Below are 57671 nucleotides of genomic sequence, written 5' to 3'. Positions count from 1 at the left end.
GCATCGCGCCATGGTCTGATGCGACGACAGGCACTCCACACGCAAAGGCCTCGATGATTCCCATTCCGAAACTCTCGTAGGTGATGCTGGGAAAGACGAGCAGTCGCGCCCGTTGTAGATACTCAAGGGCCTTCATCCGCGGAAGGTTCCCTGTGAACTGCACGTTCAGTTTTTTTTGTCGGCACAATGCTTCGAGTTCGGCGCGCTCCGGGCCATCGCCGACGATCCATAATGGGACATCGCTAAGCTGTTGCCACGCTTTCAGCATCGTTTTCGTTCCCTTTTCCGGAGAAAGACGCCCAACGAAGACGACGTAGTTCTCGCGCCGGCCGATGATTCCCGGATCGGGTTCTACGAAATGTGGCTTGACCGTAATCCGCTCCTCTGGCAATCCGCCTGAAATCAACTTCTCGCGCAAGAAGTGGCTGGGCGCAATGTACCGGTCGATTCCATCAGTCCAGGTTCCGCGTTGCCAGTTATAGGCGATGGTAGAGGTGGCTATGCTGGTGGCAACACGCGAGGAGCGGTAACAACCGTTCGCGATCCCATGCCACCTATTTCCTGCTGCGCACTTTTCGCAAGGTCCGCCGTTGCGGAAGAATGCACTATTGGCACAGAGAAGACGGTAGTTATGTATGGTATGCACCACAGGAATGCGCGCGTCCTTGCAAGCTGAGAAAACAGAAGGTGACATAGCCAGGAAAGTGTTATGCACGTGTACCACGTCAGGAGAGAGTCGACTCAAGAGCTGCGAGAATTCTGAATAAGTTGTACGAGACCAGACGGATGCGGCGGCTCCAAGTACGCGAGGAAGAAGGCTCCTGGATTCCAACTCATCGTTGCTGCGTTCATAGCTGAATACTTCATGCCCGTGTCTTTCCAGCAATGACCTCTCCTGGGCAAAGACCACGTCTTCGCCGCCGGGATAGTGGTAGTAGTTGTGAGCTGTGAGGATTTTCATTTCAGCAGGACTGGCAATCGCTTAGGCGATCTGGGGAAGGCAAAGAGAGTTCGATGGAAGAGTATCTACAGTTCGAACATAACGCACATCGGCGCGACCGCCGACGTACTCCAAAATCTGTTTGAGTTCTCCCCAGAGATCATGTTTCTCGATCTCCCAGGAATGGCCATAGAGGTGCCAGACACCGCCTTCGCGAAGCACACGATCAAAGAGTCGGCAGCCGAGTTCCACCCATGAACTGCAATTCCGAAGTGAAACGCAGTAATCGACCACATCACTAACTCCGCCGCGCCGCAGCAGGTTCCTCATATACGCCGCAGGAGTGTGGCGATATGCCTGGAGTGTCGTCGGAATATGCAAACGGTCAAAGTCAACACGGGTCCAGAGCATGCGAATCGTACGAGCGCCGTCGTACCCTGCGCGCTCAACTTCGCTAACGATCTCCTTGTTATGCCTGCCGATTGGATAGCAGAAGAGACTCACGCGACGACCGATGAGTTGCTCAAGCTCTGATTTGGAGTCCGCGATCTCCCAGCGAAGTTCGCTGCGTGGAACGGCAAGTAGATTACGGTGGAGCATGCCGTGGCTGCCTATCTCGAAGCCGCTGTCGGAAAGACTGCGTAGGTCGCCGGCGCTTAGGCGAGGACGAGTCTGGTTTCGCAGTGGAATAAAGAATGTACCTGTCATTCCGTGCTCGGCGAGCAACTCTGCGATACGAACATCGAGTGGGTGTCCATCGTCCCAGCTAGTAGTGATGAGTGCGGGTCTAAACATGCAGGTGTCGTTTAATAAAATTGATCTGTTGAACCGTTAGAGCTATACAGAGATGGATGCCTCGGGAATAGTTTCATACGCAACTTGTCTATGGCGTCGAGTGAGCAGAATCATCATGCGATAACCGACGCCTATGGTCAGCCAGAACACCGAAGCCGAAAAGGGACTCTCGAGCGTAAGATTCAGCGCTCCGGAGAAACACATCGATAGAAACGCGAGCATGCAGCAATAAAGGAGGAGCGATTCCTGCCCTCCGCTAGAAGTGCGTACGATTCTCCATCCATGTTTGTAGAAATGTCCCAGCAGCAGTAACAAGGGGAAGAGTCCGAGCAATCCCATCTTGTACAAGACAGTGAGATAGGTGTTGTGAGGGCGGGAATCGTAGTCCTCGGCACCGAACAAGAAAGGCACTCCAAATCCTTCGCCGAGCAGGGGATTGCGATAAAAGCGATTCCACGCTTCAGTCCACGCCTGGAAGCGGAAGTCGGCATTAGCGTCATTCTGATAATTGAGAGTGCCGGAAATGAGCTCGGTGCCAGCTTCCTTCACGAACTTGGCACCGTTGTCACTAACCATCAGTACGAGAAGCAAGGCTGCTGACAATACTGAAACGCCTGCCAGCCAGCGCGTGAGTTGAGACAGCCGTATTCGCCGATCGGCAACTCGTGCCGTAAAGAAAAGAACGACCACACAAAGGGCGATGCTGACATATGCCGTTCTCGAATTTGTGAAGACGATCCCGGCAGTCAACAAACCAAGGACGCTGTAAGTGATTCGTGAAGAAGTCTTTGTGCTCAATGCCCAGGGCAATAAGCCAACCACCGCAGCTATAAGGTGCGGAATAGCGTGAAATATGTAGCGGCGTTGTGCAGGGACGACGGCGAACCAGCCTACCGCAGTCACTGAAGACATCGCCGCTCCGTAAATAAAAAACTTACAAAGCCGTCGGATAGATGGCCAGTCGTTAACGACGTACAGGCCGATGAGAAGGAATACCGCGTAGAGCGGAACAGCAAAGTCGCGGAACACCATGAGCGGCTGGTGTCCGGAGATGAGGCTTCTGCAAACCTCCACTGCTCCCAGTGTGAGCAAGAGCCAAACCACTCGATTGGGCCAGAAGTCTAGAGGTATTCGCAAACGTGGGAACAAGAATGTAAAGAAAACCAATGTCGCAAGCACTATGTCTGTAACAAAGAGGGGAACGCCCGGGATATGGATGTAGGCAAAGTCTTTCGCGTATGCAGTAGTGCACATCACAAACCACAGAAGTAAAGCTTCGGACATCCGGGAGCCCACCTGACGCGCATAGTGCAAGGTAAGCGGAAGCAGCAATGCTGCGAAAACGAACGCCGCTTTGTAGGGCACATATTGCAATGGGTTTTGAAACGGCATCGACTCCCAATCCGCGTTTGGAGCTCGGGTAATGCCGTCCACGAGAGCTACCACTGCACCGGTAGTCAGCAGGAGCGCGAGTGATCGCCTCGCCTTGGCGCTACGGTCAGTTCGAATCTGGGAATCAGAGACGTGAAACCTTTCTGGAACTGCGTAGGTTATAGGCAGAACGACTTCTGACATAATTACCTCGAAGCGATCCTAAGACATTCGCCAGAAAGCGTGCGGGTAAGTGAGCTGATCATGAGGCCTGCACATCGCGGAAAGGATGAAATGCACGTGCTTCGCTTGCAAGGAGGCAGTCCTTCGCAGCGATGTTCTCGGAGTCGTTTTCATCATTCCGCCTCATCATCGCCAGCGATGCGATTACGGCCGTTACGTTTGCAAGAATGAAGCTAAACAGGACGCCGTTGACACCCCACCACCAGGTTGCGGGTACTCCGACAATTACATTAACCAGGCCGGAAATCCCGTAGGCGTAGAAGACCGAAGCCGGCGAACGCATAGCGCGCAAGCCGATTACGATCGCCGCTTCGAGCGCATTCAGCGTAGAAGAGACCGCCAGCCAGGGCAGCAGGTGCGTCAGCGAGGAATATTTTCCGGCATACAGCATCTCAAAAATCTGACCGCCAAATAGCAGCGTTACTCCCCAGTACGCGATACATCCGGCGAAAAATAACATGCAAATTTTTACCGTGAAATCTCTAGCGCCTCTGCGGCCGTGTTCAGAGTAGACTCTCGCCGCGAGAGGTAGAAGGAGCAGTCCGAACGCGACGGTGAACCGCTGAAGCGGCAAGGCCAGATTTAGCAGCGCTCGTATTTCGCCGGCTGCCGCCATTCCAGCTGCGCCGGTAAGAACTGCGTAATAGACATTCTGCGGAAGCCACATGGCCACAGCTCCAGCTAACGCCCAACCGCCATAGCGCCAGTGTTCTTTGCACTCCTGGTGAAAACCCGGGTCGCTAGTTTCTCGACGAAACTCTGGGCGCAGCCGCCAAAACATCGCGAGACTTGTCACAAATGCAGCAGCTCCTATCACGACAAAGGCACTGAAGGCGGTCAGCGATCCCAAATGCCTGACGACGATCAAGCCGGCTAACGTCGCGCCTGTGTATACCACTGCGCCAGCGGCAGCCGGACTGGGAATGTGTTCAAGGTAAAAAGCGCGGCGGGCCATCCACAGCAGCATTACGAACGGCGAAGCCAACGTCACACCCCAAAGCGCTCCACTCAATTCTTGCCAGTGCTGAAACCGTTGAACGAACATCGCAGATAAAGCCAGCATCACGGTGATTGCCACGAACATGCTGTTCTGCATATGAAGGAGCGAACCGTAATAGCGCTTTAGCCTCGCGCCCGTGTAGCTCGCTCCAAAGATGCTCATTGGTTCGAGTAAGACTGACTGTTGGAGTTGAGACAGCAATAGAAAGAGGGCAAAGGCGAGAGCAAACGCTCCGTATTCCTTCGGCGACGACCAGCGTGCGAGAAGAACGCTGACGAGGAAATTTGAGCCAGAACTAAATGCCTGATCAATGATGGCAATAGAACCTTTGCCAGCCCAGGTTTTTATTGTGTCGGTCTCGAAATCAAACATCTATAGCAACTTTCGGCCAAAGGAACGTGGCGCATGGCCCGCTTGGTATGGTGAAAGAAACAGAAAGTTAGAGAGTCTTAGGCGGTCTCGACAGAACCGGTCCTTACCGGTGCTCTCTTCCCGATATGGGATGAGAGAGGTAAGCTCCAGCCCGGGCGCATTGAACAGCATCGTCGTATTGCTGAGGCGAGTACGTTCTTTATTCTGGCGAGTACCGGGCGTAGATCGTCGGATGCGAAGTATGCCGTCTCGCGAATTCCTCGGAATGAGGCAAGCCATTGCCGGACGCTTAATTTGCCATCTCGCCAATAGCGGAGCGCCGAATTCAGATCACGGTCTTCCACTAGCCATTTGCGTCCCTCAGGGAGCTGCGTTCGAGGAACGGGTTGTCCGGTCATATCGAGATAGAAAGCACGGGCGACGTCAAGCCCATTGTCTCCGACGAAGAGCCGGAACGTTGCTCCTATTCTGGGATTCACATCCAGAACTTTGTACAGTCCATCGCGAGAGTCGTAGCGATAACCGATATCTAGGATTCCACGATAGCTCAAGGCTTTCATGAAGCGACGAGTTTGTTCATCGACGGCGTCATTGCGCAAGCACACTCCCAGACTGGTGTAGCCAGTATATGCAGGACACTGCCGGATTTTTTTTCCGGTGAAGCCGACCAGGCATTCAGAGTCGGCATTGAAGTAGCCGTTAAACATCCAGATAGTGTCGTCGCCCCCGGGAATATATTCCTGAAGCATAAGATTCGGGGCATCGGGTTCCTCGACCCGGTCATACAACTCGAGCAACTCATCAGCAGAATTAACGATGAACATCTTTTTGCCGGAACGCTCGCATAGCCGCGTTCCATCGATTCCTTTCAACATCACGGGGAACACTGCTGACTTGAGAAACTTCTCCACCTCGGCCCGAGTCTCCGGGAAGTCCGTTTTAGGCGTCGGAATCGCCAGACGCGTGGCCAACACGTGCATTTCCTTTTTACTGCAGAGGGAGTCGACAAGTCCGTCCGGCTGATCCGGGAATCGGAACCACTGACCCAACTCAACCGAGTGCCTCGCCACAAACATCGCCGCATAGTCCGTGGTAGGAACAAGTAACGGGTATCGGCCTACCTGCTTGCTTACGTGCTCCAGATATGCGAGCGATTCAGCTTCAGGTTTTTCATCGATGCCCCATACAAAGCATCCCTGGTTATAGCGTGAATGAAACACTGGGGCTGAGGGTCTGCCCTCGACGGTATACACCGGCACGCCAAGCCTGCCCAAGCTGCGCCCGATACCCAACGCGCAGTATGCGATTGACCGCAGGACCACTACTGGGACCGAGTTGTCTTTGATCGTCATCATGCTTCGACCTGGGAGCTCGCGGGAATCGGGTCCGCCAATGCAGCCGCCGCCGTCGCAGTGCTCTCGTGCGGAGAAGAGAATTTCTTGAAGGCTCGTCTCTGAAGTTCCACGACGTCCTCTGCCAGCCGGACAACAAACGGCAATAGGTCATCGGCTGCGAAGTAGGCGCTCTCTTCAATATCACGAAGAGATCTGAGCCACTCTCCCACTCTCAACTTTCCCGATGTGAAATAGCGCAGTGAAGAGACAAAGTCGAGATCCCCGACAATCCATTTGCGACCGTCGGCTGCTGATGAGTGTGGCACCTGCTGTCCAGTCATATCCAGGTAATACGCGCGAGCGAGGTCGAGACCGTTTGTGGCCTTGAAGAGCGGGAATGACGCTCCCATGCGGGGATTTACGTCCAGTACTTTGTATTCCTGTGTCCGCGGATCGTAGCGGAAGTCGATGTCAACCAAACCGCAATAACCAAGCTCGCTTAGAAAACGGATTGCCGTCTCGCTCACAGCCTGGTTCTGCATGCACACGCCAAGGCAGGCGTAACCGCCAAAAGCTGGACACTGCCGTATCTTCTTCCCTGTGAAGGCTACCAGGCACTCTGAATTCCTGTTGAAGTATCCGTTAAACATCCAGACTGAATCGTCTTCTCCGGCGATGTATTCCTGGAGCATCAAATTTGGACTCTCGGGTTCCTCAATGGAATCGTAAACACTCAGCAGTTCGTCGGCGGAATTCGCGATGAACATCTTCTTGCCGCAACGCGCGAATAATCGAGTGCCATCGATCGCCTTAAGCACAAACGGGAAGTTCGCATTTTCAAGAAAGCTGAGCACCTCTTGCCGGTTCGTCGGGAACAGTGTCTCTGCGGTGGCTACTCCATGCTGCTTAGCCAAAAAATACATTTCTCGCTTGTTGTAAAGCCGACGCAGGAGCTCTGGAGATTGCTCAGGAAAGATGAACCGGCGGTGAAGACGTTCATAGTGTTCCGCCATGAATATCGCGGCATAGTCCGTACTTGGAATGAGCACAGGAGCGGTTCCGATTTTGGCAGCCAGAGCTTCCAGACGCCGCAGAGTCTCTTCGGCTGAGGCAGTCTCGACATCCAGGTTCACCCACCCCCGGCTGTAGCGCGAATGGATTGCCGGAACCCACGGGTCTCCTTCGACCGTGTAAACATCTACTCCTTCTCTTCCGAGGCTGCGGACAAGCGCCAATCCGCCGTGAGCCACAGACTTCAGGATCACAGTCGGCGTTGCTGTCTTCAAAATGAGCATTACGCGACCTTCGCGGGAATTGGAATCGCACTCATGCTAGTAACTGAAACAAGGCTTGTCCCGTCGACTTCGATTACTTCATCACCATCCATGACATACGCCGAGCGCAAATCATCAATATGATTAAGGATGTACTCCAGATCGTGGAGCTGCCCGGTGCGACGCAGGTAGTCGACGCTCTTGCTGGAAATCAGCGCGCTTGCTGGCGCGCCGCTCCATTTTGAGACCATTTCTACCGTTTTGGAATTCTCTGCAACGTATCCGTGTTGGAGCAGGAGTTCGCCGATCCAGGCACAGCACATCTGGTCTTCCTCGCGAAACTCACCCCGACTGCCAGCCCCAATAATGGCAACACGCTCGTGCGTGTCCATGAGTTGATGCGCAGCAGCACGGAAGTTCCGGAGACAGGCTAAGTAGGTCACCGCGGTTGCCTTCGATTCCGCAATCAACTTTGTTCCATTTGAGGACAGCAGCACAATAGGCCGATAGCTGTCTGTACGAGCCTCCAATTCAGCCGGGCTGTTGTTCATTTCGAAGCTAGCTGGAGTTTCGCCGGCGAGTTCACCCATCAGGAGAGCATTAGAAAATCGGCCTGCCAGGCGCTGTGCTTCCGGAAGCGAAGACACTGGAAAGCAACGCCAGCCATTCGCCGCTGCCGTAATGGCTACACTTGTCGCGCGAATAACATCGATCGCAACCACCGTGCACGCGGCGTTACGGTGGAGGCCGTTTTCAGCGAAGCAATCAATGAAGAAACTTGGTTTCATCTCACTTCCAATATGGTCAGAGCACGCTTATAGGGACGGAGATTTTCTTGCGCAAAAGCATCTGAATGCAGCCCACGACGGTAGATTTCAACGCGCAGTAATTCTTCCAGTCGAACATTACAGAGGTGTACTTCACGTCCGAAGTAGTTCAGGAGAGCGAACTGGCTGGCTTTGTTGGGCGCCTCGAACATCAAAATTTCATGGCCAAAAGCATCAACGAAGCGATCGGCATATGCCGGATTGAAGTGTCCGTCCTGGTCGAAGAGTCCCACTCCGCAGGCGCTCTCACGAGCTTCGATTACCAGCTGCAGAGCTCCGGCATCCAGCCAGCGGCGTCCCTGATCGATCAGCGCATCGACGGTCTCCTCGTCGAATGCGCCTGTGTGCTTCTTTCCCAATTCGAATTGAACCTCGAGGGCGAGTTCGTTGGCCCTTCGTACTATCTCTCGCGGACGCAGATCGGGATCTGTAAAACCTTCTCCGCACTCGATCCGAGTCACACCGATATCAGCGCAGAGATCCAAGTATGCCGGCAGTTCACCTTGCGCAACCGCTACCTCGAAAGGGCCGCCGCCGGTAACAGTTGGAACTCCGTGGCGTTTGGCCGCAGCGATTTTGCGACGGGTGGCGCTTTCCGCAGCGATCATCCAACAGGCCATCGAGATTTTCAGGATCGACATCAAATGGGCGCTCTGCTCGAGATGACTCTCAAGCGTCGCCGGATCGTAGCCTGGATCAAACGGGCTGGTGTGTGGCGCAATTTGAGGTACGCCGATCTTCTGTAAATAGTCCTGAGTGCTTTGCATTCTGCTGGAAGAGCGAGTGAGTTGCGAATTCATAAATCTGCTCTCGTTGAAAAGCGGTTTGTGTTCTGGGAAAAGAAGTGCGAACCCTGCTTTTTTAACTCTTGCGTGCGAGAACAACGTACTGTGAACCGCCTCGGCCAATAAAGGAGAACCTGGCCGCCAGATTGGTCAATTTGTGGTGGAGAACGATTCCGATGCGATCTGCGAGTTGATGATCGAAGAAAGTGAACGGCCCATAACCCAACGTCAAACCTTTGATCTTCGCCAGACCAGCCGTCGCCAGCGCTCGATCGAAGGAGGGAAGCGAATACATCCAGGCGTGAGGCTCGCGCAGGGCGCCCAGCCTCCGTAGCAAGCTGCCGATTGCGGACCGCATTGGAGCGTGCAAAGGACAGAATCTAGGATCCAGCCAGTGGCTTAGTCGATTGCGATTATCCGCAGTAATAATGAGATGTCCACCCGTCCGAAGTACGCGACAAATTTCCCTGAGTGCGGAGGCGGGTGAATGCAGCCAAGGGGTTAGACCTATGGCCAGCACAAGATCGAAGGCTGCATCTTTATACCGCAGGCGATGTACATCACCTTCTTCTACGGTGAGTTGTTCTTGTAAACCTTCGGCGAGTGCCAAACGTGAGGTTTGTATACGCATCTCTTCGACCGTGTCGATTGCGCGTACTCGGAAGCCGCGTTTGGCAAGCGATGTGCTAAACAACCCTGCGCCACACCCGATATCCAAAATCTCGCTGCCAATCGGAAGGAATAACTGATCGACCCAACGCAGCACCACATCGCGCCTCTCTCGATAGATCGCCGACTGGACGGAGTCGCCGGTGTAAACATCACTCCAATAGGACGCCAGAAGGGAAAAGTGCGTATCGACCAGATGCTGGGTTGAAGCGAGGTCAGTCATTGAGGTAATGAGCAGCTTCTATTGACCGGTTCCCTTGAGAACGACAGGAATGGTTTGCAGAAGAATCTTGCAATCGAGCCAGAGGCTCCAGTTCTCGATGTACGTCAGATCGAGTGCCATATTGATATCGAACGAGGGATCTCGTCGCGCCTTCACTTGCCACAGCCCAGTAATTCCTGGGCGCACCTGCAGACGGCGCCGATGTTCGAGGTCATAGCGTTCATAGTCGTCGATCGGATGCGGTCGCGGGCCAACCAGGCTCATATCGCCGCGAAACACGTTCCACAGCTGGGGCAGTTCATCGAGGCTGCTCCTGCGCAGCAATCTGCCAATACGCGTGATGCGCGGATCAAAAGACAGCTTGAAGAACGGTCCTGATCTCTGGTTCGCTGCTCGAAGCTCCTCTTTCATCGCATCTGCATTGGAGATCATGGTGCGCAGCTTCCAGCAGCAAAACTTGCGTCCTTTTCTTCCAATCCGGTTTGCGCGATAGAAAGCCGGCCCCGGAGAATCCAGCTTCACGAGCAATGCCAGAGCGGCGATAAGAGGAATCACGATCGGCGCAGCGCAGATCGATAACACGACGTCCAGAGTTCGTTTCATACAGAGCGCAACTGCAGGAATCGGCTCGCGATGCAGTGAGAAGACCGGCAATTCTCCCAGGAGCTCGACTTGCGGTTGCACCATCGCCGGCTGCCAGAATTCCGGAAGTACTTTCACGTTCCAGTGGTTCAGGCGCGCCTGTTCGGTGAGTTTCCAGACAAGTGCTCCATCATAAGGCGGGGCAATAAAGATGTCGTCGATGTACTCCGCCCGCGCTATATCTGCCAGCTGAGCCACGGTTCCTGCGACCCGAATACCATTCGAATGGGCCCGGTCGTCGAGAAAACCACGCACAACAAAACCCCAATGTGGATTCGCCGATATCGAACGCTCCAAGGCAGTGCCGGAAGCACTTGCGCCGACGATCAACACGTTGCGCATCTTGCCTGCTTCAATGCGATGGCTGGCGGTGTGCCGATCCCATGCTCGCCAGGCGGCGAAGGCGCCAACGTTCATTGCTCCCATGCAGCCGATGGCTGCCAATGACAGCGGCTGGCCAGCCAACAGAACGAAGGCTGCAAATAAGATTGACGCTAAACCGACGGACTTTGCGATGGCGAGCGTCTCTCCGGTGTTCCACCTGCGCAGCCGATATAAACCCAGGCTGTGAGCAGAGAGAATTGTTAAAGCCGCATAGAGCATCAGCAGTGCGCGCAGTTGATTGGTTAATGAAAAGCGAATGCCACTACTGCCGGCGCTGATATGGAAGATGATGGACGCGCTGAGTGCAGCCAGCAGCAGATCAGTGGCAATCGGCAAAAACCCGGTATTGCTTCCAGAAACTTGCCACCAGCGACGTTCGCTGTCCGCTCGATTGTTCGGAGCTACCAGAGATAATCCTGGGTTCATCTTCGGATGCTCCAGCGGAATGGGCGCAGAGGTTGTTGCTGACACCTCAGGGATTAGAGCAAGCGAATCGGGAGCGCCGTTGGGAATAGTTGCCATTTTTGGTGAACTTTTCCTGGTTTGCAGGAAACTGCCGGGAGGTCTTCAGGTGTTAGATGGGCTCTACGTCGTAATCTTCGGCTCGGATGGCAATGGAACGCTGAATCGGATCAGCGGAGATTACCAGAGTCCGGTTTGATTTTACTTCAGTCAGGATTCCTTCGAGACCATCGAGACAACCGCCGCGTACGCGCACACGTTGACCGGCACGAAGAAACGGGTGTTCCCAATATGGGACATTTTTAACGAGGAGCAGGCGAAGACTCGCGATTTGTTCTTTCGGAACAGACAAAGGCTCGCTGCCGGAACTGACAATGCGCACGATCCCCGGGGTCCGAAGTACTCTCACAAAGTGTTCGGAAGAACAGGGAACATACACGAACGTGTAACAAGGAAACAGGGGGAACTCTACTCTCTTCTTGCGATCGCTCCATCGTTGTACTTTGGTGACCACCGGCAAGAAGGTCTCGATATTTTTGCCACGCAACAGAGTGTCCACTTTTTTCTCGTGCTGGGCGCGCGTGTGGACGGCAAACCAGGAACCTTCCGGCTCGCAGTTGTTTACCGCAAGCGGTGGCAATTCGATTTGCGTCTGTGCGGACATAGCTTCGCCCTGTGAGTCACATCCTCGTGACCGGAAAAAAGCAAATTAACTTTCGATCGAGCCAGTACTACACAGCCGATTACGGCTGCCGTTGGGCACTACAGCCAGCTATAAATCGCGCTTGGCACCGGGAACGTGCGTTGGTTCAGTACGGCTCCCAGCACTCGAATGCCGGTTCCGGCAAAGTCTCCAACAATCTTGCTTGCTGTCGCGCGGCGGCTCACGTTGGCTTTCAGCACCAACGCCACGCCGTCAGCAATCGCGCCAAGTACCAGGGAATCCGTATACAGCGACGCCGCCGGAGAATCGATCAGCACATAGTCAAAGTTCTGGCGTAGTTCACTGATGTATCCTGCCAGCCTGTCTGACGCCAGCAATGTGTGCGCATCCGGTACTTCTGTTCCGGCTGTGATCAACCAAAGCCTTTCCTTGTCCAGCGGCCGCGCGTAACTTTTGATAGTGCCCGCCTCCAGTAATGCATCCACGAGCCCTGCCTGATTTTCAATTCCGAGCGCTTGGTGCAAAGCGGGATGTCGCAGGTTTGCGTCGACGAGACAAACCGAACTCGTGGTCTTACTGGCGAGCAGTTCTCCGGCACGCGCACAGAGACATGTCGCTCCGCTGCCGGCATCCAGCGCTGTGAACACCACAACTCGCGGGCTAGGCTGGGCGTCAAGGAAGAGGCGATGCACGAGTCTCTCCTCTTCAAGTTCCCTGGCCGTCGCCAAATCGGCGGTCCGCTCCAGCGGTATCAACCGCGCCTTCTCGCCGACGGTCTCATGCGGCGGAGGAATCGGCGGCATGTTGGGATACACCTCCGATTGCGGTGAACCATTCAGTTGGTGCAAGAGCTCGAAATTCCTGCTCATACGTTCGCTCCTTCAGTCCTGTAGCCGCTCGATCCCGCCGCCTGTTTCGCAATCGCTTGGAGCGAAGTTTGGCTGGGAAGCGGGGAGTCAGGATTCGCTTTTGGAACAGGAGAGGGATCCTTGGCGATCTCAAAACCTGAGAGCCGAACCAGAAAGGCGGAGATTCCTCTTAATTGCCTGCCAACCTCGCGTCCAGCGGTCCGCAATCGAGCGCTCCTTGCTCGCAGTCTCCTCCTCGCGACCGTCAACAGCGGCGGCGGCGCGGGCTGGCGGCGCGGAATAGCCCGAGGCGCTGTCCGGACCGGCAACTTGCCGGTATGGACGGTGTAGCTGGGCACGGCCGGCGAACGAAGGTCGCGGATTCCCAGACTCTCAGGAGCCACCGAGCGTGTACTCGTCGCTGCGGCTTCCCCAGCCATCCAATGTGTCGAGGTCCGAAGCGCAACCGCGGCCCGCGATTCAAGTGGAAATACCGGAAGTTCAATTGGAGTTGCGACGTTGCCCTCAGCTGCTGTGCTGTCGGCGGACAGATCAAGTATTTCGAGATCCTGCGCGACTTCATGTACGAGATCGGCGTCCACTGTGGGCTTCTTGATTGCGAAGGCCAGCGAGAGCGCGTTGAAACAATAGTTGTTGATGATGCGGGGAATTCCGCGGCTTCGAGCAGCAATCAGGCCCACTGCCTCGGGTGAAAACAGCGCCGGACCCATATATCCGGCAACCTGCAACCGGCGAGCAATGTAAGTCGCGACATCTTTTGCCGGCAACGGTTTGATCTGAATGATCATCGACAGGCGTTGGCGCAGTTGTACTAATTCGGGACTCCCGATTTTCTGCGATAGCTGCGGCTGCCCAGCCAGAATGATTTGCATGAGTTTGCGGCTGGGACACTCAAAGTCCGACAGCAGACGTACTGTTTCCAAGACAGATGTATCAAGGTTCTGAGCCTCGTCCACGATCACCACGACTCGACGTCCAGCCCGCGCCTCATTAAGCAACTCGCCCTTTAACTGCTCGTGCATCTGGATCGGATCACGCGTTTCCACTTTCAATCCAAGATCAGTCAGCAGATAGCCAAGCAGCTCGCGGGAATCGCATTGTGTTTGGAAAAGAAACGCCGTGCGGACGCCGCTTCCGAGCTGCTCGAGGAGATTAAAGAGCAGCATGGTCTTTCCCATTCCGGGCTGAGCTACCATGGCCATGAAAGCTCGTTCTGACTGAATCCCGTAGAGCAGGGACGCCATGGCTTCACGATGCGTGTCCGACGGATAGAAGAAGCGTGGATCAGGGGTCACGCCGAACGGCTGTTCGCGGAGACGGAAGTACTCGAGCAGCATCACGCCACCTCCTGTCCGGGCTCAAAGTTCGCCGGCAGAGCCGTTTCCAGGCTGAGAGGAGGACAGTAGGGAACCGCGGCGATGACGGGCAGGCGAAGCTCGCGGCTGATTTCGTCCGGCGTTCGGAAGCTGTCGTCGAAGTACTCGGCCCCGAAGGTGGCGCCCCCGGCAACGAGTAGCGCGAAAAGGGTTCCGACCAGCAAATACCAGCCTCCGGAACGCGCGGGAAGCGCCGGCACGAGTGGTTCTTGCGCGATCGCCACATTGAGGATGCGGCGGCGGTCCAGCGCGTCCGTGATACGCGATTCCTCGCGTTTTCTGAGATACAGCAAGTAGTTCTGCTCGGCGGCCTTCGTGGATCGCAGCAGGTCCTGTTGCACGATGCCTTTGTCGTTGAGCGATCGCGCTCTCGATTGGAAATTGGCGACCGAGGTCCGCTGCTCTTCTTCGCGTGCGCGCAAACCGCTGAGGTCGGCATTCGCTTTTGCCAGCTCTCCCCGCACCCATGCTTCGGTAGGATTCTGATCCGTCGTCTCTTCCCGGACCGGGCGGGCGTTCTCCGCATCGATGGCGGTTTGTGTTTCCGCAATTTGGCGATCGACCTCCTGGACCAACGGATAAGTGGGTTGAAACTTCGTCAGCAACTCGGTCCTCTTCAGTTGTAGGTTCAGCAAAGTGCTTTTGAGTTGCTGCATGAGCTGCGGATTGTCCCCCTGGCGCAGCTGCGTCGTAATCCTTGCCGGCATAGATCTTTGTAAACGCTTGAGAGCGTCGAGTCTGTCTTCAGTCTCGCCGATCGCAGCTCGCGTCTGTTCGAACGACAGGTTGAGTTCCGAGAGTTTTTCGAGGGCATTGTCGCGTTCCGTTTCGGGCGCAACTACCTGCTGTGAGCGGTTGAACTCCTGTAATTTCTCCTCCGCTTCCGTCAACTCTTTTTTAGCCTGCTCTGTTTGCTGCGCGAAAAACAGGTACTGGCCTCCCGGGCGCATGACTTGTGTGTGCTTCTCTAAATAAAGGTTCGCTAGAGAACTCAGGACGTCCGCCGCCTTCTTCGCGTTGCTGGACGAAAGCGTAACGTTGACGATGTTGGTCTTGCGCACAGCTTCAACCTGCAAGTGCGAACGAAGCTGGCGTACAGCAATCGCGATTTTTCGTTCCTGATCATTCTTGTGAAACCAGGAGGAGCCGACCGATTGCTCCAGATGGTTTGCCAGCACGACCTGGCGCAACAGGTCTTCACTGGTGAGGAGCTCCACCTCGGAGTTCATCTCTTGCTCTGTGATCTCGGGGCTGGCGATCTGAATCTGGCTTGTACTCTGATCGCCGCTGATGACCGGATCGACACGTTCACGCTTCACCAGAAATTTCATTTCCGCGTGATAGCTGGGCAAGATCAGCGCCGCCAGCACTGCCCCAAAAAACATGCCGAGGAAGCAGAGCGTCGCCACGCGACGATGACGGAAAAAGATGATGGCTACTTCGCGCGGGGTGTAAGACCGCAGTTCGTCACTCTTCGTGCTCAATACAATGGCTTCTGGCATAGCGCGTTCCTTCACGGGATCGGCGAGTACATGCTGAGACCCGCCGTGGGAATGAATTTGCGAATCTTTGAGACACGATTCTGCGGAACAAAAATCATGTCGCCAGATTGCAGGTGAATGTCCTCGGCCAGCATTTTTTGGTTCAGCATCTTCTTCACGTCAATCACCTTCGCCTGTGCCCACTCCTGAGACACCCTCCGGAACAGCAGCACCTGCGAATGCTTTGACTCCTCTGTTAGTCCGCCCGCCTGCTCGATTGCCTCTACCAGGGTTACGTCACCGCGAATCTCATATTTCCCCGGATGTCCAAGCATTCCACCTGCGGTGAAATACGGCTTCTCAAAGTCCTTAAGCAGAACCGTAATGATCGGAGCATTGAGAAAACGGCTGTAGGCCTGCTTCACTGCATCCGTGAATTCCGGAACGGAACTGCCGGCAACGTGAAGATCGCCTACCTGCTTTAGGGTCACGAATCCGTCTGGTTGAACGGGTATCTCCTGGTTCAGTTCAGGACTTAGCTCGAAGCTGACGTTTAGTACATCGCCGGGCCGCAACTTGTACCGGGGGTTCCGTTCGGATAACTGCGCTGGTGCGGCTGCATTCGCAGGTAGCGAAATGGGCTGTTGGGACGGCACCGTCTGAGATTGCATGGCAGATGGCAGCAGCAAGAGCATGGCCACTACGAGTTTTTTCATGAGCCCTCCGAAGTCTCGTCAGCTTCCTTGTTGGTATGTGCGTACGCCAGCCGGTGCTCAGAGATAAATCTGACCCAGTCCTGCTGGTCCGCTTGGTCAGTCAGCAGGAATGGAGATCCGTAGATCACGAATCCTCCCGGACGATCTTCAACCCCCGATGCCAGCGTTCTCACCACCGGGCCTGCCGCGCGCAACTTGCGGACTGCTTCATGAGTGTGAGACTGGGGCAGCATCACCTCGCACCAGACCTGAGTGGCTAATGGCGGACACTGACTTGTGACCACAAACATGCCGCCGACCGAGATGTCCCAGGCGAAGCCAGCTCCAAGTTCGCAATCTCCCTTCGGGCGCCGCCACATGTAGGTGACCGGTAGATCGAGTCGATACCGTTCGAACTTCCTTATCTCCACAAAATCCGCCGATCCGATGGCTCCGGGGTGGCGCTCCCATTGCTCACCTGGTTACGTGCCTGGAAACTTCGATGGCAACGTGTGTAACGGCAGCTAGATTCGAAAATCTTGATCCAACGGAAGAATTAGTCTCCGGTCAGCGAAGTGCCAGGCCTTCTCATGCCGAAGGGAGAGGTTAGCCAAAAGGTAATAGAGAAGACCTTCTCCTCTCACAGGAGGACACAAGTTAGGCGAATGACGATGGTATGGCGAATGATTGTCTGGAAGATCAGAGACTTACGCCCTAATTGGGAAGAAGATTCGTCGCAGCAGGCATCGTCGTTTGCTTCACAAACGATGCTTCGTGTTACGAAAATGCGATCAGTTTACTGAAATCATAACGCCTCAAGCAGCAACAAACATCCCAGCGCAGCAATTCAGAATCAATACGATGGCATGATGGGTTGTTGTAAGGATCGCCCATCCAGGTTGGAGCAGGTTGGATGATTCACATCCTCGCAGCCGAGACGTCTCCTCTGGCAAGTCAGCTCTTGGCGGACGCCTTGCGCCGGTCTCGCATCCCGAAATTCCAAGTCAGTATTCCGTCATCGCTGACTCCAGACGGCTGTTTTGAAGAAATTGCACGAACACGTCCTGATGTCGCGGTTCTTGCCTTGAACCTGCGGAACGAACCGCTGAGCGCGCTCGAAGTCATTCGCGACCTGCATTCCCAGGGCACCGACACGAAGTGCGTCGTCTTACTCGAGCAATCCGACCGTAATCTGGTCATCGAGAACTTTCGTGCTGGAGCCTGTGGAGTCTTCCCGCGCTCGCATTCTCCTCAAATGCTGGCGCGATGTATCGAGAGCGTGCATGCCGGCCAAATTTGGGCGAGCTCGCAGGAGCTGCACTACGTGCTTGCCGAGTTGCGCAAGGCGAAGCCAATTAACATTGTGGACGCAAAGGGCAGGGTACTGCTCTCAGTTCGAGAAGCTCAGGTTGTCCGGCTGGTGGCCGAGGGCTTGAGTAATCGTGAGATCTCTCAACAGTTGTCGCTCAGCGAGCATACCGTCAAGAACTATCTGTTCAAAATTTTCGAGAAGCTTGGAGTCAGCACCCGGGTAGAACTCGTTCTCTACTCCATGGCGCGCAGGGAAGAACAAGAGGCCGCAGCCCACAAACACACCGCGTGAATCACAGCAGTGCTCTTGTGCAAGGAATGGTAGGCCGAATGGACTCGAACCATCGACCTTGCCGGCGCCGGGACGCTCTAAAAACCTGAGCTCCGGTCAATAGGTTCCTGAATCGTGCGATGTGACTTCCAACTCTTGATCTCCCGTTCGCGGCGTCTCGCTTCAGCCACTGTCGCGAAATCTTCTCGATAAGCAAGATTCCAAGGTCCTCGTTTTTTGGTCGACGGCGTATGCCCCGCCTGATGATGTTGCAAACGGGAGCCGAAATCTGATGTCGAACCGACGTAAAACTTGTTCGTAGTGATACTCCGCAGTATGTACATGCAGGGCATGGATGCGAAGCTAGACCATTAAACGAAATGGTAGGCCCGAATGGACTCGAACCATCGACCTCTTCCGTGTCAAGGAAGCGCTCTAACCAACTGAGCTACGGGCCTACATCGCGAGGTAATCTTAGTCTAATGGCACACGGCCAAAGGCGGCAATCAGAGGGGGCATCGGAAGAACTTGAACCTCAACCTTCCCGTCTCAGCAACTAAGCTTTGCTGCGCTCGCAAATACTATCTAGTCGCATCCGCAGGCATAGCGGCAAATGCCGCGAAGGCTAGTTGCTTGAGCCATTCGCCGTGGAATTTTCGGCGACAGTTCCGACCGAGAAGCGAGTGGGCTGCGGCCGATAGCCGTTGCGTGTGCGTACGCGATAGTTCTTCAGACGCTCGCCTATAAGCCTTACCGTAATGTTGCGCCAACCATGGTTGGGATTGTTTTTCGGATAATAGCTGAGTGAGTAAAGATGTCCAAGGTCGTCACGGATTGAAGCAAAGGCTTTGCGCTCGTCTCTCCAATTCTTGGAGAAGTACGCTTTCCCGCCGGTCGCGGCGGTCATGCGCTCAAATACTGCGGTTGAGACTGGTTCCAACCTGGCTTCGCGAGTGCTGATCATGTAGATGGGAATACCCGCGGATTGAGCAAGTTCGGCAACATCTTCCGGCGGCACGACGCTGGAATTGTCAGGGCCGTTCGAGAAGACCACCACGACTTTTCTTCCCGTAATTCCCGCAGCATCTTTCACCGTCAGCAGCAGCGAGTTATACAACGCAGCATCATCTCCGGCTACAGTTGTTCGCACTCCGCGTACTACGTCTGAACGATCCGCGGTGAGAGAGGCGGCGCGAGACAGATCGCGACTGTACGAATAGAAGGCAACCTTGTCAGCCTTCTCGAGCGAGCGCACAAACTCTGCGATTGCGTCCTGGGCAAAAACAAAGCCCCGGTACATGTAGTTGCTGGTGTCAAAGAGAATGTAGACGTTCGAGCCGGCGATGGCCGCGCTCAAGTTGTCTGTTTGCTCGGCAGGAGCAGTTGGCGGAGCGGCCGCAAAGGAAGTGGCGCTGAGGGGTTTGCCCTCGTCCTGTGCAACCTCACTCACGCTGCGAGTGGGGCCGTTCCCTTCGCCAAAGAATGCGATCTTTTCGCCGATCGTGTCCTCAGTAATCAAAAAGTCCGAAGGCTTCAAGCCAGTCACATAGTTTCCCTTGTTGTCGGTGACGGCAACATTGAGTTGCACGAGATCTACCGAGACCTGAAACTGTGCCTGTTGCGCATCCAACAAACTCGCAGAGCCGCTGATCAGCAGAAGGACAATCGTAAGAATTTGAAAATATCGTTTGCTCATAGGATTATTCCAGTTCATGCAGCGCAAAATTACTTCATCCACCAGTCGTGCAAAGACGCGACGCGCTTAATTTCGAGGCTGCGCGTTGCTCGCCTCCATCACCGAATTGACCTTTCCCTGGCGGAATTCGTCGCCGGTTTCACGGGTAGCACGAAGCAATGCCGGCCAGTCCTCGAGATCCGTGGCAAAGATCTTTTCCACCATGCGACGGGTCAGCTCCGGAACCAGGCGGTTCAGCATTACCGGCGAGTATTCTTTTTCGTCGGCCAGACGCGCCCAATACAGGTTATTCGAATCCCACGACTCGGCCAGGAACCGGCTTGAGTAGCCCATGAATGCCGGGAATGGGGGCAGGTTCAGAAGCTCGCGAGCATAGCTCTGTGCCAAAACGGGATGCGGAACTCCGAAGTCGCGCGACAAACGCTCCCAACTCACTTCATTGGGGTACTGCTGAGCCAGGTTTTGCAGGTCCTTCCCTGGTTGACCGAGTAAGCCGGCCTGATCGGGATAACGCTGCGAGAATTCGGCGGCGAGATAGAAGGAATCTGCCGGTGTTACGCGAATCAGTGCATCCGGTCCTCTTGCTGTACGCAACGCGCGCTGCACGCGGTCTACGCTCTTCGGTGCCAGGCGCTCGGAGAGAATCTCGATTACCTTATTGCGCACATCTTCGTTGTTTTGTGACGCCGTCAAGAGCTCCTCGCCCGCCTGCTGATACAGGGTTACGGCATGAAGTTCGTTTTTGCTGACGTCCCACCAGCGCGGCACAATCGCGCTCGTTAAAATTCCCGGCACCACCGCTCCCCAGATGAGCGCCTGCACATTCTCAGGGGTAATGAAATCCTGCTCGGCTTGCGCGAGCACATAAGGCAGATCGGCCAGCGATCCCACAAGATGCGCTCCACCACCTGCTGGGGAGCCGGCGCCAAATAATTGCGGGGCTCTCCAGCTTGCGCGCTGCATGCCGACTACCGTGTCTCCCGAAAAGTCATGGGAGCGCACGAACAACGGATTGTGATGCAGAATCTGAGCTCCCGGCGGCTCGTAGTAGGCGTAATTCAATCCCACCATCGTGTCTCTCAGGAACGAAGCAAGTTGTCCGCGCGCCTGAACCACTTGATCCGCCGAAGCCGGCTGCCGAACGACCTTGGAGAGATCGGTTTGCATCTCCAAGTCGGTGTGACGGTTGTTGTAGACGCCAGCGCCCCATTCTTCACGCTCGCTCTTCTTGAAGATCGGCTGCGGCATCTCGAACTCACGAAGTTGGCCCGCAAGTGAAGTTAAGCGCGCCGAGGATGCCTTGACGTGATCCACATCCTGCAAACCATCTCCTAACGTAATCAGAGTGTCGAGCGAGACCAGGCGTTGCGCATCGAGTACAGATCGCATTCGCGTCGCCACTTCCTGATGCATGCGCTGTCCTTCGGGAGTGGATTGCTGCGGACCTGCCAGCAGATCGATAAGCTCGCCTTGCGACGCCTCCGGCCTGCCCGTGGCGGCGACCATCAACTCTCGCAAAGAGCTGCGCCCCGCGTCGAAAACTCCGCTGGAACCGGCAACTTTGTCGAACGGCGCGATGATTCTCTGAAACGATGCATTCAGATCCTTTTTGGGAATCTGATTCTGACGAGCGAATATCTGCCACAGGCCAATGCCCGATTGGAACGTGCCCAGGGCATTTCCGCGGAGGTAGTGGTTGGGAAGGTTGTCGAGCCGTTCCGCCGCATTCAGGAAGGCGGTAATTGACGCGTCATCCAAGGATGGGAATTCAGCAAAAAGCAAGTACTGATCTCCGAATTTGGAAAACTTGCTCGCCATCAGCCACACTGTCTCGGCGCTCAAGCGGTGATGCGCACCACGGCCGCCGTCGAGCTCAGTCAACATCAGGTAAGCCTGAAGCGGTCCTACTTCCGTATCAACGCGAGAGATGGCTACCAGTGCCTCAAGCAACTGTTCGGAGTTATTCCAACCGTGGGCTTTCTTCCCCCAGTCGCGCGTTACTTCGGCGTAGTTCTTCTGACGAAGCACGCGTTTCCATACTTCAAGATTGCCGGGCACGCGCGGCTCGCCGTTCGATTCCCACTCCATGCGAGTGAGTAGAAGCAGGAGACCAGGAGCGGGACGAAACACGGATCGTGCGGCTTCAGCCGGAGGAGCCTCATGATGTCGCAGAGCTTCGTAGAAAGGCTTCAGCCTGCGTGACTCGGTGAAGTGAGCCTGCTGAGTTCGATTCACGCGAGAGAGAGCATCGAAGTAAGCGGCAAGCCAGCCATTGTCCTTCGCGACCAGTTTGGCAACGAACTCTCCGCCTGCATCCGGACCCACACCCGCCAGATCCTTCCAGGCGCCTTCAGCGCTGGTGCCGCCGGGCACGACCACATGTCCCGATTTGAAACGAATGCGGCTGCCGTAGAAATCCAGCACCGGGCCATACGCAGCAAGGCGCTTCAAACCCGGCGATTGCCGCAGCGCGAGCTGAGTGTCAGGGTCCATCTGGGCAAATGCCCAATAGAGGCGCGACAAACTGGAATCGCGGATCAGCGCGTCGATCAGGTTCTTGTTGCCGGTCCAGTCCGCTTCCGTGAAGAGCATGGGAACTCTCGAGCTGCGGAAGGCATAGGAAAATGCCGGACCTCCCTGCAGCGTCTTCTCCAATTCCGGTATTGGGAAGCCGGAGTCGATGGTTACAAACGCTCTTTGCGGGTCAGCCGTCTCCAGATAGCTGCCCGCCTGTCCGCAGTCCGTGCGCGTGCGATATCCGAGCACTTGAAGGAGAGGCCTCGCCTGTTCGCAATTAGCAACGCGAAGTACACCTTCAGCTCCGGCCATCACGTCCAATTCCCGCGCTTGCTGGACATACCGGCTCAGCAGAATTAGAAACTCCGTTGGGCGCGTGTGCGATGACGGTCCCTCATAGCCGAGCAAGAAAACGTTGCGTGCCAAAAGAGGAAGCACTTCGTCGGGTGCAGCTTTCTGGCTGATTCCCGCCATACGGAGGAACGACCGCAGCGGGCCAGGAATCTGAATGGTGGCTTCGGATGACGCGGAATCAGCCGCAGGGCCTGTGCCCGAAGGAGTACTGCCCCATGAGTTGGGCGTTAGGCAAACGAATAGAAAAACCGATACGCAAACTGAGCGCACGTAAAAAGCGGATTTCATGGCTGGAGCCCTCTCCGAACCGTGGAGACACCTGCCAGCTAATCTTCGCGGGGACGAAACGGGGCTGAAACTCTAACGTAACCGTTCGGCAGACCGAACGCGTGGAGGAGCCCGAATCGTCGAACGCCGCTTGAATTAGGGGTTTTGGCTTTATCTCGTCGTTGGTGTCCCCCGAGTCCCTCGAACAAAATCGGCCCACAAGATAAACCATCTAGGACGCTAAGTCCAAGGCCAATTCAGGCCAGAGTACCGGAAAACGTGCCGGCGGACAGAAACCAGCAGGTTTATTGTGCGAAATCCAGGCTTTTCATCGATACGTATCCAAATTTTCGACCACTGGGTTAATCCCATTGCACATGATGCGGTGCGGACGCAGAGGACGCTCAGCCTGACGTACCGCAGCGATTTGGCTGGCGCGGTTCGGTTATGCCTGGAGGTTCCGTCCTGTCTTTCCCCGCTTTCCCACTTCGAGATGTGGCATGATTTCTCGGGAGGGTATCTCGTGAACAGAGGACTTTGTCTTGCATTTGCTGCATTGATGGCGGTTCCCAGCGCTCTACTCGGGCAGGAGAAGTCACAAGCGCCGGCCACTCCGCCGGCAAACCCGATTACCGCGAGCGAAAAAGGTCTGTACTCATTTGTGAGCACCGCCGCCGTCGGCGCGGCGCAGAAAATGCCGGAAGAAAACTACTCCTTCAAACCGACGCCGGAGGTTCGAAGTTTTGGCCAGTTGGTCGGCCATGTGGCCGACGCTTCCTACATGTTCTGCTCGCTAAGCCTCGGCGAAGCTAACCCAGCCAAGGCAATCGAAAAAACCAAGACCTCGAAGGCCGATCTTGTTGCCGCACTGCAGGACGCCGTTGCCTACTGCAACAAGGCATTCGACAGCATGACCGATGTAAAAGGCAGCCAAATGGTGAAATTCAGGAACTTCGACATAGCGAAGCTCACGGTGTTCTCGCTGAACACGGCGCATACGGATGAGCACTACGGAAACATGGTGACCTACCTGCGAATGAAGGGGATTGTGCCTCCGACCAGTGAAAACCCACCCGCACAGGCCCCAAAATAAAATGCTCAGCTTTTGTCGGGTAGATGAGTGGCCGGGGTGAGGCGGCAATCACCCTAGCCACGATTTATGCGACAAGTGCCGCGTTGTCTGCGGGCGGGTTCAGAAGGAAAGCGCAGAAGGAAAGCGCGGGATCTTCGCCCATCCTCAGCGAAAGTTTTCAACCAGCATGATTTCGCTTCCCCCTTCGTCGGGCTGCGAGATGAGCAGCAGCTTGCCGTCGGGCGAGACGGTCATTCCCGGTCCGGGCTTCGGGCCGCCTTCCAGAGAGCGGAGATCGACCATCTTCTGCGTTTCAAAATTGAAGAACGACAGCATCGGAACGATGTCCGTTGAGTTTGCTTTTCGCCCTGGCCGAAGCAGGTAGATGCCTTTATCGCTGAGGCTCCAGTATCTCCACAGGCTGCGGAGCAGTTCGCCCGTTACCAGCGTCTCTGGGCCGCCGTTTGCCGGCATGGAGAAAAGGCCGGATTCGTTCCACTTCGCGTAGTAAAGGGTCCTGCCGTCGCTGGATTCGAATGGGGCGAAGCCGCCGTTTTTCGTAACCTGCACCGGCGACTGCGAACCGTCAGCCAAGGTTTTCCAGAGATCCCAATGGCCGCCTGCGTTCGAGGCATAGTAAATCCAGCGGCCGTCATGGGACCAATTTGGAACGACCGCATCGTTACGGCCGCTGTTCGTGATCCGACGCGGTGTTCCGCCTTGAGCATCGATCACGTAAATGTCGGAGTGTTTCTCCGGGCGGGCATCGAAAGCAAGCTGTTTGCCGTCTGGCGACCAATGCGGACTCCCGGTCTGCCGGTTCCCGAAGTTCGTGAGCTGAACAGCGTTGGAGCCATCGGGCGACGCCACCCAGATCTCCCATGAGCCGCTGCGGCTGGAAGCGAACGCAACTCGACGCCCATCGGGCGAGAACTGCGGAGCGGCCTGCAATTGCCGTGAGGCGATCGCAATTCTCCCGGGAGCTGCAGGCTCGCCTGGGGCGGGGATGTCGTAGGCCCAAATCTTGTCGGAGTAAGTTGATTTCACGTAGGCGAGGTAATTCCCTGCCGGTGGAACCGTCGGACTCTCGGCGTCATCGCCTCCGAATGGCAGCTGCCTCGGAATAGTGCCTCCCACCGGAACTCGCCACAGCGCGCGGCGTTCTCCCCCGCCGCGGGCTGACGAAAAAATCACGTCGTGCCCGTTCTGGGAAAACGCGATTCCGCCGATGTGCTCGCCGTCGTGCGTCAGGCGCCGAGGCACGCCTCCGCGGGCGCTCATCACGAAGACGTCGGACGCGCCGGAGGTGTAATTGCGCGAGAAGGCAATGAGCTTGCCGTCAGGCGAGAATGCCGGAAGCGTGTCGCCGTTGTAGTTTAAAGGCGGAGATGTGAGAGGGCGACGTCCGCTTCCATCAACGGAGACGCGATAGAGGACGAACGGCTCGCCAGGCGCCGATCGCTCCGCCGTCAGAAACCATTTGCCGTCTGGCGACCAGCGCAAATCGCTGAGCTCGCCGACAGCAAACAACTTCTTCTCTTCTCCTCCGATGGCCGGAGCCATGTAGACGGCGGCAGCCGGATGCGTGGCCATTCGCTTCTTGATCTGTTCGGCAAGCGACTCGTTGGGCTCCGGTTTTGGGTCGGGAATCCTCTCGAAGCGCACACACGCGATGTAACGGCCATCAGGAGACCACGCAGGCAGAATGTGTCCCACACGTTCCTGCGCCGGGATCAGGCGTACCGGGGTTCCATCTTTCACCAGTTTTACGTAGATATCCGGCAGATCGCCTTTTTGTGACACCCAGGCATATGCAATCTCTTTCCCATCCGGCGAGAACTGCGGCTGCACCTCGAATCCGAGCGCGCCAGTGAGTGGGACGAGCCGAAATTCCCCGACCGACGTTACTCCGAATGAGTGCGGTCGCGGACGGTTCACCATAACGGCGGCAATCACGATCAAAACCAGCAAACCGGCCAGAGGAAGCAAAATGTAACGGCGCGACAAGCGCTTTGCCGCCGGAAGAGCCGGGATGGCACGCGCCTCGTCGACGACTGGGCTCAGACTCGGCGTGCCATTCTGTGCGCTCTTGACCGGGGCAATGAAGCGATACCCGCGCCGAGGCAACGTCTCGATAAAGCGCGGATTGTCTGCGTCGTCGCCGAGAGTGCGCCGCAGCTTTTTAACCGCGACATTGATGGCTTGATCGAAGTCGCCGAACTCCGCTTCGCCCCATAAGCGCCGCTTGAGCTCGTCGCGTGAGATCAGCTCTCCCGGGCGCTCAAGCAAAACCGCAAGCACCCTGAAAGGTTGATCCTGCAGGCGAACCCGCAATCCTGCTTTGCGCAGCTCCCGGGTTTGGATATTGAGATCGAAGAGTCCGAAGCGAAGCAGATGCGGCTTTTCATCCTCTGGGAGCTCGCGCTTCGGGGATTGTGACTCGTGAGACACAGCCGACTTTAGCTGACCAGAGCGCATCGTCTCATAATCTCCCAATCTTCGCACGCTTCCACGCCGCGCTCCTCAGGACATACCTCGCAATAACCGCCGTTGCAAGAATCGCTTAGCTGGACACCTCAAATTCCCGAATTGAACAGCCCGGCTCATTGAGTGCCGCAGCTGACCCGAGCAGATTGGCCTCCGAACTTGGACGATCCGGAAGCCATGAAGTTAGTCAGAGGACTGGGAACAATTTTGGCGATGGCGATGCTCACGGCTGCCGGAAGCACTCAGGACAAGCCGCGGGTCAAGCAAGCAGATCTGCGGGACGAATCCATCGTCCTATGTGGGGATGGACTCACTGGCAGCGACTGCCAGATGGCGCGCGGACTTATGCGTCTGGCGCTGAAGCGCCTGAGTACCTCGATACCAGACTGGAGGATCGTAGTCGTGGCCCAGTCCCGCTGGAACGAAGTTGCCGCCGGCTTTCGCGTAAAACCCACCACCCCGGCCTTCTCGAGCCCGGGAATCCGAACTACGTATGTAGAAGGCAATCTTCTCTCGCAGGACGCTCGCATTGACGAGAACCTGCAACGCTACACGCCTTTGACAGGCTTAAACAAACTCACCTGGATCATCGCCCATGAGTATGGCCACATCCTGTGCGAGACGAGCGACGAACGAAAAGCCAATGCAGCCGCAGGCCGTTTGATCTACGGCAGGGGAGAAGTCTGCCGTTAGAGTTAACCTGTCGTGCGCCTTCGGAGCCGCGGTTTTCATGGGAGAAGCGCATCGAATTGAAAGCCCCAGTTTCGCGAGTCTGGCGGGCCTTAACGCGGACGATCTATCGATTCGCATGCGATACCGCACACTTCCTACGTAATCTTGTAGAGCAACGGATTGCAAAACTATTTTTGTGCCGGCTCGCAACTTGTTGATGCGCTTCGGCAAGGAGAGGCGGCGAGCAACGGATGAAGCTTGCATTTTCTGCTCAACTCCCGCGATCATGCGAGTGGCCATGCCGCGCTCGATATATCCCATTTTGGAATTTGCTGGCAGAGATGGAGCTTGCGTCTTTCAGGCTGCAAGCGTAGCTTGCAGCCGGTCTGGCGCTTTCTTCCGCCATGTCGCTGCGGAGGCTCAGGCCTGGTTCGAGTTTCGGAGGTCCCCGAAAAATCCTCGAGTGTTTCGGGGATTATCCCCGCACCATCCCCGGCGCCTTCGGGGATCGATCCCCGGGAATCCCCGGAAGCTCCGGGGATTGGTTGGGGATCTCGGCTGCGAAGTCCTTTGGATTTGGGGATCGAGTCGAAAACAGCCTTTTCCTAAAAAGAGACGGGCTATGGATGATTGCGTGCCCGCGAGTTCGCGCGCAGCATGAGGCTGGCGGAGGTGGAGTCCTTCAACACGCTGTGCGGGATAGCCGGATACAGCGGCTGTACATTTCTCTAATTGGGAAAGAGAGTCTCTTAGAACAGAAAGGTTATGCGAGCAACGGATTGGAGTCGGAGCAATTCACTGCTTATTCGCTGTTATTCACTGTTCTTTTGCGACCGACGGAATTCCGCGTCTTCTGCAAGGGATTGACAGCGACGCGGTTGAACGAAATTTTCCGTTGCTCGTATAGCCGATGTCAAAAAATTCACTGATAAATTCGCTGTTCCCCTGCGTCCATGCAGTTCGCACGCAAAACCGTCGGTCGTCCCCGCGCGGCTTAAAGCGTGTAGGCTGAAAGCATAGACATGCAGCTCAGCGGAATGGAAGCTCGAGTTTTAGGATCGCTGATCGAAAAAGAAATCACTACGCCGGATTACTATCCGCTTTCGTTGAACGCGCTGGTGAATGCGTGCAATCAGAAGAACAATCGCGAGCCGGTGATGAATCTTGACGAAGACGCCGTGCGTAAGGCTCTTGATGCACTGCAGAGCCATAGGCTCGCAGGTCCTGCCCGCGGTGCTGACAGTCGAGTGACGAAGTACGAACATCGCGTTCAGGAGGTCTTCAATTTCACGCGCGGCGAAACTGCGATTTTGTGTGTACTCCTGCTGCGGGGGCCGCAAACTCCGGGCGAGCTTCGTGGGCGAACTGAGCGGATGTTCCGTTTTGAGCATTTGGATGATGTGCAGTCCACATTGCAGCGTTTGATCGAGCGTGAGCCGCCACTTGTCGCTATGTTGCAGCGCCAGCCTGGCACGAAGGAATCGCGCTACATGCATCTGCTGTCAGGCCATTCGGAGCCTGCCGCACAGCCGGCGAGCGCAGCTCGTGACCAGGAAGATGGTCGAACAATGCGACTCGAGGAGGAATTCGAGAGACTTCGTGCGGAAGTGGAGGAAGTGAAGCGGCAGCTTGCGGATCTTCGCAGGCAACTCGAATGAACGCTGGCTTGTGAAGTGAAAAAGCCGCGCCCTTAGGAAGACGCGAGGTCCAGAACAAAAACGCTATTGCCGAATCGTAGACTTTTCCGAGTCGACAGATTTCTTAACGTCGCTTCCGGAGGCTGCTTTCGGGCGTGTTGACCGCATGCCGATCAGGGGTCCCTGGTAGCTCAATTCGCTGACTTCTCGATCTCGACTGGTGTTCTGCATCAGAACTCACCTCGGCAACTTGTAGTGAAACTCTATCGCTTCGGCAAGAGGCCGCCTAGATTACGAAAGGAACTGAGTTTCATAGCGCTAAGCTGCAGAGTTCGTGAGGCTTATCGGTTGGATGAGGCCGAGGTTCATCTCTGATATGGCGATCCAAAAGAATCGCGGGGACTAAAAAAAACCGGCTGCGCCTCCCCCAAAGGCACAGCCGGTAGAACAACCTCGATGAAACCGATTGCGGTTAGTCTCCCGTCGCCATGGCTGCGCGGGCAGCCACTGCTACCGGTGCTGGAGCTGTCTCCTTCGCACCACCGAAATAGTGCTTGTAGGAGTGGAAGACTCCGAACATCACCGGCAGCACGAAGAGCGGAACCTGCCAGCCGATCTTCGCCGTTGCTGCGAGCACCAGACCGGCAATCGCCGCGCTGGCTACGAAGTACGGGAAGGAAAGCTGGAAGATGTTGCCCCAAACCTTCAGGGCATTCTTCGCTTCCGTGAGCGAGATGACGATGGCTACCGGAACGGTGTTGGCTACGAAGAATCCGCCTGCAGCCAGAGCCAGCACCAACCCATGCGAACTAGTCATGTTGTTGAGTGCCGGATAACCGAACAGGAAGCGCGTTGCCGCTACTGCCAGAGCCATGTTGCTGAAGTTGAAGATCGCCTGCACCGTGTTGAACTTCTGCGTTGCACGTGGCAAGCACTGAACGAACGTCGAGAAGCACGCTACAGCCAGAGCTTCCGACGCGCTCATCTCGGCCACCGCGACCAGGATGAACGGCAAATTCACCGACATGCTTCCAGTGAGTCCGGGCAACTTCACTTTCAATCGCGCTGCCAGGCAGGCCACCAGAAGGAACGAGATAACCCGAGTGTGATCGGCCGATTGTGCGTGAAGGATAGCGTTCGCCAATACCGCAAAACCCGCCAAGATTACGAGCGCGATGAAGAACTGTGCTGATCGTTTCACAGCGCACCTCCCGTCGTGCTTGGGTCTGTCGGGAGTACTGATTCACCGTCGGTTATGGTGCCCCCGGAATCAGTAGTGTCGGCATCGCTGTCGTCGCCAGGATCGCCATCGCTCAGCGCGTTCAGAGTTCCATCGTCGAGCTGACCCCACACGACGCTCTGACCCCAAACCATGCTGCAGGCGTCAGTGCCGACTTGGCCCCAAACCACTGAGTTGCCCCAAACCAGAGAGGTGGCGTCAACTTCCAGCTGACCCCAAACCACTGAGTTTGCGAACACACTCGATTGTCCCCAGACCATCGACTGGCCCCATACAACCGAGAGGCCATTGGTTAATGTCGCGGTCTTGGTAAGCGGGTTGAAGACAACGGTCGGCGAAGCTGCACCGCCGTTAACCGGCGTCGTGTCATTCAGAGCGGCCTGAACGTCAAAGTACCCGGAGCCGATGGTGAACACGTCGTATTGGGACAGGTAAGTGTTGCCCTTTACGTCGCGACCCCAACTGTTGCCGCGTACCGGATAGCCTTTCCAAGCGCTCCGCATCATGCGTGCCTTGATTGTGTCAGGCGTCATGTTCGGATTGCTCTGGATCATCAACGCAGCGCCGCCGGCGACTACTGGAGTCGCCATGCTGGTACCGCTCAACTGCAGGTACTGCGGACCAGGTGAAGTAGCGCCACAGTCGCTTTGACCAGCGAACACGTCGCAGAGCCATGTGAGCTGCGTCGGCTTGATGATGGCTGACACAGGAGCCAGCTGGCCCAAAGTCGATCCGGGCGAAAGCAGCGACGTGATCTTGTTTCCCGGAGCCATGATGTCTGGCTTCAGGACGTGATCCAGCAGCGTTGGGCCTTTAGAACTGTAGCTGGCGACGATGTCGTCGTTTCGCGTCCAGGTTCCCTGTGGGCTCATCGCGCCAACGGTGATCACATTAGGATCGTTGCCGGGAGCTTCGATCGTCGCGTAACCCTGCTCGCCGAAGCTGTTGTCGCGACCCATGTTGCCGGCCGCTGTGACAACCACGATTCCAGCCTTCCACGCCGCCTCAGCTGCCTGGCAGAGAGGATCCAGGCTGTACGACTCGAATACCGGACGTCCGAGCGACAGGTTGATCACGCGGATGTTGTATTGAGTCTTCAACTGGATCGCGCGACTGATAGCCGCAATCACTCGGCTATCGGAGCCGCCGCCATTGGCGTCGAGCACTCGCAAGTTGACGATGTTGGCATTGGGCGCCATGCCGTAGAAGCGTCCGGCTGAATCATGTCCGTTTCCGGCGACGATTCCGGCGACGTGTGTGCCGTGACCGTATGCGTCGTTGGTGCTGGGATCTCCAGGCACGAAGCTCTCGCTATAGACCACGCGAGAAGACTTCATATCTGCGGTCTGAAGGTCATCGTGCTGATAGACGCCGCTATCGATGACTGCAATGCCGATTCCAGTTCCGTCTACGCCCCAGTTCTGACGGGCAATGGCATCGTTCACGGGTTGCGGGAAGTCATCCCACGCTGACTTGGTCGGACGGTCAGGAGAAACATAAGTTACCCAGCCGTTCGAAACGAGCTTCTCAAGCAGTTTCTTGGGAACATTAGCCGCGACAGCGCCGATGCCCGTAAGGTTGCGGTTGATACTGCGGGCGAATTGCTTTACTTGCCCTGGAGGTGTGCCCGGCGACAACTGCACGATTACACTAACCGTGCCGTCCGGGTTCACCGGGAAATTGTCGAGGTCAGGCGCCGCTTTAGGTCCGTACTTGCCTTTACCTGATGCCGCGAACGCTGCGCTCAAGAACATCAGCAGCATCGCCGCAATCAGAGGCAAGCGCCAGAACCTGGCTGCTGCACCCTTCATTGTTGTTTGCGGTTTCATTGAGTTCTGCTTTCTTAACTCCCTGCTAAAAGTTTTGTGAACTGCTCTGGGGAGGTTCACTTTCTTTTCAGCCGCACTCTCGTGCGGGTTAACAGCGAAAGACCTGCTTAGGAACCCCAAACTGCTGAGGCAACTGCGCTAAGCGCGTGTTTCACTTGCGGGGAGGAAAGGTTGAACCCAGCCACAATAGCCAACGTCAGGCTGAGCACGATAGCGACGGTTTTGCTGCTCTTGGACATAGCGGTGACGAATACCTCGCCCGCTGTAAGTGCAAGCCAGCAACCAGAGTTGTTAAAATCGATAATCTGTTGTGTTTCAGTGAGTTACAGAAAATCTGCGGACTGGGAAGTTGGGACAGTTCGTCTGCATCAAAATGAGAACCTAAAGAGGTGAATGATCTTAAGCTATTGAAAAAGATAGGCTTATATGGAAATCGCCAAATGAGAGACATTTTGGCGCAATCCTGGCGCAATCCGGTGGCGCAATTGGGCAAGTAGAGCCTGCGAAGTGCTTCCGCTGAAGCTCCGGAACAGTGAGAATTTAAGACTCAATTTTCCAAGACTAACCGGATGTTACCGGATGCTTTCCAATACATGAGTTTCTGGTGTGAGGAACAGTGAATCGCAGTGAAATATCGGTGAATTTTGCGCGTACACGGCCTTTGGTGCGCCTACAGGGCCTTCACTGTAGGTTGAGCTTTTTCTCAGCCTCGAGAGCGATCGGCGTCTGCCAGCATGGAGCTGCCCACAATTCACGATCTGCGTCCAATTGGGGATAGTTGCTGCCTGGCGAAACGGGTTCTGTCCATTTCCGAACATTTTCATTCGGCCGCGAACACAGGTTTTTGCGGACTGCCATAAGATGTGCTATTTATCCCCGCGTTTTCATTGTGTTACGGCTTTCATTCCTTTGGCAGACCAAACGCACTAGGGGGTGTAGTCATGGATATTCAGAGACCATCAAATGCCGCGGCCAAGCGCAGGCGGCGGATTATCGTTTCGGCGCTCGCCATCATCTTTATTGCAGGCGTAACGCTGGGACTCTCACGACTCAAGCCAGCAGCTCCGAGCGTTGAACGCTCCACCATATGGACCGATACCGTGAAACGGGGCCCAATGCTGCGGCAGGTTAGAGGCCTTGGAACTCTCGTTCCAGTCGATATTCGATGGATTCCCGCGCTCACCGACGGAACTGTAGAGCGCCGACGCATCCTCCCCGGCACTCAGGTCAAAGCCGACACCATCATCATGGACCTGAGCAATCCGCAAACTGAGCAAGAGGCTCAGGATGCCGAACTCCAGCTCAAGGCCGCTGAAGCCGAATACAAGAACTTGGAAGTGAAGGTCCAGAGCGATCTGATGACGCAGCGGGCTAACGCTGCCACGGTGGGCGCAGATTATAGCGACGCCAAAACCAAGGCGGAGATCGATGAGCAACTCCAGAAGCTCGGAGTCATTTCGGGACAGGCACTTAAAAGCTCCAAGGGCAAAGCGGACGAACTTTCCACAAGAAACCAGATCGAGCAAGAAAGAGTTGCTATCAATACCAAATCTGTAACGTCTCAATTGGCGGTGCAGCAGGCAAAGATCGACGAGTTGAAAGCTCTGTACCAGCTCAAGATGAAGCAACTCGACTCCCTGCACGTGCGCGCTGGCATTGACGGCGTTCTCACCGAAGTGCCGGTGGTGGAAGGACAGCGTGTGACAGCGGGCAGCAACCTGGCGAAAGTTGTGCAGCCGAATCACCTCAAGGCAGAGCTGAAGATCGCGGAAACGCAGTCGAAAGACATCACCTTTGGTCAGCCGGCTTCAGTGGACACGCATAACGGAGTGATTCAAGGAACGGTGATGCGTATCGATCCGGCAGTAATTAATGGTACGGTCACGGTTGACGTGAAGCTGGAAGGACAGCTACCTCCAGGTGCTCGGCCGGATTTGAGCGTGGATGGAACGATCGATCTCGATCGGTTGGCGAATGTAGAGTACGTAGGCCGTCCGGCCTTTGGTCAGGAAAACAGTAAGGTGAGCATGTTCAAGCTCGATCCTGACGGTAAAGGCGCCACCCGGGTAACCGTCTCGCTGGGACGCAGTTCCGTAAACGCAGTTGAGATTCTCGGCGGATTGAATGAAGGCGATCAGGTAATCCTGTCCGACATGTCGCGCTGGGATAATGTCGATCGCATTCGCTTGGAGTAGCTTCGGAAGCTGCGCAGCTTCGAACTTCAAATATCAGGAATTTATTGTCGTCTAAGAGGAGAGTAAATGGCATCGAACGGCAGGCCGCTGATCACGCTCGAGAACGTAACCAAAATCTTCTACACCGATGAAGTAGAGACGCACGCTCTCTCCGGCATTCATCTCGAGATTCGCGAAGGCGAGTACGTCTCGATGGCTGGACCGTCCGGCTGCGGAAAGTCGACGCTGCTGTCCATCATAGGCCTGCTCGATACACCTACCGACGGCACTTACGTTCTCAACAACAAGCCGGTGCAGAGCCTCGATTTCGCCGATCGCGCCCGCATTCGCAACCAGGAGATCGGGTTCATCTTCCAGAGCTTTAACCTTATCGGCGATCTCACCGTGTACGAGAACGTCGAGCTGCCGCTCACCTATCGCAAGATGGGCGCAGCCGAACGCAAAGAACGTGTTCACGGCGCGCTGGAGAAGGTAGGAATGTCGCACCGCATGCGACACTATCCGTCGCAACTCTCCGGCGGTCAACAGCAGCGCGTGGCGGTAGCCCGAGCGCTCGCAGGCAAGCCGTCGATCCTGCTCGCGGACGAACCTACTGGAAACCTCGATTCCCGAAATGGTGAAGCGGTGATGGAACTGCTCCAACAGCTCCATCGCGAAGGCGCGACGATCTGCATGGTGACGCACGATGAGCGTTTCGCCCGGCATGCCGAGCGCACGATTCATCTGTTCGACGGCAAGGTTGTGGAGGAAAGCGTCAGCGTAGCGTAGGTTCAGCAGCCCCTACAGTTTGGTTAGCAAGAACGCTCAATGGAGCGGCGGGGAAGTTGTGTGCAGCCTTGTCATTAGGCAGCCTGTCATTCCGAACGAAGTGAGGAATCCCTACTCTCACGAGAATGCATAGGCACAGTAGCGATTCCTCGCTCGCTCGGAATAGCACGGAGAGACGGCAATGGGATCCCTCTTCCAAGACGTCCGTTACGGACTCCGCATGTTGCGCAAGAGCCCTGCTTTCACAGCCGTCGCAGTTCTCACACTGGCGCTCGGAATCGGCGCGAACACTGCCATCTTCACCGTTGTGAATGCGCTTCTCTTGAAGATGCTCCCCATCAAGGCGCCGCAGCAACTCGTGCTCCTCGGAGATCCGGGAATGGTGGGCGGCAGGTGGAATGGAACGCCGTCAATAGACTTCTTTTCCTATCCGCTTTATCGGGAATTTCGCGCCAAGACCACAGCCTTCACCGGCCTGGCTGCAGCGGCGGCTGAGGACCAGATCGAAATTAATTCCGACCCTCGCGGCGCAGCTTCGTCGGAGGTCGTCGATGGGCGGCTCGTAAGCGGCAATTACTTTCCCGTCCTGGGAGTGGATGCGGCAGCCGGACGTTTGCTTACTGAGAGCGATGATACTCAGGAGAGCGCGAATCCAGTAGTCGTGCTCAGCTATGGATACTGGAGCCGGAAATTCGCCCAGTCGCCCACGATCATCGGCAAAGAAATCCGCCTGAACGGGTATCCCTACACCGTCGTCGGGGTTGCTCAGCAGCGGTTCAGCGGCGATATCGTTGGTTACGATGCTTCAGTCTTCGTGCCGCTCAGCATGCAACCGAAGATTTACCGCCAAGAGGGCATAAGGAATGATCCGCATGTCTCGTGGCTTTCGTTAATCGGCAGACTTAGGCATGGCGTGTCGGTGACACAGGCAAAGGCTAACGTAAACCTTGTATTCCAGCAGGCGCTCAAGGGAGAGTACGGGGGAAGACTCAATGCTGACGATCACGGCGAAATCGATCATGCACAGATCAGTGTAGGTCCGGGCGGAGCGGGGTTCTCGCAGTTTCGGGAAGAGTACCGGGCTCCGCTTGTTTTGCTGATGGGCATCGTCGGGCTCGTTCTGCTCATCGCCTGCGTGAATGTCGCCAATCTTCTGCTGGCACGAGCACGCAGGAGGAGTAAGGAAATTGCTGTGCGCCTCGCGATGGGGGCAAGTCAAAGGCGGTTGCTGCAACAGCTGTTAACAGAAAGCATTCTGCTCGCATTCCTGGGAGGCATCTGCGGGGCCTTGCTCTCCATTTGGGGAGTGCGGCTGCTGATCAGACTCTTTGTTTCGGACGCGGCACCGTTGCCCCTCGCTCCCGACCTTCGCGTTTTTTCTTTCACGATGACGGCTTGCCTGCTCACAGGAATTTTGTTCGGCGTTGTTCCAGCCTTAAGTGCTCTCAAGGTGCAAGTGAATCCCAGCCTGAAAGACGCGAGTGTCGTTTCGGAACCGCGCTCTCGGATCGGCTGGGGTAAGAGCCTTGTTGCCGGGCAAGTTGCGCTGTCACTTCTGGTGCTGTTCGGCGCGACCCTTCTGGTACGCAGTCTGCAAAAGTTAATGAGCCAGGATCTTGGCTACGAAAGCAATCGCATTGTCGTCGCGCACCCTGGGGCTTCAGCTGTCGGATATAAAGGCGAACGGATGAAGCAGCTCGCACAGGAGCTGAGTGCCCGGTTGTCCACTATTCCCGGAGTTCGCGGCGTTAGCTATTCTCGGAACGGTCTGTTGGGAGGCGGAGAAACCGCCGATGCCATTATTGTTCCAGGTTTCACGGCAGCGAACCGGGACGATCGGCAGGCCCGCGAGGACTCCGTTGCGCCGGATTATTTCGCTACAGTCGGAATTCCCATTCTCCTTGGGCGCGGCATCAACGCGCAGGATACTGCGACCTCCACTCGCGTCGCCGTGATCAACCAGGCAATGATGAAGCACTTCTTCCATGGCGAGAATCCGCTTGGGCGCCAGTTCGAGATTGATGATCCGCCTGAAAAGGGCAAACCGTTCACGGTAATCGGCGTCTCCAAAGACGCGAAAGACCACGGCGGATTTTTGCGCAGCTCTACGCCTCCTCGATTCTATTTCGCTTTTCAGCAGGACCGTGAGCCGCCGCGCTTCGTTCTTGAGGTTGTCACCCATCGCGATCCCAACACGGTCCTCACCGAAATAAGAACTCAGATCAAAGCGGCCGATGCCAATCTGCCGATCTACAGCCTTTATAGCGTTCGTTATCTTCTGGAGAGAAATCTCAGTAACCAGATCGCATTGGCCAGACTCTCGGCTTTCTTTGCAGGATTAGCGCTCCTTTTGGCCGGTGTTGGTCTCTACGGACTCATGTCGTACACGGTTGCTGGAAGGACGCGGGAGATTGGCATCCGGCTTGCGCTCGGCGCGCAGCGGAAGGATGTTCTGAACCTGGTATTGCATGAAGGCTTGTTGCTGATCGGGATCGGTCTCGCGGTTGGAATTCCGTTGTCGCTGGCCGGCAGCCGTATGCTGCACAGCTTTCTGTTTGGATTGAAAGGGACTGATCCGGTTTCGCTGGCGATGGTGATCGCGCTCCTCGGAGTAGTCGGAGCGATTGCAGGATTTATTCCTGCGCGTCGCGCGACGAAAGTGAATCCGGTGGTGGCGTTGAGATACGAGTGATGGGAATCGGGTGATCGGGTGATCGGGTCAAGTGAAAAGCAGAGTCTCAGTTGGAGCCACTCTTTTGCCGTTGCTGCGAATAGCGAAGTTACGCCACTGCAGAGTCAGAAAAATCGTCATGCCTGGAGTCTTACTTCACCCGATCACCCGATCAACCAAGATGCTTGAATTATGGAAACCTTATACCAGGATCTTCGATACGCGCTGCGACTGCTGCTGAAGAGCCCCGCCTTCACTTCCGTAGCCGTACTCACCCTTGCCCTTGGCATCGGAGCCAACACGGCGATCTTCACCGTAGTGAACGCAGTGCTCCTCCGCATGCTGCCGATCAAAGATCCGCAGCAGCTAGTAGTTGTTGGCGATCCGACGCGAGCCAACGGCCGCTCCAACGGAACTCCGCGCACCGACATATTCTCCTATCCGCTCTACAAAGAGCTGCGCGACAGAAATTCTGTGTTCATTGGACTGTGCGCAGCCGCAACTGACCATCGCGTCGAGGTCGCCGGTCAGGGTCCTTCCGATGAACGCGTGATCGGACGCATGGTGAGCGGTAATTATTTTCCGCTGCTGGGACTGGCGCCGGCTGTAGGGCGACTGTTCTCCGATTCTGATGACACCGCAGAGAATGCCAATCCCGTTGTGGTGCTGGGTTATGGATATTGGCAGCGAAAATTCGCGCTTGCTCCTTCCGTTGTGGGGAAAGATATTCGCTTGAACGGGTATCCCTTCACCGTCGTCGGCGTGGCTCCGTCTGGCTTTGATGGTGACGTCGTCGGCGAAGAGATGTCCCTTTATGTTCCTCTCAGCATGCAGCCGGAAATTGTTCGCGGGCGAAACTGGCGCAACAAACCAGGCACATCCTGGCTCTCGCTGATAGGCCGGCTAAAGCCCGGCATGACCGCCGAGAAGGCGGAAGCCGAGATGAACGTAATCCTGCAGCAGTCGGTGCAGGGAGCATACGGAGCAAGGTTGAGCGCCGATGACCTGAAGTTCATGCGCACAGCAAAGATCAAAGTCGCTCCTGGTGGCGGAGGCGTCTCGGAACTTCGCGGCGACTATCGCATTCCGCTCCTGCTCCTCATGGGGATTGTTGGTCTCGTCCTACTGATTGCCTGTGTGAACGTGGCCAACCTGCTGCTGGCGCGAGCCTCGGTCCGCGGCAAAGAGATCGCCGTCCGCCTGGCAATTGGCGCGAGCCGAAGACGCTTATTACAGCAGCTCTTTACAGAAAGCATCCTGCTTGCTTTTGCCGGCGGTGTTGCCGGCTCTCTGCTGGCGATCTGGGGCGTGAGGGTGTTGGTCAGAATCTTCGATTCCAGCGCCGCGCTTCCGCTGGCGCCCGATTGGCGCGTCCTCAGCTTTACCATCGCGATTTGTCTCCTTACTGGAGTTCTCTTTGGCCTGGTTCCGGCGGTGCGCACGTTGAAGGTGCAAGTGACTCCCGCGCTAAAGGAGACGACCGCCGTGCTTGCTGAATCGCGTTCCCGTTTTGGATGGGGTAAGGGGCTAGTCGCAGGACAGGTCGCACTCTCGCTGCTGGTGCTCTTCGCCGCCAGCCTGCTGGTCCGGAGCCTGCAAAAAGTGATGACGCAGGATTTCGGCTATCAGCGCGACCATTTAGTTATTGCTCGCATGGATCCGACTGCCGCAGGCTACAAGAGCGACAAGATGAAGTTATTGGCGCAGCAGCTTGTGACCAGGATCTCCAGCCTTCCGGGAGTGCGGAATGTAACGTATTCCGTAAATGGCTTATTTGCCGGCAGCGAGTCGGGAGACGCGGTCATCGTTCCCGGATTTAAGGCCAACGATGATCGTGATCGCGTCTCGATGGAGGATTATGTTGGTCCCGGCTACTTCGGAGCAGTAGGAATTCCCATTTTGGCGGGGCGTGGCATTGAAGGCCAAGACACGGCGACGTCTATGCGCGTGGCCGTCGTAAATGAAGCAATGGTGAAACACTTCTTCGGTGGTCTGAATCCCTTGGGCCGGCAGTTCACCATTGACGATGCCAATGAATTGGACAAGCCCTTCACCGTGGTGGGAGTCTCAAAAAATGCCAAGGACCACGGCAGCGGTCTGCGTGAAGAAGTAAAGCCGCGCTTCTATCAGGCTTTTCAGCAGACCCAAGATCCGACACAGATTATCCTCGAAGTTCAAGCGAGCGGCGCGCCTTCCGCAGCAATTTCGACGATTCGCGGAGAAATCAAAGCTGTCGATCCTCGCATTCCCATCGGATCCTTGAACACGCTGGATGGACTAGTAAGAGGCAGCGCCGCCGACCAGATTGCACTCGCCAAACTGTCCGCATTCTTTGCTGGCTTAGCTTTGCTGCTCGCTTGTGTCGGACTGTACGGAATCATGTCGTACACAGTGGCAGGACGGACGCGCGAGATCGGACTACGGATGGCGCTCGGAGCGCGGCGCCTCGACGTGCTCCAGCTCATCTTGCGCGAAGGAATGTGGCTCGTTGGATTCGGCCTGGCGATCGGCATTCCGCTGTCGCTGGCGAGCAGTCGTCTGTTGTCGAGCATGTTGTACGGACTGAAGAGTACTGATCCGGTATCGCTGTTCGCAGTGATCGCAATATTGGCAGTCGTAGCGGTGTTTGCTGGATACATTCCGGCTCGCCGCGCGACCAAGGTCGATCCAATGATTGCGTTGAGGTACGAGTAGTCAGAATCGGGTGATCGGGCCATCGGGTGAAGTGAACTTCAGAGTCTCAGTTGGAGTCGCTTTTTTGTCATCGGTGCAGGTCGCGTGAGTACAAGACTTCGAAATCAGAAACATCTTTGGGTTTGGATCCCTACTTCATCCGATCACCCGATTGGCTAAGACATTTAAATTATGGAAACCCTATACCAAGATCTTCGCTACTCACTACGCAATCTTGCCAGGACGCCTGCTTTCACTGCAGTTGCTCTAATCACCCTCGCTCTCGGCATCGGCGCGAACACTGCGATTTTTAGTGTGGTTAACGTAGTCCTGTTGCGAGCGTTGCCGTATGCCGATCCTGATCGGCTCGTTGTTCTTCTTCACAAAGGCCGCAATCCTGCCAGCCACGGCAACTTCATGGACTGGAAACGCGACAACCATGTCTTCGAAAGCATGGCTGCCGCGGAATCATGGACACCAAATCTGACCGGCGTCGACAATCCTCAGGAGCTTCCTGGATTGCGAGTGACCCCGGAGATGTTTCCCACGCTCGGCGTAGCTCCGCTGCTCGGCCGGAACTTCACGGCTGACGAAGCCCACAAAGGGAAAGATCGAGTCGTAGTCCTGAGCTATTCGTTATGGCAGCAGCAGTTTGGCGGGGACAGACATGTCCTCGGCCAGACCATGCAGTTGAATGGCGAGCCTTACACCATTATCGGGATAATGCCGAACGGCTTTCGCTTTGCTCCATTTTGGGCAAACAAAGCTCAGATATGGACTCCGCTGATTATTGAGGAAGGCAATCGCGGTGGCTTCAGCCTGCGAATCTTTGCTCGACTGAAGCCGGGCGTGACGCTGGAGCAGGCTAGAGCGGAGTTGGCGACGATCAGCGCACGGCTTGAGGCTCAATATCCAGGCACGAACAAAGATGTCACTCTCACGCCGCTGAAGGACAAAGTTGTTGGCGATCTTCGCCCTGCTTTGCTCGTACTGCTCGGGGCCGTCGGTTTCGTTCTCCTGATCGCTTGTGCCAACGTTGCGCACATGCTGCTCGCGCGAGCTTCGGCACGTCAGCGTGAGATTGCGGTGCGAACAGCACTTGGTGCAAGCCGAGCACGGCTCCTGCGCCAATTTCTGGTCGAAAGCGGACTGCTGGCGCTGAGCGGCGGAGCACTGGGAGTGCTGCTGGCGATCTGGGGCATGCGCGTTGTGCTCGCGTCCGCTCCGGCCGAGCTTCTGAAATTTGGAGATATTGGACTGGATGGCAATGTGCTGTTGTTTGCGGTCTTGACATCGCTGATCACAGGAATCGCCTTCGGCCTGGCCCCGGCTCTGCAGAGTTCGGCGTTCAATCTTGTCGACGCGCTCAAAGAAGGTGGACGTGCAACCGGCACCGGCCGCCGCAGCAGCCGCACGCGAAGTTTGCTGGTGGCATCTGAATTCGCTCTCGCGTTGGTGCTACTCGCCGGCTCCGGCTTGATGATTCGCACGTTTGCGGCTCTTCAGGCGATTGATCCGGGATTCAATCCTCATCACCTGCTCACGATGGTGGTCTCGACCGCGGGAGCAAAGGAGGCCAGCGTCGCTCGTGCAGCATTCTTTCAATCATCGGTCGAAAAGATCCGTACACTGCCCGGTGTCACATCCGTTAGCGCAATCAATCATCTTCCGCTCGGCGGCGACATCTGGGGATTTACATTTAGAGTTGAAGGCCAGCCCATTCCCAAAAAGGGCGAGGAGCCAGTGGCGGCCTATCGCGTGGTGCTGCCGGGCTACTTCCGAACAATGAATATTCCCATTCAGCGCGGACGGGACTTCACGCCCGCCGACAATCAAAGCGCACCCGGCTTGATCATCGTGAACGAATTTCTCGCTAAGCGCTACTGGCCCGGCGAGGAGGCCGTCGGCAAGAGACTCTCGACCAATGATGGCAAGAGCTGGTTGACCGTAGTGGGAGTCATTCCCAATGTTGTGCGAAGTGAATGGACGGCCGAAGCGGAAGAGGAGTTTTATTTTCCTTATCTTCAAAGCTCGGACTATCTGAACTCGTCGTCGCCACACCAGGCCTACTTAACCTTCGTGATTCGGAGCTCGGGCAATGCCGCACTAGAAAGCGCGGCGATTCAACGCGCAATACATTCCCTCGACCGCAACGTGACCGTCTCGGAAGTCGAGACGATGGATGAAGTCGTGGCTGATGCGAATGCGCAACCCCGCTTTTATGTTTATCTTCTCGCGGCCTTTGCTGGTGTGGCGTTGATATTGGCTGCAGTCGGGATCTATGGCGTGATGAGCCATTCAGTCTCGCGGCGTACGCATGAGATGGCGGTGCGCATGGCGTTGGGAGCGCAGCGATCTGAAGTGATGCGTCTGGTAGTTGGCGAGAGCATGTTGCTTGCGGTCATCGGCGGGTTGGTTGGGCTCATCGGGGCGCTCGCTCTCACTCCATTAATGAAAACACTGCTTTATGGAGTGCGGACCAGCGATCCTGCGACATTCGCCGTTGTCGCTTCAGTTTTGGGAATCGTGGCAGCGCTGGCGAGCTACATTCCAGCGCGGCGGGCAACCAAGGTAGATCCAATTGTAGCGTTGAGATACGAGTGATTTTCTTTATCGTCATTCGGACCGAAGTGAGAAATCTGCACCGGCGTGAAGATGTGGCGATGGCCCCCAGGTTTGCTGGTGGTTGCGATAAATCTGCACAGTCATACTGAGTCGTAAAGCTTATGGCTCTCGATAGGGATTCCTCATTTGGTTCGGAATGACAATCGTGGAGAGGTGACAGATGGATACTCTTCTGCAAGACCTCCGGTATGCGCTGCGAATCCTCCTCAAGAATCCAGCATTCACGCTAATTGCTGTGATCACGCTCGCGCTCGGAATCGGAGCGAACACGGCCTTGTTCAGCGTAGTGAATGCCGTGCTCTTGCGGCCAATGCCGTATTCGCACCCCGAGCAGCTCTACGCGCTGAAGGGCGGACAATCATGGCCCGATCTGTACGACATACAACAACAGGCGCATTCGCTGTACAAAATCGGCGCCTATGCTCCCTGGCAATTCGATCTGGTTGGCAGCGGGGAACCGAAGCTCGTCGATGCCGCACTGGTGTCGCTCGATCTGTTTCCCGTTCTGGGCGTGAGTGCTCAGAACGGCCGAACATTCGGCAGCGCTGACGATTTGATCGGCGGGGCGCGCGTGGCAGTGCTGAGCGACCGCTTTTGGAACGAGAATTTTGGAGGCCGTGCTGACGCTGTAGGGAGCGCCTTCACGCTTGGGGACAACGGCTACACCGTAATCGGCGTAATGCCACCTGAGTTCCGGCTACCTAGCGGTACCGCCGAAGTCTATGTCCCATTTCGGGTCGGCTATCCCGAGGCTGCGCCATATCGCGGTGTTCACATGCAGTCCGCTATCGTAAGGCTTCGTTCGGGAGCCACACCGGGCCAAGCGCAAGCTGAGCTGGACATTATTGCGAAGGTCCTGGCGCAAGCCCATCCCGACGAGAACCGTGATCGCAAGTTCATTGCAATCTCCTTGCAAGACCGAATCACCGGCAATATTCGCCCAGCGCTACTCATGCTCTTTGCGGCGACTGTGGTCGTGCTCCTGATAGCCAGCGCTAATTTTGCCAATCTTCTGCTTTCGAAGACGGCAAGGCGACGGCAGGAGATCGCCATCCGCATGGCTTTGGGAGCAGCGCGCACTCGTCTCGTCCGTCAGCTTATTACCGAGAGCACATTGCTCGCTCTCGTCGGTGGACTTGCCGGCCTTGTGCTTGCTTATTGGGGACAACATGCGCTCGTCATGCTGAAACCGAAGAATCTCGGCAATATCCCACCTTTTGCGATTGACGGTTGGGTGCTTGCATTCGCCCTTGGAGTCTCGCTCTTGACTGGATGCCTCTTCGGCTTGCTGCCCACAATCGAGCTGAATGCCGCCGGCAAGGGAAGCTCGATACGCGAGAGCATCACGGTAGCGCAGTCCAGATTTGCGAATCGTCTCCGCCAAGCTCTCATCGTAGGAGAACTTGCGCTCTCGCTGGTTCTCCTATGTGGCGCCGGCCTGCTGCTTCGCAGCCTGTGGCGTGTGCAGGGCGTCAATCCTGGGTTCAATCCCGATAGCGCGGTGGTTTCCCACATCTGGCTGCAGCAGAAGCAGTACGACTCCTCCGACGTGCAGAATCGATTCTTCACGCAACTTCTCGATAATTTGCGGGGGATCCATGGAGCAAAGTCAGTCAGCCTCGTTACCGAGCTGCCATTGAGCGGTAACTTCATTACACACAACTTCCTCATTAACGGAAGACCCCGTCCTCCGGAGGGAAGCGAGCCTGAAGCGGCAACGAATCTCATCACTTCTGACTATTTCAAGACGATGCAGATTCCCGTTTTGGCAGGGCGCATTTTCACCGACGCCGATCGTGAGGGCGCTCCTCCCGTTGCGATCATCAACGACAGTATGGCGCGCCAATTCTTTGCGGGTGAAAATCCCATCGGACAGCAGGTGCGCTACGCGCGTCAGAAGACTCCATATTGGATGACCATTGTCGGAGTGGTTGGCGATACGAAGGATCTTGGTCTTGATGAAGCCAAAGGGGGCGATCCACTCGCGCTTGTTCCCGAGATGAAACAGGCGGTTTGGCATCTGAACAGCCAGATTCCCGTAACTTCGGTGTTCCTCGAATCATACTTACTTGAACAATCGATCGGGCCGCGCCGAATTAATACGCTGTTGCTGATCACGTTTGCCGCAACGGCACTGCTGCTGGCAGTGATCGGGTTGTACGGCGTGATCTCGTACGCGATGGCTCAGCGCACTCGCGAAATAGGTATTCGCATGGCGTTAGGAGCACGACGAGCGGACGTCCTGTCCATGGTCTTCGGAGAAGGTCTGCGACTGGCACTGATCGGCGTTGCTCTTGGATGTGTCGGTGCGCTAGCCAGTGCGAGGTTCATCTCTTCGCTGCTGTTCAACGTGAAGCCCCTTGATGCCGCCAGCTTCATTGGCGGTTCGATACTCCTTGTCTTAACTGCGCTGCTGGCTACCGTGATTCCAGCAAGACGAGCTGCGAGCGTCGATCCGGTAGTGGCTTTGCGATATGAGTGAACATAATCGCGTGATCGGTCCATCAGGTGCTTGGATGAAGCAACTTACGGAATCAACTACGTGCGTGAAGCTCGCGTGACGTCGTTTGCATGAGGTTGAAAGCCGAAGATTTGGTGCCGGTGCTCGCGCAGGAACCACAGGCAGCAGGAACTCACGAACCAAAGCATGGCTGCGCTTGCGAGTATCAGCCAAGATGAGTGCCGCGGCAGCAGCAGCCAAACGAACAACGCAAACAAGACGAGTCCAACGCTTCCCATGACTGCACCCGCGGCATCCAGAGCCGCGGCATCGCGTCCGCGCTCCTGGCCGTTTAATGCCTTCTGCGCCTTCTTTTCAATCTCGTGCTTCTCTACCAGCGTGGCGCTTGCCGGGAAGATTGCCGGGAATGCGAGGAAGAGTCCGCCTATGGCCGGACCGAACTTTCTGGCGAGCAATGCAGCAATCACACTGATCGCTCCGCCGAGAGCGAAACGAATGGCGCATTCGTACCATTTCGTCTGCCGCAGCGATTTGGGATCGAGCTTAATGCGCATATTCGTCTATCTCAACCAGAGATACCAGGCTCCAAAAGCAACAACAAACCAAGCCACTATCGCCGAACTGGTGGCTGGAAGCGCGCGCAGGTGCTTTCTCTTGAGAAGCCAAGTTACGATTACGCAGTAAACGAGCAAAGCGCCGGCGCCGGCGATCATGGAATGGGCCTCGAGCGCAGCGTAATCACTTCCGTTCTTTGCGATGGTTAAGCCCAAGGTCGCCAAAGCCACGGAAGGAGCAGCTCCGAAAATTCCAGCAAAACTTTTAGGTTTGAAAACGTCGCCGATCACGGCGAAGGCGGTAACAAATAAACCGCCGATGATGAAACGAATGGCAATGTCGCCCAAGAGCTCTCCTTACAATTTCCGTTACAGGGGTTAAAAGTGAGATGCAGTCGTGAGTAGGCGTGCCGCCGTCGAAAGCCGTTCCGCTATAAGCGGAGCTGCACGACGGCAATGACCACGGCGCGAGCGCTCGCTGCATCTCACTGAACGAGGAGAACTTTCATGGCAAAGACTGCAGCACAGATCCTCGTGGATCGGCTAATCGAGTGGGGTGTGGACACGATTTTTGGACTGCCTGGCGACGGCATTAACGGAATCATGGAAGCGTTACGGCAGCGGCAGGAGCGCATCCGCTTTATTCAGGTTCGGCATGAGGAATCTGCTGCGTTTATGGCGTGCGGCTATGCGAAGTTCACTGGCAGGTTGGGAGTGTGTCTAGCGACGTCAGGTCCAGGCGGCATTCATCTGCTGAACGGTTTGTACGACGCTAAGCTGGATGGGCAGCCGGTGCTCGCGATCACCGGCATGGCCTATCACGATCTGATCAACACACATACACAGCAGGACGTGGAGCTCGATAAACTCTTCATCGATGCGTGTGTCTACAACAATCGCATCATGGGACCGGCGCATGTGGAGAACACAGTCGATATTGCTTGCCGCACCGCGCTTGCCTATCGCGGAGTCTCACACATCACGATTCCCGCAGATATCCAAGACATAAAACATGACGAACGCTCGAAACGAAACGTGCCGCAACATTCCGCTGACATTTTTGCGCGTAGCGCACGTCTTCCCAGCGAAGCCGATCTGCGCCGGGCGGCTGACATTCTGAATAAAGGCAAGAAGGTCGTGATCCTTGCAGGCCAAGGCGCACTTCAGGCCACAGATGAACTCGAGGAAGCCGCGGAGCTGCTGGGTGCGCCGATCGTGAAGGCATTGTTAGGAAAAGCCTGCGTTCCCGACGATAGTCCTTACACAACCGGCGGTATCGGGCTTCTGGGTACACGCCCCTCGCAAGAGGCGATGGAGAGCTGCGAGACGCTGCTAATCGTCGGCACATCTTTCCCCTACATCGAGTTTTATCCCAAACCGGGAGAGGCGAAAGCCATCCAGATCGATTTGGATCCGAAGCGGATCGGCTTGCGGTATCCAATCGATGTCGGACTCATCGGAGACAGCTCACGTTGCTTGGCCGAGCTGAACAAGCTGCTCAAACGCAAGTCGGATCGCAGTTTCCTGCAGAAGGCGCAGAAGGGAATGCGGGAGTGGAATAAGCGGATGCAGGAGCAGGCGACGACTAGCGATAAACCAATGCGTCCGCAGGTGATTGCCTATGAATTAGGGAAGCGACTGCCTTCCAATGCCATCGTCACCAGCGACAGCGGCACAATTACTACCTGGTGGGCTCGGCATATTCCAGCGAAGCGAGGTCAGATGCATTCCTGTTCCGGGAATCTGGCGACCATGGCCTGTGGCTTGCCCTATGCAATTGCAGCGGCTGCTGCACATCCCGATCGCCCAGTATTTGCATTCGTCGGAGATGGTGGGTTTTCGATGCTAATGGCCGATTTGGTGACTGCAGTGAAGTACCAGCTTCCTATCCGGGTGGTGGTGATTAAGAACAATGTGCTCGGGCAGATTAAGTGGGAGCAAATGGTGTTCCTGGGCAATCCCGAATACGGAGTCGAGCTGCATCCGATTGACTTTGCTGCATTCGCGCGCGCGTGCGGCGCCGATGGGTTCACCATCGAGGACCCAAAACAGTGCGGGTCAATCCTGAACGAAGCCCTCAAAGTCGATGGACCCGTCCTGATTGAAGCAGTCGTGGATCCACTGACGGCGCCGATGCCAGGCAAAGTCAAAGCGGAGCAGGCTACGAAATTTGCGCAGTCGCTCCTGCGAGGTGAACCCAACCGAGGCAAGATCGCATGGGAGAACATCGTGGAGGACCGAGTCAGAGAGCTGGTTTGAAACCGGTTAGCCACGGAGATACAGAGAGACGGAGCAGGAAAAAAGCGGCAATCTCATTTACTGAAGTGTAGTGCGAGAAGCCTCAAAAATGCGTCTCTGTGGTGAAATGCCCTTTCTCCTGGAATTAGAATCGACGAAACGTGCTCGTCTCCGACTTCGATTTTCATCTTCCTGAAGAACTCATCGCACAGGAGCCGCTCGCGGATCGGGCGGCTTCGCGAATGCTCATGCTGAACAGGTGCACCGGGGCATTTAGAGATGATCAATTCCGGAATTTCCCCGAGCATCTGCACGCCGGCGATGTCCTGGTACTCAACAACAGCCGAGTTTTTCCCGCCCGGCTTTTCGGACATCGCTCCGGTGAACGTGCGCAGCCGCTCAGCCCACGGAACCCAGCTTCTCGCGAATTCCTGAAAGGACGCGTGGAAGTTCTTTTGACGCGGCAGCTCGGCAATAGCGAGTGGGAGGGGCTGGTTCGCCCGGGGCGAAAGCTCGGAGTCGGGGAGAAACTGCATTTCGGGGAAGATGAAGCGGGAGCTCCTCTGCTTGAAGCTGAGATTGTTGGCCGAGGAGATTATGGTGAGCGTCGACTGCGCTTCCATTCGCAACCGGCATTCTTCGAGAAACTTGAACGCCTCGGTCACATACCTCTGCCACCATACATCAACCGCGAAGATGAATCGTCCGATCGCGAGCGCTACCAGACCGTCTTCGCCCGCGATCGAGGATCGGCGGCTGCTCCTACTGCCGGGCTGCATTTCACGCCGCAGATTCTTGACGAGATCAGAGCCAAACAGGTTGAAATCGTCGAGCTCACCCTGCATGTCGGCCTCGGCACTTTTCAGCCGCTGCGCGAAGAAGTTGTAGAGAAGAACACTCTACACTTTGAGAACTACGAGATTAGCGCCGCCACTGCCAACATCCTCAATCAGGCGATCTCTGATCATCGCCGGATCGTTGCTGTGGGTACGACCGTCGTCCGCGCTCTGGAACATTCCGCGCAGCAGGGCAGCGGAAGGATCGTGTCCGGCAAGACTGAAACCAACATCTTTCTTTACGCTGGATTTGAGTTTCGCGTAGTCGGCGCACTGCTTACTAATTACCATCTGCCAAGATCCTCGCTGCTGATGCTGGTTTCAGCGTTTGCCGGACGAGATCATGTGCTGAAGGCGTATGCGCATGCGATCGACACGCGCTACCGATTTTTTTCTTACGGTGATTGCATGCTGATCGAATGAAAGCGACGATCCTGAAGCCGACCGCCGAACCCCGACTTCGTGTTGTAATCTGGTTCGCTATGAAAGAACAGGTAAGAACGCAGGGCGCTCCGCAGGCCATTGGTCCCTACTCACAAGCTGTCAAGAGCGGCGGGTTACTGTTTGCTTCAGGGCAAGTTGCGCTCGACCCGGCTACTGGCGGCATCGTCGCGGGCGGCATCGTCGAACAGACCGAACGCGTGATGAAGAACATTGCGGCGGTGCTCGAGGCATCGGGCACGAGTTTCGACAAGATAATCAAGTCCACAGTTTTCCTCAAAGACATGGGTGATTTCGCGAAGATGAATGAGATTTACGGCCGTTATGTTTCCGGAGACGGCAAAGTCGCTCCTGCGCGGTCGACCGTGGAAGTGTCGCGTCTGCCCAAGGACGCGCTTGTCGAGATCGAAATAATTGCCTTTCTCTGATCATGTCCAATTTCCAAAATGGAGTACAGCTTTCAGTCGCTGGTAAGGTCGCGCTGATTACTGGCGGCTCGCGAGGCATCGGCGCGGCTACGGTGAAGATGTTCTGCGCCGCGGGCGCAAAAGTTGCCTTCAATTACAAGAAGGCAAAAGATGCGGCTGATCGAGTGATTGCCGAGTGCGGAACGAATGTCTGCGCGATTCAGTCGGACCTATCATCGCCAGGCGATGCTGAACAACTTATCAAAGTGGTCGTTGGAAATCTTGGACGCTTGGATTGCCTGGTCGCAAACCACGGCATCTGGCCTCCTGACGACGCGCCTGTTGATGAGATGCCTGATGATCAATGGCGGCGGACAATTGCCGTGAACCTGGACAGCGTTTTTGGTCTGATCAAGCATGGCGTGGCACAGATGAAAAGCCAGCGGCGAGGGCCAGGGCAGGCAGCAGGCCGCATCGTGATCATCAGTTCCACTGCGGGACAACGTGGCGAAGCCTTTCACTGCGATTACGCCGCCAGCAAAGGCGCAGTCATTAGCATGGTCAAAGGGCTCAGTACGGAGCTTGCTCGCGATGAAATCTATGTGAACTGCGTCGCTCCCGGGTGGGTAGCAACGGACATGGCAGCCCCGGCGCTGGAAAATCCTAAGACGCGAGACAGAGTATTCGCGACGATTCCCCTCGGCAGGGTCGGTAAGCCGGAGGAGATCGCTGCTCCAATCCTTTTCCTATGCACTGACCACGCAGGCTTTATTACGGGGGAGATCCTGAATGTCAACGGTGGGGCTGTTCTCGTGGGATGAGGCCTATTTTTCGTGGCTTGGTAACATAATTCCGTGGTTATGAGATTTCTTCTACTCTGTCTTTGCCTCGCCAGCCTGGCGAGCTCAGCGCAAACCTCTGGCTGCCGGTCGACTCCGGCTCCTGATACCGCTTCTCAAACTGCAACAAAAGCCGCCTCTGCCGACTCCGGCGAGATTAAGGCCAAAGAGCTTGTTTCCAAAATGGTTCAGGCTCTGGGCGGAGATGCCTATCTCCACTACACCGACGTCGAGCAGGACGGCCGCACGAACAGCTTCTACCACGGCCAGCCCACCGGTGGAACGGCGCCGTTCTGGCGATTCTACAAGTTTCCCGATAAGGAACGGATCGAGCTCACCAAGCAGCGCGACTGGATCGTCATTCACAACGGGGATCGTGGCACGGAGACAACGTTTCACGGCACCAAGCCCGAGGACGACGATATCCATCGCGACTTCCAGCTTCGCGATCAGTACTCAATGGAAAAAGTGCTGCGCACTTGGCTGGATGCGCCAGGCACGACCTTCTTCTACGGCGGAGCCGGCTTCACCGACAATCATCAAGTCGAGACCGTGACCATTGCGAACGCGAAGAACCAGCAGGCGACATTCAGCATCGACTCCTTCAAATACCTGCCAATTCGCAAGAGCTTCACCGTGCGGGATCCAACGTATAAAGAGAAGGATACTTACTCCGATATTTATTCCGAATATCGGCTGGTGCAGGGAATCCAGACTCCCTTCGTGATTACGCGCATGAAGAATGACGAAATGGTGTCGCAGCGTTTTCTGACGAAAGTCGTGTATAACCAGGGACTTTCCGACAACCTCTTTGTTCCCCCGACTGCCTTCGAGGCCAAAAAGAAATAGTCCCGAAGGTACATGGCTGCGTCAAAACGGCCAGCCACTGTCTCCTATTTGCCACAGTCTGTCTTGAAGGATGCGAGTTATGCTTTTAGTTACCAGCATCTTACGGACTGCAGTTGGTTCAAGAGCAAACAATCCGAGAGCCGATCAGCTTTAGTGGCGTCGGCCTGCACAGCGGCGCGGCAGTGAAGATGCGCGTCCTGCCCGCACCCGTGGGCACCGGCATTTGTTTCCGCCGCGTGGACCTTGAGGGCTTTTCCATCGAAGCCGTTGGCCGTAATGTAGCCAAAGTGAGTTACGCCACCAGCTTGATGAAGCGCGGCGTACTCATTTCAACCACGGAGCACGCGTTGTCGGCGCTAATGGGCACCGGCATCGACAACGCAATCATTGAGCTGGATCAACTCGAACTGCCGATCCTCGACGGCAGCGCCAAGCCATTTCTTGATGCCATTCACCGCGTGGGCATCAAGCGCCAGCGAAGACAGCGGGTTTACTGGCGTATCACAAGGCCCGTCGAGATCGTCGAAGGCGATAAGTTTCTCGCGGTCTATCCTGCGGACCACTACTCGATTTCCTACACCATCGATTTTCCTCGACCCATCGGGCTGCAGACGTTCGATCTCGATCTCACGGGAGACGCCTACGAATCGCAAATCGCTCCTGCGCGCACATTTGGATTTCTTCGCGATGAGGGCGCATTGCGCAATATGGGCCTGATTCGTGGAGCATCAGAAGCAAACGCGATTGTTCTAACCGACGCCGGAGTGAAAAACGGTCCACTGCGCTTTCCGGATGAGTTTGTTCGCCACAAAATCCTCGACCTGATCGGAGACCTGGCTCTCCTCGGTCATCGCATCCTCGGTAAGGTTGTGGCCAACCGCGCCGGACACGCAATGCACACTGCACTTGTATCGCGCCTGCTGCGAGATCATTCTTTGTGGGATGAGGCGCACGTTTCTTATGAAGAGACGAGCAGAAGTTTGAAGGAAGCAGAAGAGGCTGCTCCCGCTTTTGCACGAAGCTAGTCGCGCTGAGCAGTAAATCGTAATAGAATTCTCTGAACTCTTCAGCCCGGTTTCATTCAAATGACTATCGAAGTTCGTCGTCCGCGTCTGCCGGCGCTTACTTCTTTGCGCTTTTTCGCTGCTCTTCACGTCTACATGTTCCACGTGCAGGCGATCGCGGCAGTCTTTGGACCGATTTGGTATCAGCGGCTTGCGTCGATTGGCTATGTCGGTGTGAGCTTTTTCTTTGTCCTCTCCGGGTTCATCCTGGTCTACACCTATGCCGGAAAGCCGATCAGCGCGCGTGATTTTTGGCGCGCTCGGTTTGCGCGGGTATATCCGGCATACGCCGTTGCACTTCTCTTAACGACTCCTTTCTTCATCTTCGCGGTTCAGCACTACAACCTGATTCAGCTACCGTTCATGGCATTTCAGGCGGCACACACCAAAGTGGCAGCTGCGCTTGAGATTCTGCTGCTGCAGTCCTGGGTACCTCCGGCGGCGCTGTCGTGGAATGCGGTGGGCTGGAGTCTTTCCGTGGAGGCGTTTTTCTATCTGGTATTCCCGTTTCTGCTTCTTCGCTACAGCCGTCTGTCGGTCAAACAACTGTTCGGGATTATGGTTGCCTGTTGGGTTGCAAGCAATCTGATCTCGACCAGCTACGCCGTACTCCGGCCGGACGGGATTGTGAATCCCGATTCGCAGGTCTACACGTCATGGATGAATGCCGTGAAGTTCTTCCCCGTCGCGCGCCTGCCTGAATTTCTTATGGGCATGGCTGCCGGGTTTGTTTTTCTTCGGACAGAACGCAATAAAGGGGTGGTTGCACTGCCATTGATCGCGATCGGCGCGATTGCAATGGTTGTTGTCGCGGTTTTTTCGACCAAGATTCCATACGCAATCATTCATACCGCGCTGCTCTCGCCGGCCTTTGCAGCCATCATCTATGGCGTAGCCCTGGGCTCGCGCTGGAGCTCTATTCTCGAGAATCGACTCCTCATTCTCTTCGGGGACGCCAGTTACAGCATGTACCTGATTCACGTTACTGTCCTTTTCAGTTTCTTCCGCACTCAAAAAGGAGAGGTCCGCAACGCCAATTTTCTAGGTCTGGCAGAGTGCCTCGCGATCGTGCTCGCGATCTCGATACTCATTTACCGATTCATCGAAGAACCAGCGCGAAGCAAGCTGCGACCAAAGCCAAAAGCCAAGCCGGCAGTCGCGGCAGCCGCCGCAGGAAGAATGTAGCTACTCCGAGCCGGAGAGCGACTTGAACGTGCGTCCCGCTTTGTTCTGGAAACGTTCTTGGAGAGAAGGGATCTCGCCATTGCGGTCATCGCTTTCGATGCGCTCGATACGGTGCATCGGGAAGAACACGATATTCGCGTCTACCTGATCGCCGTCCCGGACTTGTCGGGCAAAGTCGTCAAGGGAATTCAGATCAATTCCACGCAGGCTGGCGCCGGCAGGAGTAAGCGCAAGCAACGTGCCCCAAAACTTCTCGCGTGGCATGTTCAACGTGACGACGACCACGTTGCCTGGGGCGAAAGGATTAATCACAGCTCAAGCTCTCCTGCAGCTTGCCAACAGGTTACAGCATTCGATCAACCCAGAACTCTATGCAAGCTGCTTTGAGAGGGCATGGAATTGTTAGCTGTGCCGGCACAAGCCAGGCACACTTCTGGCTTTAGCCACTGGGCTTCCCCGCCATAAAGGGTCCCTTGTTTCAATTCAGCGTGGTTGGACACACGCTGGAGCATCCTGTACCTTGAGCATTCTCATTGGAGTGAAGCCCGATGCTCAGCACCTACAGAGAAATTGTGTATGGCGCAGTTTTCGGTTTGATAGCGCTCCTGCTGGACACCGTGATGGACGCTAAGTCCGAAGGCCAGGGATTTCTGGCCGAAGTGGCGCTCCATCCTGGCATGATGCTGTACCGCTTCCTGTTTATCTTCTTCGGACTCTTTATTGGATGGCTTCTATGGCGAAACAATGATCGCGAGCGCAACGTGCGCAAGCTGATGGAAGTTCTCAGACACTTTCATCAGGAGTACGAGGCGAGGGCGGTTGTACTCCACACCAGCCTTCAGGTTCTGGTGACAAAGAACCTCAATCTGCCAGCCGACGCGGAGAGCTTAATCCGCACTGCGTATGAAAAATCTCGGGATCTTCAATCGCTGGTGAAGGATCGTCCGGCGGTGTAGGACTTCGGAAGCTAACAGAGACGCAGCATTCTCAGTCTCGGCCGCTCCCGCCGGGCGATAATGACAGCATGAAAACGATCCAGATTGAGCCGATCGGCAATGTAATTTCTGAAATCCGGAATCAACGTGACGAGCGCTGGGGCGAGATCGTTGCCGAAATTCGTCTCGATGAGACCCGCTTTGAACCTGTGGCTCTGAATGGATTGCATGAGTTCTCACACGTGGAAATCTTGTTTCAATTCGATCAGCTTCCCGAATCGGAGGAAGAAACCAAGGCCAGACATCCGCGAGAAAATCCAAGTTGGCCCAAAGTGGGCATCTTCGCTCAACGCGGCCGTAAGCGTCCCAACCGTATCGGCGCCACGATCTGCGAGATCGTATCTGTCGAAGGACTCTCCCTTCACGTGCATGGTCTGGATGCCTTCAACGGCTCGCCGGTGCTCGACATCAAGCCAGTGATGGCGGAATTTCTTCCAGAGAGCAAGAATGTTCGCCAGCCGCGATGGGCGAAGGAATTGATGAGCACCTATTTTTGAATTTTATTGCGCCGCACTCGCTGTAGCCTGAGATCTCGATTGCGCGTTGATATCATTGATCTCGTTCGCGGCGCGGCCGACGCGCTCGTTATATTCGCCCATCTTTTTCTTCACCACGTCTGATCTCCAGTCCTGTCCTACGCGTGCCGCGACCTTTTCCATCTGCTCCTGCGTAAGGCCTTTGGTCATGGCCTGTACTTGATTCTGTGCCTGGGGAAGAACGTCGTGATAATGCGAGAGTTCCCTGGCCGCAGTCTCGGGATGGTAGGTGAGACGGTCGCCACTCTGCATGCCATCGATCAACTCGTCAGGAGACCAGCCCAGCGGCCAGTTTTCATTCAGGGAATCGTAAGTCTCGCGCAAACGAGTCATGGCTCCGGCGAAGCCGTCCAGCTCTCCTCGTCGTGCCATCAACTCAGTGTTTCTACTCACGCGAATAGTCACAACATCGGAGACCGCCAGCTGAGGAGTGCGCAGAATCGTGGTGAGCGTGTTGCCGTCGTAGCGCCAACCTGCTTTGTTCTCTTCTGCAATCAGAGCAAGAGGCCGGCCATTTACGGTTACCGTTTGCGGCGGCCAATCGCCCGGCAGGCGCAGCTCGTACGCTCTTCGCGCCGGCATTCCAGCAAAGCTCTTTCTCGGAGGCGCGATGGCGATGGTCAGCTGCCCGTTCGATTCTGTGGCTCGAATGTCCGTCCATGCCGCTTTCCCAGTCTGGTACTCACGACCTTTGCCAGAGTCCTCATAAAGCGTGTAGAAGGACTTCTGTCCCGATGAGAGAGGAAATACCGTCAGAATGAGTGGATCCACCGGCTTCTCGTTCGTATAGCGCATCTTTGGAGCCATGGGCACAATGGCTCCGGCGCGTACATACACGGGAGTCTCGCGAATGGAGAACCTGCGCGTGAGTTGGGCGGGGCCGCTAAAATGCCGGCCCGTATCCCATTCGATCCACTCTCCCGACGGAAGCCAGATCTGTTCGGTCGCCAAACCGCTTGCCTTCTCGATGGGAGAGGTTACGGGCGCCACGATCATGTTATCGCCAAACACGTATTCGTTCTTCGCCGTATAGGCCTGCTCGGCTTCCGGCCAGTCGTAATAAAGAGGACGCAGGAAAGCGATGCCGGTGTCGTAGGTGCGACGGGCTTCGGTGTAGATGTAGGGAACAAGCGCGTAACGAAAGTGAAACTGATCACGCATGATGTCCGCGTAAGGTTCGGGATAAGCCCAGATACGTCGTTCCGAATCGGGATTCTTGGTTGTGTGCGTGCGCAGGATAGGACTGAAGGTGCCGAATTGGATCCAGCGTGTGTACAGCTCCGGATCGACCGCGCCCGGCATATGGCCGCCAATGTCGTGACTCCAGTACGCATAGCCGACGTTCGCTGCCGTGGCGGTGAACCACGGCTGAAAGGCGAGAGAGTCCCAAACTGAGATCGTGTCGCCCGAGAATCCAATCTGATAGCGGTGATTGCCAAGCCCGCCCCAGCGGTGGAATAGCAGTGGACGCTTGCCCTCGCGCGCCTGATCGCTGAAGTGAACGTAGTTCAGCCACCACGTCGGATTCACGCCCGCCGTTTTCGTGTTCGCCTCCTGCTGCCAATCGAGCCACCAGAAATCGATGCCGCGCTTTTCCAGTGGATGGTGCAGGAGGTCCATGTAATTGGCCGCAAATTTTTTGTTGGTGATGTCGAAGGGCACGTACTTCTTCGTCGCCGGATCAATGCCCATCCGCCTCGCCATCTCTGCGTAAGCATCTTCCCACGGCTGTACGCCGGAGGCCGGATGCAGATTCAGAGTGGTCTTCAGTCCTTCGGATCGAATCTTCCTCAGGAAAGCGTCAGGATCGGGGAAGAGAAGCTTGTTCCAGCTATATCCTGACCAGCCGAGCCGATGCCCGGATTGATCGTTCTCAGAACTGAACCAATTCTGATGAAAGGTTAGGTGCCAGTCCATGTCGATGACCAGCACGTCGAGTGGAACATCGTTGTCGTGGAATCCGCGAACCAGGTCTTCGAACTCCTGATCGCTGTACGCCCAGTAACGCGACCACCATGTGCCGAATGCGAATCGCGGAGGCAAGGGAATCTGTCCCGCAACCTTCGTGAAGTCGCTGAGCGCCTGCTTGTAGTCGTGCCCGTATCCGAAAAAGTACCAGTCTTGGCGATCGCCCGCCGGCCGCTGCATCACCCACGGCCAGGGACTGTGTTCGCCTTGCGTGAAGCTGAAGTCGGCGGAATCGAAGAGAGGGCGTGAAGAATCATCCACGAGAACCCAGCCATCGCGCGAGATCAATCCCGGATCGATGGGTTCGCGTGTCTTCCCACCAAGCGCGCCATCGAGCGTGCGCGTCGTTCCCATCAGATTACCCTTATCCTCCATGCCGGGACGCCAGCTCATCTGTTTGCCGTTCAGCATGAAGTCGACGCGAAGATTGTCAGCGCTGAACTTGCCGCTGCTGTCCTGAGCGACGGTGTAGGAGAGCGACAGTGCGTCAGTCTTGATGATGTGCCGGTTCCCGCCATCTGCACTGGAGACTGTGAACTTCGGCGCCGGTAAGTGCCGATTCAGGAATACAAAAGACGCATGATCCTCGAACTTGCCGTCAGCCGTC

46 protein-coding genes and 1 tRNA gene (2 of these 47 running past the window's edge) are annotated in these 57671 nt (G+C 56.0%); 20 read left to right on the top strand and 27 right to left on the bottom strand.

Going from position 1 to position 57671, the window contains the following annotated elements:
• The 16 genes from DMG62_09535 to DMG62_09460 all read right to left on the bottom strand — a co-directional run.
• A protein-coding gene (locus DMG62_09535; protein ID PYY23320.1) for a glycosyl transferase family 1 crosses the window boundary here: on the bottom strand, positions 1–961 show its 5' portion. Its footprint begins 248 nt before the window's first position; 961 of the gene's 1209 nt are visible here — the first part of the coding sequence; its start codon is at positions 959–961; the stop codon falls past the left edge of the window.
• 21 nt (positions 962–982) lie between these two features.
• Positions 983–1735 (bottom strand): hypothetical protein, encoded by a 753-nt coding sequence (locus tag DMG62_09530; protein ID PYY23319.1) that lies wholly within the window; start codon positions 1733–1735, stop codon positions 983–985.
• Positions 1736–1777: 42 nt separating this feature from the next.
• Positions 1778–3310 (bottom strand): hypothetical protein, encoded by a 1533-nt coding sequence (locus DMG62_09525; protein ID PYY23318.1) that lies wholly within the window; start codon positions 3308–3310, stop codon positions 1778–1780.
• A gap of 58 nt (positions 3311–3368) precedes the next feature.
• A complete protein-coding gene (locus DMG62_09520) occupies positions 3369–4721 on the bottom strand; it encodes a hypothetical protein (GenBank protein ID PYY23317.1) in 1353 nt (450 codons plus the stop codon).
• A gap of 77 nt (positions 4722–4798) precedes the next feature.
• A complete protein-coding gene (locus DMG62_09515; GenBank protein ID PYY23316.1) occupies positions 4799–6076 on the bottom strand; it encodes a carboxylate--amine ligase in 1278 nt (425 codons plus the stop codon).
• Positions 6073–7350, bottom strand: coding sequence for a carboxylate--amine ligase (locus DMG62_09510; protein ID PYY23315.1), 1278 nt, complete (start codon positions 7348–7350; stop codon positions 6073–6075). Before DMG62_09510 ends, DMG62_09515 begins: the two co-directional genes overlap by 4 nt.
• A complete protein-coding gene (locus tag DMG62_09505; GenBank protein PYY23314.1) occupies positions 7350–8117 on the bottom strand; it encodes a 2-phosphosulfolactate phosphatase in 768 nt (255 codons plus the stop codon). The genes DMG62_09510 and DMG62_09505 overlap by 1 nt, the downstream gene beginning before the upstream one ends.
• Positions 8114–8956: a hypothetical protein gene (locus DMG62_09500; GenBank protein ID PYY23313.1), complete on the bottom strand. Its 843-nt coding sequence runs from the start codon at positions 8954–8956 to the stop codon at positions 8114–8116. The genes DMG62_09505 and DMG62_09500 overlap by 4 nt, the downstream gene beginning before the upstream one ends.
• Before the next feature lie 61 nt (positions 8957–9017).
• Positions 9018–9833 carry a hypothetical protein gene (locus tag DMG62_09495; protein ID PYY23312.1) on the bottom strand — a complete coding sequence of 272 codons (816 nt, stop codon included), beginning with the start codon at positions 9831–9833 and terminating at the stop codon, positions 9018–9020.
• Between the two features lie 18 nt (positions 9834–9851).
• Positions 9852–11381: a sugar transferase gene (locus tag DMG62_09490; GenBank protein ID PYY23311.1), complete on the bottom strand. Its 1530-nt coding sequence runs from the start codon at positions 11379–11381 to the stop codon at positions 9852–9854.
• A gap of 52 nt (positions 11382–11433) precedes the next feature.
• Positions 11434–11985, bottom strand: a complete 552-nt coding sequence (locus DMG62_09485; protein ID PYY23310.1) for a hypothetical protein — start codon at positions 11983–11985, stop codon at positions 11434–11436.
• 98 nt (positions 11986–12083) lie between these two features.
• Complete coding sequence (locus tag DMG62_09480) at positions 12084–12854, bottom strand: hypothetical protein (GenBank protein ID PYY23309.1); 771 nt, start codon at positions 12852–12854, stop codon at positions 12084–12086.
• Positions 12851–14191 carry a hypothetical protein gene (locus tag DMG62_09475; protein PYY23308.1) on the bottom strand — a complete coding sequence of 447 codons (1341 nt, stop codon included), beginning with the start codon at positions 14189–14191 and terminating at the stop codon, positions 12851–12853. Before DMG62_09475 ends, DMG62_09480 begins: the two co-directional genes overlap by 4 nt.
• Positions 14191–15732: a hypothetical protein gene (locus tag DMG62_09470; protein ID PYY23307.1), complete on the bottom strand. Its 1542-nt coding sequence runs from the start codon at positions 15730–15732 to the stop codon at positions 14191–14193. Before DMG62_09470 ends, DMG62_09475 begins: the two co-directional genes overlap by 1 nt.
• A gap of 11 nt (positions 15733–15743) precedes the next feature.
• Positions 15744–16427, bottom strand: a complete 684-nt coding sequence (locus DMG62_09465) for a hypothetical protein (GenBank protein PYY23306.1) — start codon at positions 16425–16427, stop codon at positions 15744–15746.
• On the bottom strand, positions 16424–16837 hold the full coding sequence (locus DMG62_09460; GenBank protein PYY23305.1) for a hypothetical protein: 414 nt from the start codon (positions 16835–16837) through the stop codon (positions 16424–16426). Before DMG62_09460 ends, DMG62_09465 begins: the two co-directional genes overlap by 4 nt.
• Before the next feature lie 482 nt (positions 16838–17319).
• On the opposite strand from DMG62_09460, the gene DMG62_09455 reads away from it, so the two are divergent.
• Positions 17320–18009: a hypothetical protein gene (locus DMG62_09455; GenBank protein ID PYY23304.1), complete on the top strand. Its 690-nt coding sequence runs from the start codon at positions 17320–17322 to the stop codon at positions 18007–18009.
• A 77-nt stretch (positions 18010–18086) separates the two neighbouring features.
• Here the strand turns inward: DMG62_09455 and DMG62_09450 are convergent, their stop codons facing one another.
• The 4 genes from DMG62_09450 to DMG62_09435 form a co-directional block, all read right to left on the bottom strand.
• The gene (locus DMG62_09450) at positions 18087–18341 is read right to left on the bottom strand and encodes a GIY-YIG nuclease superfamily protein (GenBank protein PYY23303.1); all 255 of its coding nucleotides are present in this window, start codon (positions 18339–18341) and stop codon (positions 18087–18089) included.
• 28 nt (positions 18342–18369) lie between these two features.
• Positions 18370–18446, bottom strand: a tRNA-Val gene (locus DMG62_09445).
• Positions 18447–18613: 167 nt separating this feature from the next.
• Complete coding sequence (locus DMG62_09440; GenBank protein PYY23302.1) at positions 18614–19684, bottom strand: VWA domain-containing protein; 1071 nt, start codon at positions 19682–19684, stop codon at positions 18614–18616.
• Between the two features lie 66 nt (positions 19685–19750).
• Positions 19751–22843, bottom strand: coding sequence for a hypothetical protein (locus tag DMG62_09435; protein ID PYY23301.1), 3093 nt, complete (start codon positions 22841–22843; stop codon positions 19751–19753).
• A 472-nt stretch (positions 22844–23315) separates the two neighbouring features.
• Between DMG62_09435 and DMG62_09430 the strand changes: the two genes are divergently transcribed.
• Positions 23316–23915, top strand: a complete 600-nt coding sequence (locus tag DMG62_09430) for a DinB family protein (GenBank protein PYY23341.1) — start codon at positions 23316–23318, stop codon at positions 23913–23915.
• Positions 23916–24059: 144 nt separating this feature from the next.
• Here DMG62_09430 and DMG62_09425 read toward each other — a convergent pair whose 3' ends face one another.
• Entirely contained in the window at positions 24060–26372 is a 2313-nt protein-coding gene (locus DMG62_09425; GenBank protein ID PYY23300.1) for a hypothetical protein, read from the bottom strand.
• A 132-nt stretch (positions 26373–26504) separates the two neighbouring features.
• On the opposite strand from DMG62_09425, the gene DMG62_09420 reads away from it, so the two are divergent.
• The 3 genes from DMG62_09420 (at position 26505) to DMG62_09410 (ending at position 28711) form a co-directional block, all read left to right on the top strand.
• Positions 26505–27074: a hypothetical protein gene (locus tag DMG62_09420; GenBank protein PYY23299.1), complete on the top strand. Its 570-nt coding sequence runs from the start codon at positions 26505–26507 to the stop codon at positions 27072–27074.
• Between the two features lie 383 nt (positions 27075–27457).
• Positions 27458–27982: a hypothetical protein gene (locus DMG62_09415; GenBank protein ID PYY23298.1), complete on the top strand. Its 525-nt coding sequence runs from the start codon at positions 27458–27460 to the stop codon at positions 27980–27982.
• Between the two features lie 87 nt (positions 27983–28069).
• On the top strand, positions 28070–28711 hold the full coding sequence (locus tag DMG62_09410) for a DUF480 domain-containing protein (GenBank protein PYY23297.1): 642 nt from the start codon (positions 28070–28072) through the stop codon (positions 28709–28711).
• A 451-nt stretch (positions 28712–29162) separates the two neighbouring features.
• Here the strand turns inward: DMG62_09410 and DMG62_09405 are convergent, their stop codons facing one another.
• Together DMG62_09405 and DMG62_09400 are read right to left on the bottom strand one after the other, a co-directional pair.
• Positions 29163–29891 carry a hypothetical protein gene (locus tag DMG62_09405; GenBank protein PYY23296.1) on the bottom strand — a complete coding sequence of 243 codons (729 nt, stop codon included), beginning with the start codon at positions 29889–29891 and terminating at the stop codon, positions 29163–29165.
• On the bottom strand, positions 29888–31759 hold the full coding sequence (locus DMG62_09400; GenBank protein ID PYY23295.1) for a hypothetical protein: 1872 nt from the start codon (positions 31757–31759) through the stop codon (positions 29888–29890). Before DMG62_09400 ends, DMG62_09405 begins: the two co-directional genes overlap by 4 nt.
• 941 nt (positions 31760–32700) lie before the next feature.
• Here DMG62_09400 and DMG62_09395 point away from each other — a divergent pair.
• The 6 genes from DMG62_09395 (at position 32701) to DMG62_09370 (ending at position 45173) form a co-directional block, all read left to right on the top strand.
• Positions 32701–33954 carry an RND transporter gene (locus DMG62_09395; GenBank protein PYY23294.1) on the top strand — a complete coding sequence of 418 codons (1254 nt, stop codon included), beginning with the start codon at positions 32701–32703 and terminating at the stop codon, positions 33952–33954.
• A 66-nt stretch (positions 33955–34020) separates the two neighbouring features.
• On the top strand, positions 34021–34722 hold the full coding sequence (locus tag DMG62_09390; protein PYY23293.1) for an ABC transporter ATP-binding protein: 702 nt from the start codon (positions 34021–34023) through the stop codon (positions 34720–34722).
• A 181-nt stretch (positions 34723–34903) separates the two neighbouring features.
• Positions 34904–37414, top strand: a complete 2511-nt coding sequence (locus DMG62_09385; GenBank protein ID PYY23292.1) for a hypothetical protein — start codon at positions 34904–34906, stop codon at positions 37412–37414.
• Between the two features lie 171 nt (positions 37415–37585).
• Positions 37586–40087, top strand: coding sequence for a permease (locus DMG62_09380; protein PYY23291.1), 2502 nt, complete (start codon positions 37586–37588; stop codon positions 40085–40087).
• Positions 40088–40258: 171 nt separating this feature from the next.
• A complete protein-coding gene (locus DMG62_09375) occupies positions 40259–42670 on the top strand; it encodes a hypothetical protein (GenBank protein PYY23290.1) in 2412 nt (803 codons plus the stop codon).
• 181 nt (positions 42671–42851) lie between these two features.
• Positions 42852–45173: a hypothetical protein gene (locus DMG62_09370; protein PYY23289.1), complete on the top strand. Its 2322-nt coding sequence runs from the start codon at positions 42852–42854 to the stop codon at positions 45171–45173.
• Positions 45174–45229: 56 nt separating this feature from the next.
• Here DMG62_09370 and DMG62_09365 read toward each other — a convergent pair whose 3' ends face one another.
• Positions 45230–45706: a hypothetical protein gene (locus DMG62_09365; GenBank protein ID PYY23288.1), complete on the bottom strand. Its 477-nt coding sequence runs from the start codon at positions 45704–45706 to the stop codon at positions 45230–45232.
• A 6-nt stretch (positions 45707–45712) separates the two neighbouring features.
• Positions 45713–46054: a hypothetical protein gene (locus DMG62_09360; GenBank protein ID PYY23287.1), complete on the bottom strand. Its 342-nt coding sequence runs from the start codon at positions 46052–46054 to the stop codon at positions 45713–45715.
• A gap of 159 nt (positions 46055–46213) precedes the next feature.
• Between DMG62_09360 and DMG62_09355 the strand changes: the two genes are divergently transcribed.
• From DMG62_09355 to DMG62_09325, 7 genes are all read left to right on the top strand, one after another.
• Positions 46214–47965 (top strand): pyruvate oxidase, encoded by a 1752-nt coding sequence (locus DMG62_09355; GenBank protein ID PYY23286.1) that lies wholly within the window; start codon positions 46214–46216, stop codon positions 47963–47965.
• 140 nt (positions 47966–48105) lie between these two features.
• On the top strand, positions 48106–49203 hold the full coding sequence (locus DMG62_09350; GenBank protein PYY23285.1) for a tRNA preQ1(34) S-adenosylmethionine ribosyltransferase-isomerase QueA: 1098 nt from the start codon (positions 48106–48108) through the stop codon (positions 49201–49203).
• A 59-nt stretch (positions 49204–49262) separates the two neighbouring features.
• Entirely contained in the window at positions 49263–49649 is a 387-nt protein-coding gene (locus DMG62_09345; protein ID PYY23340.1) for a reactive intermediate/imine deaminase, read from the top strand.
• Positions 49650–49651: 2 nt separating this feature from the next.
• On the top strand, positions 49652–50449 hold the full coding sequence (locus tag DMG62_09340; GenBank protein ID PYY23284.1) for a short-chain dehydrogenase: 798 nt from the start codon (positions 49652–49654) through the stop codon (positions 50447–50449).
• A 33-nt stretch (positions 50450–50482) separates the two neighbouring features.
• A complete protein-coding gene (locus DMG62_09335; GenBank protein PYY23283.1) occupies positions 50483–51316 on the top strand; it encodes a hypothetical protein in 834 nt (277 codons plus the stop codon).
• A gap of 107 nt (positions 51317–51423) precedes the next feature.
• Positions 51424–52341, top strand: a complete 918-nt coding sequence (locus tag DMG62_09330; GenBank protein PYY23282.1) for a UDP-3-O-[3-hydroxymyristoyl] N-acetylglucosamine deacetylase — start codon at positions 51424–51426, stop codon at positions 52339–52341.
• Positions 52342–52401: 60 nt separating this feature from the next.
• Positions 52402–53565 carry a hypothetical protein gene (locus DMG62_09325; GenBank protein ID PYY23281.1) on the top strand — a complete coding sequence of 388 codons (1164 nt, stop codon included), beginning with the start codon at positions 52402–52404 and terminating at the stop codon, positions 53563–53565.
• Here DMG62_09325 and DMG62_09320 read toward each other — a convergent pair whose 3' ends face one another.
• Positions 53566–53877, bottom strand: coding sequence for a hypothetical protein (locus tag DMG62_09320; GenBank protein ID PYY23280.1), 312 nt, complete (start codon positions 53875–53877; stop codon positions 53566–53568). It lies immediately after the preceding gene.
• A gap of 236 nt (positions 53878–54113) precedes the next feature.
• On the opposite strand from DMG62_09320, the gene DMG62_09315 reads away from it, so the two are divergent.
• Entirely contained in the window at positions 54114–54521 is a 408-nt protein-coding gene (locus tag DMG62_09315) for a hypothetical protein (protein ID PYY23279.1), read from the top strand.
• A gap of 68 nt (positions 54522–54589) precedes the next feature.
• The gene (locus DMG62_09310; GenBank protein PYY23278.1) at positions 54590–55057 is read left to right on the top strand and encodes a tRNA (N6-threonylcarbamoyladenosine(37)-N6)-methyltransferase TrmO; all 468 of its coding nucleotides are present in this window, start codon (positions 54590–54592) and stop codon (positions 55055–55057) included.
• A 3-nt stretch (positions 55058–55060) separates the two neighbouring features.
• Here DMG62_09310 and DMG62_09305 read toward each other — a convergent pair whose 3' ends face one another.
• On the bottom strand, positions 55061–57671 hold the 3' portion of the coding sequence (locus DMG62_09305; protein PYY23277.1) for an alpha-glucosidase. It continues 278 nt past the right edge of the window; only the last 2611 of its 2889 coding nucleotides appear in the window; its start codon lies beyond the right edge, outside the window; it ends in the stop codon at positions 55061–55063.

The organism is Acidobacteriota bacterium (assembly GCA_003225175.1).
Taxonomy (GTDB): domain Bacteria; phylum Acidobacteriota; class Terriglobia; order Terriglobales; family Acidobacteriaceae; genus Gp1-AA112.
This window is presented reverse-complemented; position numbering and strand designations above follow the sequence as displayed.

Excerpts from the sequence above, each read along its gene's own strand:
- DMG62_09475 (PYY23308.1), bottom strand. The coding sequence starts at position 14,191 with ATGCTGCTCGAGTACTTCCGTCTCCGCGAACAGCCGTTCGGCGTGACC.
- DMG62_09315 (PYY23279.1), top strand. The coding sequence starts at position 54,114 with ATGCTCAGCACCTACAGAGAAATTGTGTATGGCGCAGTTTTCGGTTTG.
- DMG62_09520 (PYY23317.1), bottom strand. The coding sequence starts at position 4,721 with ATGTTTGATTTCGAGACCGACACAATAAAAACCTGGGCTGGCAAAGGT.
- DMG62_09355 (PYY23286.1), top strand. The coding sequence starts at position 46,214 with ATGGCAAAGACTGCAGCACAGATCCTCGTGGATCGGCTAATCGAGTGG.
- DMG62_09480 (PYY23309.1), bottom strand. The coding sequence starts at position 12,854 with ATGAGCAGGAATTTCGAGCTCTTGCACCAACTGAATGGTTCACCGCAA.
- DMG62_09400 (PYY23295.1), bottom strand. The coding sequence starts at position 31,759 with ATGAAACCGCAAACAACAATGAAGGGTGCAGCAGCCAGGTTCTGGCGC.
- DMG62_09310 (PYY23278.1), top strand. The coding sequence starts at position 54,590 with ATGAAAACGATCCAGATTGAGCCGATCGGCAATGTAATTTCTGAAATC.
- DMG62_09340 (PYY23284.1), top strand. The coding sequence starts at position 49,652 with ATGTCCAATTTCCAAAATGGAGTACAGCTTTCAGTCGCTGGTAAGGTC.
- DMG62_09470 (PYY23307.1), bottom strand. The coding sequence starts at position 15,732 with ATGCCAGAAGCCATTGTATTGAGCACGAAGAGTGACGAACTGCGGTCT.
- DMG62_09390 (PYY23293.1), top strand. The coding sequence starts at position 34,021 with ATGGCATCGAACGGCAGGCCGCTGATCACGCTCGAGAACGTAACCAAA.
- DMG62_09385 (PYY23292.1), top strand. The coding sequence starts at position 34,904 with ATGGGATCCCTCTTCCAAGACGTCCGTTACGGACTCCGCATGTTGCGC.
- DMG62_09530 (PYY23319.1), bottom strand. The coding sequence starts at position 1,735 with ATGTTTAGACCCGCACTCATCACTACTAGCTGGGACGATGGACACCCA.
- DMG62_09515 (PYY23316.1), bottom strand. The coding sequence starts at position 6,076 with ATGATGACGATCAAAGACAACTCGGTCCCAGTAGTGGTCCTGCGGTCA.
- DMG62_09425 (PYY23300.1), bottom strand. The coding sequence starts at position 26,372 with ATGCGCTCTGGTCAGCTAAAGTCGGCTGTGTCTCACGAGTCACAATCC.
- DMG62_09490 (PYY23311.1), bottom strand. The coding sequence starts at position 11,381 with ATGGCAACTATTCCCAACGGCGCTCCCGATTCGCTTGCTCTAATCCCT.
- DMG62_09325 (PYY23281.1), top strand. The coding sequence starts at position 52,402 with ATGACTATCGAAGTTCGTCGTCCGCGTCTGCCGGCGCTTACTTCTTTG.
- DMG62_09365 (PYY23288.1), bottom strand. The coding sequence starts at position 45,706 with ATGCGCATTAAGCTCGATCCCAAATCGCTGCGGCAGACGAAATGGTAC.
- DMG62_09485 (PYY23310.1), bottom strand. The coding sequence starts at position 11,985 with ATGTCCGCACAGACGCAAATCGAATTGCCACCGCTTGCGGTAAACAAC.
- DMG62_09375 (PYY23290.1), top strand. The coding sequence starts at position 40,259 with ATGGAAACCCTATACCAAGATCTTCGCTACTCACTACGCAATCTTGCC.
- DMG62_09465 (PYY23306.1), bottom strand. The coding sequence starts at position 16,427 with ATGAAAAAACTCGTAGTGGCCATGCTCTTGCTGCTGCCATCTGCCATG.
- DMG62_09370 (PYY23289.1), top strand. The coding sequence starts at position 42,852 with ATGGATACTCTTCTGCAAGACCTCCGGTATGCGCTGCGAATCCTCCTC.
- DMG62_09525 (PYY23318.1), bottom strand. The coding sequence starts at position 3,310 with ATGTCAGAAGTCGTTCTGCCTATAACCTACGCAGTTCCAGAAAGGTTT.
- DMG62_09395 (PYY23294.1), top strand. The coding sequence starts at position 32,701 with ATGGATATTCAGAGACCATCAAATGCCGCGGCCAAGCGCAGGCGGCGG.
- DMG62_09380 (PYY23291.1), top strand. The coding sequence starts at position 37,586 with ATGGAAACCTTATACCAGGATCTTCGATACGCGCTGCGACTGCTGCTG.
- DMG62_09440 (PYY23302.1), bottom strand. The coding sequence starts at position 19,684 with ATGAGCAAACGATATTTTCAAATTCTTACGATTGTCCTTCTGCTGATC.
- DMG62_09450 (PYY23303.1), bottom strand. The coding sequence starts at position 18,341 with ATGCCCTGCATGTACATACTGCGGAGTATCACTACGAACAAGTTTTAC.
- DMG62_09345 (PYY23340.1), top strand. The coding sequence starts at position 49,263 with ATGAAAGAACAGGTAAGAACGCAGGGCGCTCCGCAGGCCATTGGTCCC.
- DMG62_09455 (PYY23304.1), top strand. The coding sequence starts at position 17,320 with ATGATTCACATCCTCGCAGCCGAGACGTCTCCTCTGGCAAGTCAGCTC.
- DMG62_09495 (PYY23312.1), bottom strand. The coding sequence starts at position 9,833 with ATGACTGACCTCGCTTCAACCCAGCATCTGGTCGATACGCACTTTTCC.
- DMG62_09415 (PYY23298.1), top strand. The coding sequence starts at position 27,458 with ATGTCGCTGCGGAGGCTCAGGCCTGGTTCGAGTTTCGGAGGTCCCCGA.
- DMG62_09505 (PYY23314.1), bottom strand. The coding sequence starts at position 8,117 with ATGAAACCAAGTTTCTTCATTGATTGCTTCGCTGAAAACGGCCTCCAC.
- DMG62_09500 (PYY23313.1), bottom strand. The coding sequence starts at position 8,956 with ATGAATTCGCAACTCACTCGCTCTTCCAGCAGAATGCAAAGCACTCAG.
- DMG62_09435 (PYY23301.1), bottom strand. The coding sequence starts at position 22,843 with ATGAAATCCGCTTTTTACGTGCGCTCAGTTTGCGTATCGGTTTTTCTA.
- DMG62_09430 (PYY23341.1), top strand. The coding sequence starts at position 23,316 with ATGTGGCATGATTTCTCGGGAGGGTATCTCGTGAACAGAGGACTTTGT.
- DMG62_09510 (PYY23315.1), bottom strand. The coding sequence starts at position 7,350 with ATGCTCATTTTGAAGACAGCAACGCCGACTGTGATCCTGAAGTCTGTG.